This window comes from Kitasatospora sp. NPDC051984 (assembly GCF_044593455.1).
GTDB lineage: Bacteria > Actinomycetota > Actinomycetes > Streptomycetales > Streptomycetaceae > Kitasatospora.
Window position 1 is genome coordinate 1 of record NZ_JBIUCB010000019.1, and the last position, 54,571, is coordinate 54,571.

Consider the following 54,571-nt stretch of genomic DNA (forward strand, 5'->3'; position numbering starts at 1 on the left):
GGACCGCTCTCGCCGGCCTCCAGGTCGACCGCGTCGGTGATCAGACCCGAACCCAGCCGCAGCGCGGTGCGGGCGGCGATCTCCTTGCCCTCGCCGCTGGAGGTGACCAGCACGGCGGCGGCACCGGTCGCCTTGGCGATCTGGGTGAGGGCGTCGACCTTGGGGACGACGAGGAGGGTGGTGAACTCGTCGGCGTCGGCGGTGTAGACCTTCGCCGCGCCGTACTCGGCGGCCTTGGCGGCGATGCCCGCGGCGCTGTCGCCGGCGCCGAGGACCACGGCGGAGGGGGTGCCGAGGCGGCGGGCCAGGGTCAGCAGTTCCAGGGCGGGCTTGCGCACCGCGCCGTCGGCGTGGTCGACCAGGACCAGGATCTCACTCATGACTAACTCCGTATCCTTCGATGGTTCCTGGCGGCCCGTCAGATGAACTTCTGCTCGGCGAGGTAGGTGGCGAGCTTCGTGCCGCCGTCGCCCTCGTCGGTCACGATGACGCCCTTGCTCCGCGCGGGGCGGGCGGTGATGTCCGCGACCTTCGTCCACGCGCCCGCGAGACCCACCGCGTCGGCGTCGATGCCCAGGTCGTCCAGGTCGAAGGAGGTCACCGGCTTCTTCTTCGCGGCCATGATGCCCTTGAACGACGGGTAACGGGCCTCACCGGACTGGTCGGTCACCGACACCACCGCCGGCAGCGCCGCCTGCACCGTCTCCGTCGCCGCGTCGCCGTCCCGGCGACCGGTCACCGTGCCACCCGAGACCGAGACCTCCGACAGCAGCGTGGCCTGCGCGACACCCAGGCGCTCCGCGAGCAGAGCGGGCAGCACGCCCATCGTGCCGTCGGTCGACGCCATGCCGCACACCACCAGGTCGTACCCGGTCTTCTCCAGCGCCGCGGCCAGGATCGCCGAGGTGCCCATCACATCCGTGCCGTGGATGTCGTCGTCGTTGACGTGCACGGCCTTGTCCGCGCCCATCGACAGCGCCTTGCGCAGCGCGTCCTTCGCGTCGTCCGGGCCCACCGTCAGCACCGTCACCTCGGCGCCGTCGTTCGCCTCCGCGATCCGCAGCGCCTGCTCGACGCCGTACTCGTCCAGCTCCGACAGGAGGCCGTCCACGCCCTCCCGATCGGTGGTCGCATCGTCCGCGAAGCGACGATCACCGGTCGCGTCGGGCACGTACTTCACACAGACAACGATCCTCAAGCTCACGGCCACCTTGTCCTTTCACGGCGCGGAGGGAACTCAGTACCCCCACTAGACCACACTCCGTGCCACAGATCCACTCTTCGGCGGGGTCAAGTGGAGTGATAGGGGACTCGGTGTCCTGGCTGAGGGAACTGAGTGTCAGGTGATCGGGGTCGGGCGGAGCGCGGCGGCCCAGGGCAGGGAGTACCAGGAGAGGAGGGCGAGCAGGGCGGCGCTGGGGAGTTCGGCGACGTAGGCGAATATCTCGGCGGTGCGGAAGGCGTCGCCGCGGTGGGCGGACCAGAGGTCGAAGAACGCGTCCATGGCCAGCAGGACGGCGGTGGCCGAAGCGATCGGGCTGGTGGCGCGGTGGCGGCGGTGGACCAGGGAGGCCAGCGAGAGCAGCGCGGCGGATTCGATCAGGTCCAGCCAGACCCAGGAGTTGGAGAGGTTGCGGGCACCGAAGTGGCCGCGGACGTTCAGGGCCAGGTCGACGATCCACGGCAGGAGCAGCACGGCGGCGACGCGGAACGCGATCGACAGCCAACGCAGCACCGCGCCCTCGTGGTTGGCCAGGGCCTTGCGGAAGCCGGGGCGGAACCTGGGACGGGACGCGGGGCGGATTGCGGGCACGCCGTGATCATAGGGCGGACGGCCGGTCGGGCGGGTGGCTCGGCGGGTAAGTGGCTGGTCGGGTGGGTGGCTGGTCGGGTGGGTGGCGCGTCGGGTGGGTGGCGCGTCGGGTGGGTGGCGCGTCGGGCGGGTGGACGAGAACGGGCGGGTGGACGAGAAGGGGCCGCCCGCGTGCGTGCGCGGGCGGCGGCCGTAGTGAGGGGAGTGCGGGGCGGTTCAGGCCGCGCGGCGCAGGCGGACCGTGGAGTCGCGGTGCGGGCGGGCGTCGGGGTCGGTGACGGGGTGCTCGGGGTGGTCGCGCCGGGGGTGCTCCTCGGCGCGCTCCACCGTCCAGGCGCCCGGGGCCAGGTGCAGGGAGTCGAGCACCTCGGCGGGGGTGGGGAAGGTCATCCCGGCGTGCTTGTGGTTGTGCTCGTCGTCGTTGTGCGCATGGTCGTGCGCGTGGTCGTGGGTGTGCGCGCCGTCGTTGTGCGCGTGGTCGTGGGTGTGCGCGCCGTCCTGCGGGTGCGCCTCGTCGGGGGCGTGGTTCTGGTGCCGGGCGGGGGCGACGGCGTGGCTGACGATCAGCAGGGTGCCGCCAGGGGCGACCGCGTCGGCGGCGCGGCGCAGCACCCGCTCGCGCGGGAACTCGGCTGGGGAGTGCAGGAATTGGGCCGAGACCAGGTCGTAGGAACCGGACGGGAAAGCGTTTGCCAGGTCGGTGCGCTGCCAGCTGATCCGGTCGGCGACGCCGGCGGCCGCGGCGCGGGCGGCGGCCCGGTCCAGGGCGACCTGGGAGATGTCGACGGCGGTGACCTGCCAGCCCTGCTGGGCCAGCCAGATCGCGTCGCCGCCCTCGCCGCAGCCGAGGTCGAGGGCGTGGCCGGGGGCGAGGCCGGTGACCTCGTGGGTGAGCGAGGCGTTTGGCCGGCCGCTCCAGATCTGCTCGCTCTCGCCGTAACGGTTCTCCCAGAACTCGACGGCCTCGACGGCGAGTCGGGTCTCCTCGGCGATCAGGTCGGCGTTGATGGCGGCGGCGGCCCGCAGGCCGTCGGCGGCGGCGACGGCGACCTGGGCCATCGGGTCGGTGAGGTTGCCGACCGCCCACACGCCCGGGGCCTCGGTGGCGCCGGCCGGGTCGGTGGTGGCGAGGCGTTCGCCCAGCTTGACGCCGTCGCGGACCAGCGCGGTCGGGGTGAGCCCGAGACCGGCGAGGAACGGTGCGCGCACGGCGAGGCCGGTGCCGACGCCGAGCGCGTCGCAGTCGATCACAGCGCCGTCGGCGAGCCGGACGCCGGTGAGCGCGTCGGCCTCGTTCTCGGGGAGGACGGCGACGACCTCGCCGGTGTGCACGGTGATGCCGCGGGCGGCGAGTTCGCGCCGCTGCTGCTCGGTGAACGGGCCGGCATTGTGGGCGAGCAGCGTGACGTCGGAGCTCCACTGGCGCCACAGCAGCGCCTGGTGGACGGCGACGGCGGGCTCGGTGGCGAGCACCGCGATCCGGCGGTCGCGGACCTCCCAGCCGTGGCAGTACGGGCAGTGCAGCACCTGCCGGCCCCAGCGCTCGGCCAGGCCGGGCAGTTCGGGCAGGACGTCGGTGGTGCCGGTGGCCAGCAGCACCCGGCGGGCGTGCACGGCGCTGCCGTCGGAGAGCTCGGCGCGGAAGGCGCCGTCCGGCTGCCGGGTGATGCCGCGCACCTCGGCGTCGTGGAACTCGCCGCCGTACGAGGCGACTTCGGCCCGGCCGCGGGCGAGCAGCTCGGTGGGCGGCACGCCCTCCTGGCCGAGCAGGCCGTGGGCGCCCTCGGCGGGCGCGTTGCGCGGCCGGCCGGCGTCGACGACCAGGACGGAGCGGCGGGCCCGGGCCAGGACGAGGGCGCCGCTCAGTCCGGCGGCGCCGCCGCCGACGACCAGGACGTCGTGGTGGCGGGCGGGGTGCGGGTGCGAATCGCGGTGGGTGGCGGTCATGGATCGATGGTGCGGCGCCGTGGCCGGATTGACAAACAATGTTGCTGAGGTGGCAAATGGAGGGTGAGTGGATGTCGAACGGGAGGAGTGCCGAGTTGAGTGAGGACTTCGAGGCGGTGCTGACGGCGGTAGGGCCGCGGCTGCGGGCGATCCGGCAGCAGCGCGGCACCACGCTCGCGCAGCTCAGCGAGGAGACCGGCATTTCGGTGAGCACGCTGTCTCGGCTGGAGTCGGGCGGCCGCCGGCCGACCCTGGAGCTGCTGCTGCCGCTGGCCCGGGCGCACGGGGTCGCGCTGGACGAGCTGGTGGACGCACCTCCGACGGGCGACCCGCGGGTGCGGCTGCGTCCGTTCGTCCGGCACGGGTGGACGTACCTGCCGCTGGCCCGCAACCTCGGCGGGATGCAGGCGTACAAGACGATCGTCCCGCCGGGGACCCGGGAGGACGCCGAGCAGCGCACCCACGAGGGCCACGAGTGGCTGTACGTGCTGTCCGGTCAGCTGCGGCTGCGGCTCGGCGAGCACGACGTGGTGCTGAAGGCGGGCGAGGCGGCCGAGTTCGACACCCGCACGCCACACGTGTTCACCAACGCGGGCTCGACGCCGGTGGAGTTCCTGAGCCTGTTCGGACCGCAGGGGGAGCGGGTGCATGTGCGGGCGCGGACCACGGGCAAGGAGAGTTGACGGGCCGTCAGGGCGGAGCGCCGCCTCCGGGAGCGGGGGCGGAGCCGAAGTGCCGGGTGTGGAGCGTCAGTTGAAGAGGTTGACCGGGCCGTAGGAAGCCGTGAATTCGAGGCTCGGGTAGCAGATGCTCGGGCCGGAGGACTTGGTGAGCAGCTGCTTGACCAGGGTGATCTGCGTGAGGTTGTTGGTGAGGTTGCCGTTCAGGAAGTTCGCGCGGTAGACGCAGGTGGCGACTCCGGCCAGCGTCTTGAGGACGACGGTGGTCTGGATGGAGCCGCTCGTGGGGGCGAGAACCAGCGGGGAGTCGGCCGTGTCGGCGATGGCGAGCGTGTACGGCAGGTTGTCCACGGTCAGGCTGATCACGGCGGTAACGCCGATGGTGTTGGAGACGCAGCTGCTGAACGTCAGCACGTTGACCGGGCCGGACAGGGTGCCCGGGCTGCTCGGGTTGACGGCGAGCGTGCCGCCGAGGTGGGAGGCGGCGCACTTGGTGCCACTGGTGGTGCCCGGGTAGAACAGCGTCGCATCGTCGTAGGCCAGGTCCGTGGACAGCGGGCCGCCGACGGTGGGGCGGGCCGGGGTTCTGGGCATGGCGCCGGCGGTGCCGGCCGGGAGGACGATCAGGGCGATCAGGGCGGTGGCGGCGGCGAAGAGGCGGTTGCGCACGAGGGTTCCTTCCGTCGGGGGAGAAGGTGCATGTGCGGGCGCTGCGCCGAACTTCCGGGTCGGGAACGTCAGTTGACGAGAGCGGCGGCGCCTTGCGTGACCGGGCCGTAGGAAGCGGAGAAGTCGATGGACGAGAAGCAGAGGCTCGGGCCGGCCGCCTTGGTGAGGTTCTGGGCGCTCAGGTTGAGCTGCGTCAGATTGTTGGTGGCGTTACCGTTCAGGACGTTCGCGCGGAAGACGCACGTGAGGTTTCCGGCCAGCGTCCTGGCGACGAGGGTGGCCTGGAGGTAGCCCGCCGAGGTCGGGAGGAGAACGAGCGGGTTGCCGGGCGCGTCGGAGACGGCGAGCGTGTACGGCAGGTTGTCCATGGTCAGGCTGGTCACGGAGACGAAGCCGGGAATGTTGGTGGTGCAGCCGCCGAAGGTGAGCGTGTCGACCGGGCCGGACAAGGTGCCCGGGGCGTTCGGGTCGGCGGCGACCGTGCCGCCGAGGTGGGAGGCGGTGCACTTGAAGCCCGAGGTGGTGCCCGGGGAGTACATCGTCACCACGGTGCCGGGGACGAGGTCCGCGGACAGCGGGTTGCCGACGGCGGGGAGGGCCGGGGTCTTGGGCGCGGCGTCGGCGGTGCCGGCCGGGAGGGCGATCAGGGCGATCAGGGCGGTGGCGGCGGCGAAGAGGCGGTTGCGCACGAGGGTTCCTTCCGCAGAGGGAGCGGGGGCGTGTGCCGGCCAGGGTGCGGCGGGGTGCCGCGCCCCGGGGAGGGCGCGGCACCGGGGTGGCTGGTGCGGGGTGTTACTGGACGAGGACGATGCCGCCGTTGCCCGGGGCGGTGTCCGTGACCGGGCCGTAGGAGGCGGTGAAGTCGATGTTCGCGGAGCAGATGCTCGGCCCGGCGATCTTGACGTAGCGCTGGAGGCTCAGGTTGATCCGCGGCGGGACGTTGGTGGCGTTGGCGTAAATGGCCGACCCGGTGGAGAGGTAGATGCAGGTGGCGGTGCCGGTCACCGTCTTGAGGATCGCGGTGACCTTGGGCTGGGTGCCTGACACCGGGGCGAGCGTGACGGGGTAGCCGGGCGAGTCGGTGACGCTCAGCGTGTAGGGCAGGTAGTCCATGGTCAGGCTGGTCACGCCGGTGACGCCGACCACGTTGGAGGTGCAGCCGCTGAAGGTCAGCGCGTTGATTTGGCTGGACGCGGTGGCGGAGCCGGTGGCGGCGGGGTTGGAGGTGACGTAGCCGGAGAGGTGGGAGGCGGTGCACTTGACGCCGGTGGTGGTGCCCGGGTTGTTCATCGTCGCCACGGTGCCGTTGGTCAGGTCGATCGACATCGGGTCGCCGGGGCTGACGGGCACGTTGTTGGCGGTGTAGAGAACGGCGCCGTCGCTGGCGTAGGCGTCGGCGTCGGCGATGCCGGCCGGGAGGGCGATCAGGGCGGTGGCGGCGGCCAGGGCGGCGGCGCCGGCGAGGAGGCGGTTGCGCACGAGGGTTCCTTCCTTCCGCAGGGCGAACGGGTGCAGGTGCGGGCGCGGACCACGGGCATGGAGAGTTGACGGTCCGGCATGGCGGAGCGCCGCGGCCCGGGGCGGGTGCGGCGCCGAAGTGCCGGGTGCGGAGCGTCAGTTGAATAGGCTGACCGGGCCGTAGGAGGCCGTGAACTCGATGTTCGGGAAGCAGATGCTCGGGCCGGAGGTCTTGGTGAGTACCTGCTTGACCAGGTCGATCTGCGTCTGGCCGTTGGTGACGTTGCCGTTCAGGACGCTCGCGTGCAGGACGCAAGTGGCGTTTCCGGCCAGCGTCTTGAGGACGGCGGTGGCCTGGATCACGCTGCCCGCGGAGGGGGTGAGAGCCACCGGGTAGCCGGCCGTGTCGGAGATGCTGAGCGTGTAGGGCAGGTTGTTCATGGTCAGGCTGGTCACCGAGGTGACGCCGGGCACGTTGGAGGTGCAGCCGCTGAACGTCAGCACGTTGACCGGGCCGGACAGGGTGGGTGTGTTCGGGTTGGCGGCGAGTGTGCCGTCGATGTGGGAGGCGGTGCACTTGACGCCGGTGGTGGTGCCCGGGTTGTACATCGTGGCCACGGTGCCGTAGGCGAGGTCCGTGGACAGCGGGCCGCCGACGTTGATCGTGTGGAGAGCCGGGGTTCGGGTCATGGCGTCGGCGGTGCCGGGGAGGGCGATCAGGGCGGTGGTGGCGGCCAGGGCGGTGGCGGCGGCGAAGAGGCGGTTGCGCACGAGGGTTCCTTCCGGTGGGGGAGCGGGTGCAGGCGCGCACCACGGGCAGGGAGAGTTGACGTCCCGCTATGGCGGAGCGCCGCGCCCCGGGGAGGGCGCGGCGCCGAAGTGCCGGGTGCGGAGCGTCAGTTGACGAGGACGACCTGGCCGTTGCCCGGAGCGGTGTCGGTGACCGGGCCGTAGGAGGCCGTGAACTCGATGCTCGGGAAGCAGATGCTCGGGCCGGAGGTCTTGGTGAGGAGCTGCTTGACCAGGTTGATCTGCGGCGGGACGTTGGTGGCGTTGCCGTTCAGGACGCTCGCGTGCAGGACGCAAGTGGCGGTTCCGGCAAGCGTCTTGAGGACGGCGGTGGCCTGGATCACGCCTGCGGAGGGGGTGAGAGCCACCGGGTAGCCGGCCGTGTCGGAGATGGCGAGCGTGTACGGCAGGTTGTTCATGGTCAGGCTGATCACGCCGGTGACGCCGGGCACGTTGGAGGTGCAGCCGCTGAACGTCAGTGTGTTGACCGGGCCGGACGCGGTGCCGCTGGTGGTCGGGGAGACGAGGGGGTTGGTGCCGACGGTGCCGCCGATGTGGGAGGCGGTGCAGGTGACGCCGGTGGTGGTGCCGGGATTGAACATGGTCGCCGCGGTGCCGGTGACCAGGTCGGCGGAGAGCGCGTCGCCGGCGTTCACGGCGACGCCGCTGCTGGTGTAGAGCAGGGGCCCGGCCACGGTGGCGTTGGCGGTGCCGGTCTGGAGGGCGACCAGGGCGGTGGCGGCGATCAGGGCGCCGGCGCCGGCGACGAGACGGTTGCGCATGAGGGTTCCTTCCGGTGGGTGGGGCGTCCGGTGAGGGTGGCCGCGGCCGGGTGGCCGGGGCGCTGCTCCGGGGGTGCGGAGCGCGTGCCCGCCCGCGGGGGCGGGCACGAGTCGGTGGGGGAGCGGCCGGCGGCCGCTTCACGAACGGGTCAGTGGGCGGCGCTGGCGGCCATCGCGGCGGTCAGGTCGGAGAGGCTCTCGTCCAGCGCGAAGTTGGCGTTGGTCTGCTGGAAGCTCACCGAGTTCTTGCCGGGCGTGGCGGGCAGGTTCATGGTCCAGTTGATGATCTGGTTGAGCGAACCGAGCAGACCGCAGCCGTTGGCCCCGGGTACCGAGAAGGTGTTGTCGACCAGGTTCGCGTTGTTCTCGGAGATCACCAGCGCGTTGTGGCCGTTCGGGTCCATGTTGAGGTCGACGGTGCCCGGGTCGCCGGTCATGGGGGCGGTCGGCGCGGGCGGGGCGGTGGTGCCGGTGGTGGGCTTCAGCACCAGCGGCGCGGAGTTGGAGCCGACGTAGCAGTCCGGGCCGAACAGCGCGTTGAACAGGTGCAGCTTGATCGGCAGCTGGAAGACGGGGTACGGCTCGCCGGTCGCCATCGGGGTGAACTTGGTGACGGGGCCCGCCAGTTCGACCTGGGCGAAGACGCTGGTGATGCCCGGCAGGAAGTTCGCGATGCCCGGGATGGTGATCTCCACCATCGGCGCGCTCATCAGCGGGGCGTTGGTGGGCGGCACCACGGTGTACTGGTTGGCGGTGGTGCCGTCCGGGAAGGTCACCGTGGGCCCGGACTTGTCCCAGTAGAAGCCGAACTGGAGCTTGATCGGGGAGTTGAACGGCACCACGGTGCTGCCCAGGGTGAACTTGCCGCCATTGGTGACCGACACCATGCAGCCGACCTGGAGGTTCGCCGGGTCCGTCATAGCGGGCGCGGTCAGCGGGCAGTTGCCCATGCCGGTGTACGGCCCGCCCGGTGCGGCGGCGGAGGCCGGGACGGTGCCGGCCAGCAGCGCGGCACTGGCCAGCGCGGCCGGGACGGCGAGGCGGCCGAGCAGCCGCCGGGAGCCGCGGCGGGCGGCGGGGCGGTCGGAGCTGCTGGCGGAGAGGTCCGGCTGGGTACGGCGCATGGTGGGGGAACTCCTCACGGCAAGGGGTCGGGGGGTGGCGGCCGGTGCTGGACGCTTCAACAGTGGTGCGGCGTACGGGTGTTCGGCGATCGGGTGGGTCGCTCGACGCCACGAGCGACTGGCCCGAAGGCGTACGACCGCACCTGCCGCCGGGCGGTCCGTGGTACCGGGGCCGGTCCGTACCGCCGGGGCGGGACGTGGTACCGGGGCGGGACGTGGTGCCGGGCGGGACGTGGTGTCGGGCGCGGCGCCCGGGGTCGCGAGGGCGCCGACATTCGAGGCGGAATATCACCCGGGGCCGCGCCCTGACAGCGCGGGGTTACCGCCGGGTACATCGCCAAGTTCTATGGGGGGTCGGACGGCAACGTCAAGGAGATGTGCGGAAGTTGGCAGGTCGGTGAGCGGAGTTCGAGTGATTCCTCGCCCCAATGGTCATTCCAGTCACAGGAGTTGACTGACGTTCAGATGTGTGGGGACGGTGCGCGAAGTATTGACCCGCCATGTACCCCGGGGTAACTTCCAGACAGCTCGCAGGTATGAGAAAGATCGTCAACTTCATTGCAAGAAAAGCTCGTTGACGCATCCGTCCACGCCAGGACCTCACCGCCCGCGAGCAGCGCACCCCCACTCGAACCCTCTGGAGCTGCACATGCCCCACCCCGCAGAACAACCCGCAGTCACCCCCTCCGGGCGTGGCCGGGTCCGGCTGCGCCGCGCCGCACTGATGGCGATACCCGCCTGCGTGACCGCCGGCGTCCTGGTGACCCTGACCGCGCAGAACGTCCTCGCCAACCAGTTCGCCATCTCCGGCATGGCGTTCGAGGTCACCGCCGACCGTTTGCACGGCACCGGGGTCGCGCAGTTCGGCGTACTGGACAACATGATCGAGAACAGCCCGAACGCCGGCGACACCGGCGGCCAGCTGTTCCTGATCCAGACCGCCGTCAAGTCGGCCGACCTGACCAAGCTCTGCCAGAGCGTCAACCTGGGCGGCATCAACCTGCTGATCACGGCGGGCGACAAGGGCACCCCGGTGCACGCGGAGAACCTCACCACCGACTCCGACCTGATGAGCGGCGAGGCCGAGTTCAAGGGCCTCGAAGTCGGCCGTGACGCCAGCACCTTCGACAAGGGCCCCGTCCAGGGCCCGCCCGGAATGTTCGGCCAGCAGGGCGACGAGGTGACCGTCGACCACTTCCGCCAGCGGAACTACGCCACCACCGCCGGAGTGTTCCGGCTGCCCAACATGCACCTCAGCTTCAGCACCGATGGCTGCTGAGTTCGACTCGGCACCGGACCGGGCGGCCGAGAACACCGCGGCCGCCCGGCCCACCGGTCCCGAAGACCCCGTCGTGGACGCCCCGCCGGCCGTTCCCGCCCGCACCGGCTTCGCGGGCTGGCGCGACCGCCGCCCGTTCTGGGGCGGCCTGCTGGTCACCCTGGCCGGCGCCGAGATCCTGTTCACCGAAAAAGCCCCGATGCACATGGTCATCCGCATCGGCCTGCTCGGCCTGGCCGGCTACGTCATCCCGACCCTCATGGTGCTCTGCGGACTGCTGCTGATCTTCCACCCCGTGCAGCGGCTCTTCTACTCCCTGGTCGCGGTCCTCGCCACCCTCGGCAGCTGGATCACCTCCAACATCGGAGGGTTCTTCATCGGCCTGCTGCTCGGCCTGGTCGGCAGCACTCTGGCTTTCGGCTGGCTCCCTGACCAACCCCTGAGCAAGCGCAAGGCGCGCCGTCTCGCCGAACGCGAAGCGACCCCGGCCTAGACCGGGGCGGCCCACGGCGCGGGAGCGTGGCCTGCGCCGTGCGCACCGTCCGCGACCCCCGCACACCGAGCGGTCGGGGGCCGCGGACGGCATTCCCGCGTCCGCCTGCTGCCGCCGCCTCCGCCTGCCGCGTCCGCCTGCTGCCGCCGCCTCCGCCTGCCGCGTCCGCCTGCTGCCGCCGCCTCCGCCTGCCGCGGCCTCCGTCCGGCGCGGACCGCGCTCCGGTGTACGGCGTACGCACCGCACCCGTCGCACGCTTGGTAGCTTGAGCCGAGGACGGCCCAGCAGTGGCCGGGCGAACGGAACAGGACGGTCCGGTGCGAGTACTGCCATGCGGGAGCGACGCCGTCCTGGTCGAGGTCGACACCGCCGACCAGGTCCAGCAGCTGCACGGTGCACTGCGCACCGCACCACCCACCGGCGTCACCGAACTCGTCCCCGCCGCCCGCACCGTGCTGGTCCGCTACGACCCCCGCGTCACCGACCCGCACCGCCTGCGTGCCGCCCTCGCCGCCCTGCCGCACACCGCCGCCGCCCGAACCGCCGTCCTCGCCGGCGACGAGCCCGACGCCGTCCGCGTGCCCGTCCGCTACGACGGACCCGACCTCGCGGAGGTCGCCGCCCGCGCCGGGCTGACCGAACGCCAGGTGATCGAACGGCACACCGCCGCGCACTACCGCGTCGCGTTCTGCGGCTTCGCCCCCGGCTTCGCCTACCTCACCGGCCTCGACCCGCAACTGCGCCTGCCCCGCCGCAGCGAACCCCGCACCCGGGTGCCCGCCGGATCCGTCGCCGTCGCCGACGAGTACACCGGCATCTACCCCAGCCCCTCGCCCGGCGGCTGGCACCTGCTCGGCAGCACCGCACTCACCCTGTGGGACCCCGCCACCGACCCGCCCACCCGACTGCGCCCAGGCACCGCCGTCCGCTTCGTCGAGGTGTCGGAGAGTGCGGGGAGTGGGGCATGAAGCGCGCCGAACTGCTGGTCGTCCGCGCCGGGTTCGGCGCCACCGTGCAGGACCTCGGACGCCCCGGGCTGGCCGCGCTCGGCGTCGGCCGGGCCGGGGCCGCCGACCGCGACGCGCTGCGGCTGGCCAACCGGCTGGTCGGCAACCCCGAGGATGCCGCCGGCCTCGAAGCGCCCATGGGCGGACTCGAGTTGGCCTTCCCCCGCGCCACCACCTGCGCGCTCACCGGCGCCGACTGCCCGGCCTGGATCGACGGCCGCGCCGCCCCCGCCCGCACCCCGCTGCGCGTCCCCGCCGGCGCCCGGCTGCGCCTCGGCACCCCCACCCGCGGCCTGCGGGTCTACCTCGCCGTCCGCGGCGGCCTGGACGTCCCCCCGGTGCTCGGCTCGCGCGCCACCGACACACTCGCCGGAATCGGCCCCGACCGGCTGACGGCCGGCCAACTGCTGCCCCTCGGCGACGCCGCCACCGGCTGGCCCACCGCCGACCACGCCCCGCGACCCGCCCCCGCCGACCGCACCGTGCTGCACGTACTGCCCGGCCCGCGCGAGGACTGGTTCACCGCCGGCGCGCTGCGCACCCTGCTCACCGAGCCGTACACCGTCACCCCCGACAGCGACCGGGTCGGCATGCGGCTGGACGGGCCCGCCCTGGAGCGCGCCCGCACCGGCGAACTCCCCTCCGAGGGCATGGTCGGCGGGGCGCTGCAGGTGCCGCCGTCCGGGCGGCCGATCCTGTTCCTGGCCGACCACCCCGTCACCGGCGGCTACCCCGTCATCGCGGTGGTCCGCCGGGCCGACCTCGGCGCCGCCGCGCAGGCCCGCCCCGGCGACACCCTGCACTTCCGGCTAAGCTGAACTTCTGTGGTGCTCAGCCGAGTTGAACCACCCGCGCCCACTCCGGCGGTCGCTCCGGCCGATAGTTCGGATCGTCCTCGTTGATGTGGGAGGGGCGGCGGAACAGGCCGACCACCGTCCGGCAGGCCGGCTGGCGGGACGGCCACGCCGTCTGGCCGTCCGTCAGCGCCACCACCACGTCCGGGGTGGGGCGCAGGCGCAGCGCGGCCGCGAAGCCCTCCCGCAGGTCGGTGCCGCCACCGCCGACCAGCGTCAACATGCCGTCGCCGCCGATCCGTTGGACCTGCCCGGCGGCGGCGTCGCAGGAGATCACCGACAGTAGCTCGCGCCGCCCGCCGAGGGTGCGGGCGATCGCGGCGATCTCCAGCAGCGCGGTGCCCAGCTCCTGGTCGCTGACCGAGCCGGAGGTGTCCACCACCACGGCCACCCGCGGCAGTTGGTGGCGCAGCGCGGGCAGTACGACGCCCGGAAGGGCGGTGGCGCGGCGCGCCGGGCGGCCGTACGTGTAGTCGGAGCCCGCGCCCGCGCCGGCCACCGCCGAGCGGACCGCCGCGCCGAGCAACTCCCGCCACGGCTGCGGCGGATGGAACGCCTCCCGGGCCCAGCGCCGCCAGCCCGCCGGGGTCTCGCCCGGCCGCCCGAGGATGCCCTCGGCGACCCGGAACCGGACCAGGTCGCTCTCGTGCGGCTGGAGCCCCTGGCTGCCGTCCGGGCCGAGCTCCCACGCGCGGTCCAGGCCGTCCGCGCAACTTCCGCACTCCACCCAGCCGGTGAGGTCGGTTTGCGGGCCGAGCGTGAACCTCGTCAGGTACTCCTCCATCAGCAGGCCCGGCGGCAGGCGGAGGGTCTCCGGGTAGACGGCGTCCTTCGGGCGGACCAGGCCGTCGCCGAACACGTCGTCGTTGATCTCGCAGTCCGCCGCCAGGTTGATCCGCAGCCGGCCCTCCGGCCCATACAGCCGGTACTTGCGCATCGCCCGGTCGCCGCGGGCGGCGTGGTCGCGCAGCAGGTGGGAGACCTCGTGCACCCAGATCGAGGCGAGTTCCTCCTCCGACCGGGCGGCCACGAACGCGGGGGAGACGTAGCAGCGCCAGTACCGGTCCACCGCCATGGTCGGCACCTGCACCGATTCGACCACCTGCATCGCGAACAGCGCGGTGGCCAGGTACGGGCGGGCCCGGACCGCCTGCAGGCGGGCCGCGTACAGCTTCTCCAGGTCCAGCGGCGGCCCGGCCGGGCGGGGCGCGCGCGGGTGGGGTGCGCGCGGGTGGGGTGCGCGCGGGTGGGGTGCGCACTGTTCCGGGTCGTGCGGCCGGTGCGGGACGGGTGCGGGGCGGGGCTTCGGCGGGCGCGGCTTCGGCGCGGTTGACGCCGGTGGGGTCGGTGTCGATGGGCCCGCGGCCGGGCGGTGCGTGCTCATCGGCGGCCCGCGCCGGCGGCGGCGCTGACCCGGGCGGCGGCCCGGTCGGCCCGGCGGGACAGTTCCAGCGCGCCCGCGAACCGTTCGATCAACGCCGGTACCTCCCAGTCGGGTTGGCGCAGTGAGGTGAGCGTGGTGACGGGTACCACCAGCACGTCCGCGGTGCCGGTCTGCAGCGCCCGAGCCATCAACGCCCAGGCGGCGTCCCAGCGTTGCCGGGTCGGCCGGGAGCGGACGGCGGCGACCACCGCGTCCAGCACGGTCTGCCGCAGGTCGCCGCGGGCCGGCAGTTCGGCGTTGTCCGGGTCGGCGAGCAGGTCCTCGGGGGCGGGCAGGTCCATCCGGTCGACGACGGCCAGCAGTTCGAGGCCGGGCCCGTCACCGACCGTGCCGCGCACCAGCATCGACAGCACCTCGCGGGACGAGCCGGCGGCCGAACCGAACGCCAGCAGCCGCACCGTCATCTCCCAACTGCGCGGCGAGGGCCAGGCCCTGCCGCGCCGGGTTTCGGCGGACGGCAGCCGGTGGGTCAGTTCGGGTCGCACCGTCAGCAGGTCGCACACCGCGCGGCGGGCGAACTCGACGGCGGCGGGCAGCCGTTCGGCGTCCAGCCGGGGCAGTTCGGCGCGCGGCCACACCCCGCCGAGGCCGCGCACCACCACCTGCGGGTCGTGCATCCAGTCGAGGTGGACGAACCGGTTGGCGAGCGGTGCGCTCAGCTCCCAGCCGTCGGCGGCCGAGGCGCGCGGGTTGGCCGCCGCCACAATCCTTACGCCCGGCGGGAGTTGCAGCGCCCCGATGCGGCGCTCCAGCACCAGGCGGAGCAGCGCCGCCTGCACGGCCGGTGGGGCGGTGGAGAGTTCGTCGAGGAACAGCAGCCCGCGGCCCTGCCGGACCAGGCGCACCGCCCAGTCCGGCGGGGCGAGCGGCACACCGTCGGTGGCCGGGTCCGCGCCGATCACCGGCAGGCCGGAGAAGTCGGACGGCTCGTGCACGCTGGCGATCACCGTGGTGAGCGGCAGGTCGAGTTCGGCGGCGAGCTGGTTCAGTGCGGCGGTCTTGCCGATGCCCGGTTCGCCCCAGAGAAGTACGGGGAGATCGGCGGCGACGGCGAGGGTCAGGGCCTCGATCTGGAGGTCCCGGCGGGGTTCGGTGGTGGACTCGGCGAGAAGCTTCAACAGGTTGTCGGCGACGGCGAGTTGGGCGGTGGAAGGCATGGGTGATCACCTGGGGAGGGAAGAGTCGGATGCCGGTGCTTCGGGTTGCGCCGGGCGAAGGTCAGTGCCGGTGTGCGAAGGCGCAATCGGCGCGGAGGCACCACCGGTGGCCGCGTGGCGGGCGGGGACGGTGCGGGCGGCCGTTCGGCAGCGGTTCGGACAGCGCGAGTGCGGCTGTGCGGGCACGGCGAAGCCGGCCGGGGTCGAGCCCGGCCCGGTGCAGCGCGGCCGTCTGCCGTTGGCTGTCGTCCTCGGCGAGCCGGTCGGCGAGCGGGCCGGGGAGCAACGGTGCTTCCCCGCCGATCACTTGACGGACGGCCGTGAGCGCGCCGGACCGGTCGCCGTGCAGCAGCCGCTGCACGATGGCGTCCAGGTCGTCGGGCTTCCGGTGCGCGCGGTCGATGGTCTGCAGGCAGGGCAGCGGTGGGCCGCCGAACGCCAACAGCAGTTCCTCGCGCCGCAGTTGGTCCGGCGGATGGTCCAGTGCGGTGAGCCGGCCGTCCACCAGCGCGAGCCGGTGGCGGGCGCCCCGGCAGTCCACCAGCAGCGGATCCGCCGAGGACGGCGGCGCCGCGCGCGCCGGGCGGTGGCCCGGGACGAGCGCCGCCGCGACCAGCGGATGCAACCGGTCGGCGTCCAGCGCCCCCGAGCGCAGCAGCCACACGTCGGGCGGGGCCCAGGTGGCGGCGTCCGGGAGCACCGGCAGGCCGCGCGCCGCACGCAGTTCCGCGCCGACGGCCCCGTCGGTGGGGTCGAGCAGCAGGAACCGGCGGGAGGACAGCCGCACCGCGACCGGCGTGTCGGGCGGGAGCCCGTCCGCCCTGCGCAGCAGCCGTGCCTCGAACTCCCATCCGGTGTTAGCGAACTGACTGTCCGTCAGGTCGCTCGTCCGGTCGGCGAGTTCGGGGGCGCGGCGGGCGTCCCAGAGGTGTCGGTGCAGGTCGAGGCGGAAACGTGGCTGCGGGCGGCCTGCCGGGGCATCCGCGTGCCACAGCGAAAGTTCGATCCGCTGGTCCGACGCCGCGTGGCGCGGCGCGGTGTGCGCCACCAGGTGGAACGCGGTAGGTCCGTCCCGCGGGTAGCGGGCGAGCGTGGCGCGCAGCCCCGGCCGCAGCAGCCCGTCAGGGGCCGTCCGCGGCAGGTGCCAGCGCAGCAGGTCCGGAGCCAAGTGGCGTAGGTCGGAGCGCAGTTGACCGGCGAGCTCGGAACCGTACGCGCGGGCGACGGCCCGGACGTCGAATTCCACGTCGAACCGGGCAGCAGCGCAGGCGCCGCCCCAGTCGCCGGCCTCGCGGCGGGCGGTGGCGGTATCGATCATGGCCGGGGGAACGGCGAACTGCCGTACGCGCGGCCAGAAGCAGGTACGAGTGTCCTCGTCCATCAGCGAAGTATCGTGCATCAGCACTCACTTCGAAGGGACGGGACCTCCAATCCATGAGTAGTCATCGCCGGTGATCCTAGCTGGTCACCGGGTGTGCTGTCAGCCCCGTTCGGTGGCGGGGCCGCGCGGCGTAGGGTGGCGGCAGGGAGAACCAGGGAAGATCAGGGGCCGGGAGGTGCACGGCGGTGACAGGCGGGTGGCGGCGGCCGGTTCAGGTACTGCGGCGGAGGCTGTTGCGGGAGATCAACGCGACGGTGCACGGCGCTGACCTTCATATGGAGCGCTACGACCGGCCGCTGGGCGACCCCGGGCTGTTCGGTGCGTCCAGCGTGGTGTGGCGGGTGCACGAACACCCCGCCGGGATGCTGGTCGGCGGATTCGCCGCGCTGATGCTCCAATCGCTGCACCCCGTGGCGATGCGCGCCGTCGCCGAGCACTCCGACTACCGCACCGACCCCACCGGGCGGCTGCACCGCACCGCGCGGTTCGTCTCCACCACCACGCTCGGCTCCTCCGCGGCCGCGGAGGCCGCGATCGCGGGCGTGCGCCGCATCCACCGCTACGTCCGGGGCTTCGACGCGACGGGCCGGCCGTACCGGGCCGACGATCCCGAACTGCTCTGCTGGGTGCACACCGCGGAGGTGTCCTGCTTCCTGCTGGGGCACCAAGTCTTCTCCGGGCAACGGAAGTTGACCGGTGCCGGGTGCGATGCGTACCTGTCCGAGGTGGCGCTGATCGGCGAGCTGCTCGGCGCGGACGGGGTGCCCGGCTCGCGCGCCGAGGTCGCCGCCTACCTGGCCCGGGTGCGGGGCGAACTGCGGGCCGGCCCCGAGGCGTTGGAGGCCGTTGCGCTCCTGCGAGGCTTCGGGCGCAGCCGGCGCGAGCGGCTCGCGGTACGGGTGCTCACCAACGCGGCCGTCGGGCTGCTGCCCGGCTGGGCCCGCAACGAACTCGGCATCCGCCGCCCCTGGCCGGTACGCCGCCTCTGGGACCGCCCACTGGCCCGGCTGCTCGGCGCGGTGATGGTGTGGGCCTGCGGCCTGTCCCCGATCAGGGCTGCCGCACACGCCCGGGCGGAGGCCCGCGTCGGGACGGCGGGGTGACGTCGGGCGGGCGGGTGACGTCGGGCGGGTGACGTCGGACGCGCGACGTGGGGCGGGTGACGTCGGGCGGGTGACGTCGGGCGGGCGGGGAAGCGCGGTGAGCTGAGCGCCGGCAGGGCGTGGAAGCGGCCGCCGTCCGGGGCTGGGTCCGGAATTGGCGGCCGTTTCGGGATCGTCGGCGTTCGGTGCTGGGCACTTGGGGAACGGGGGTGGGCCTCAGTACTGGGGCCGACGGCCGTGGTTCGCCTTGTGCCTGGCGCGGGCCTTCTTCTTGCGGCGTCGCTTGGACGACATGGCCACACTCTCCTCTCGCGACAGCGGACAACGGGCCCCCCGTCCACCGTGCGCCTGTCGTCGCGATGGCGCCAACCGGACGCCGGGGACGGTCCGTTGCGGGAAGAACGCGGAGTGCGATGGCCGGGTGCGGCGGCGGATCGGGACGCACCATGGAGACGAGGGGGCGACGACTGCTGCGGGAGGCGAGATGTCGCATCACACGCACGGAACGCACGGAACGCACGACGCACCGGCCGACGAGTGGCCGCCCACCGAGACTCCGGAGGCCGAGATGACCGCCGAGGGCTCGCCGCCGCCGGACGAGAGCGAGAAGACGGCGGAGGACGGCCCCGAGTTCGCCGTGCCGGTGTCCTCGCCGCCGGAGCCCGAGGAGGACTGACCGGAGCGGCCCCCAAGCCTCGCAGGAACCGGCGCCGAGGGCGGTTCGGGCGGCGGATCGCGGTTACACGGACGGGCACACCAGTTCGTCCGCCGATCCGACTGTCTGATCGCCAGGAGGAAGCCGATGACCGTGATCTCCCGTCTGCCCGCCGCCATCGAGGAGGAGTGGGACTGGCAGCTGCAGGGCGCCTGCCGGGCCGCCGACGCCCGGCTGTTCTTCCACCCGGCCGGCGAGCGCGGCCAGGCCCACGACGACCGCGACCGGGCCGCGAAGGCGGTCTGCGCCCGCTGCCCCGTCCGCGAACGCTGCCTGCGGCACGCGCTCGCCACCCGGGAACGCTACGGGGTGTGGGGCGGCCGCACCGAGGAGGAACGGCGGCACATGCTGCGCCGGCGGCGACGCAATCGCGGCCGGTGAGGCAGTCGCAGCCAGTGAGGCAGTCGCAGCCGGTGAGGCAATCACGGCCGGTGAGGCAGTCGCGGCCGGTGAGGCAGTCGCGGCCGGTGAGCGGCGCAGAGAGAGGCGGCCTCCGATCGCAGGGGGCCGCCTTTGCGTTTGCCGGCGCGCGCGGCCTACGCGCGTAGCCGGGAGGCGTCGATTTCCGCCCAGATGGACTTGCCGCGGGCGTGCAGGTCGGCGCCCCAGCGGTCGGCGGTACGTTGCACGATGTACAGGCCGTGACCGCCGGGGAGGCCGGGGCGGTGGGGGGTGCGCAGGGCGGGCAGGACGGAGGAGGCGTCGGAGACCTCGACCCGCAGGCGGGCCGGGGTGGCGTCCAGGACGAGTTCGAGCGGGCCGCCGGCGTGCAGCATGGCGTTGCCGACGAGTTCGGCGACCAACAGAACGACGTCCTCGCCGAGGCCGGCGTCGGACGGGGTGGACCACGACCAGTCGGCGAGCGCCTCCGCGGTGAACGCGCGGGCCCGGGCCACCGGCCGGGGGATGCCCGCCAGCCGCAGCCGGCGGCGCTGGCCGCCGGGGGGCAGGACCGCGCCGGCGTCCGGGCGGTCGCCGTCCAGGGTTCCCCGACTGGGCGTCACGGGCGGGTTTCCTTCGGTCTCGACGGCAGGCTCACGGGTCGGTTGCCCGGCCAGGGCCGGATTATGCCTGGTGCGGCGGACGGTACGCGGACGGAGGGTCTCACCGGTCGGCGTCGAGGGCCGCGTCCACGGTGTCGTGGATGGTGAACACGGCTTTCGCGCCGGTCAGTTCGAGCAGGTGCCGGACCGGCCCGGAGAGCGCCGCGAGCCGGAACGGCAGTTCGGTGTCGGCCGCGGTCATCCGGGTCTGCAACAGCAGGTTCAGCCCGGACGAGTCGCAGAAGTCGACCCGCCCGAGGTCGATCACGAGCGTCCGGAGGCGCTGGGCCAGCAGTTGGTCCAGCGCCTCCCGGGCGGGCTCCAGGGTCTCGATGTCCAGATCGCCCGACAGCGTGCACACCGCCGCGTTCGACGGCGTGTGCCGCACCTCCACCGCCAGGGGGGCCACGGGCATGTTCTCGGCTGGCATCCTTGTCCTGTTCCCTCGACCGGTCTGGTTCGACCATACGCACGGCGGGCGCGACGGTCGAGGCCGGGTGCGCCGTGCGGTGGGGTGGTCGGGGTCAAAAGCCCTTGTGCTATGCGGAATTGACGTAACGTCAGATCTCGTCGCCGTCGGCGGTCAGGCCGGTGCGCAACCTGGCCAGGGTGCGGGACAGCAGCCGGGACACGTGCATCTGGGACAGGCCGAGGCGGGCGCCGATCTGCGACTGGGTGAGGTCCTCGGTGAATCGCATCGAGAGGATCAGCCGTTCGCGCTCCGGGAGTTGGGCGATCAGCGGCTTCAGCGCGACCAGGTGCTCCACCAGCCCGTACCCGCCGTCCACCCGGCCGAGGCGTTCGGCGGGCTGCTGCCCGTCGCTCTCGCCGGGGACGGTCAGGTCGAGCGAGCCGGCGGTGTGCGCGTTGGCTGCGGCCAGGCCCTCGATCACCTGCTCCTCGGGCAGCGACAGGTGCGCGGCGAGGTCGGCGACGGTCGGCTCGCGGTCCAGCGTCTGCGCCAGCGCGTCCTGCGCCCTGGCCAGGTCGAGGCGCAACTCCTGGAGCCGGCGCGGCACATGGACGGACCAGGTGGTGTCGCGGAAGTGGCGCCGTATCTCGCCGACGATGGTCGGCACCGCGTACGTGGTGAACTCCACCCCGAGGCCGGGATCGAAGCGGTCGATGGCCTTGATCAGGCCGACCGAGCCGACCTGCAGCAGATCCTCGTACGGCTCCTTGGTGCGGCCGAAGCGGCGGATCGCGAACCGGACCAGCGTCAGGTTCAGCTCCACCAGCGTGCTGCGGACGTACGAGTACTCCCGGGTGCCCTCCTCCAGGCCCGCCAGACGGCGCAGCAGCACGCGGCTCAGCTCGCGGGCGTCGGCGGGCGTGGCGTGGGTGGGGTCCGCGAGGGCGCTGGCGGGGTCCGCGAGAACGCGGTCCGTGTGGGTCGGGTCCGCGAGGGCGTCGGCCTGGGCGGCCGAGGGCGCTCCGAGCGGCTCGGAGGTCGCCCCGGCGGGTGCGGACAGGAGAAGTTCATCAGTGGGCACAGGCATGCCTTTCCTTTCCTCGTCTCCGGCCGGTCCGTCCCCGGGTACCCGATCGGCTGAGGGTCATGCCTGGCAAACGTGTGAAGTTTCCGTGCCTGCACTCCCCCCGGCTGCCGGTGCATGCCGGCCGGCGGACGGGGCAGGCGCAGCGCGGACGCGGACCGCAGCCGGGCGGCCGCATTCGGTGAGGAGAGGAGAACACTATGGGCCGGATCGAGGAATCCGTGGAGATCGACGCCCCGATCGAGGCGGTCTACCGCGCGTGGACCGATCGCGTGTCGCTGCCCGCCTGCATGCGTGGCGGAGCGGGCCGCGGGGCCGCCGCCACCGAGGTGGTGCCGCTGGAGCGGATCGCCTGGAGCGGCGGCGAGGACCGGACCGGGCACTCCGGCGTGGTCACGTTCCACCGCGCCGGGGCCGGCATGGAGGACGGCACCCGGGTGATGCTGCAGCTGGACACCGAGCCGCACGGCCTCTGGGACCACCTGGTGGAGGGCCTCGGCTTCACCGACCGGCACGTCATCGACGGACTCGCCGCGTTCAAGGCGGACGTCGAGCGGCACCGGCCGGGCCTGGCCGCCTGAGCCGTATCAGCTGCCCGCGCAGCGGTGTCAGCGGCGGGCGAGGCGCCGTTCGCCGCCCGCGCCGGTGGCGTAGTCGAGGTTGTAGTGCGAGAACACCTCGGGTTCCTGTTCGGCGGCCAGGATGCCGTCGGGGTCGATGGACGGCGCGCCCTTCACGAGGTTGCGGTCGTACGGGACCCGCACGTAGTCCGGCCCGACCACCGCGTCCGCGACCGGCACGAACACCAGGCGGCGCTTGCTGAACATCGGGCCCACCGTGACGGTGGCGAAGGAGGGCAGGTCGGTGGCGGTGTCGACGTAGATGTTCTCCAGGGTGCCGATCTTCTTGCTCTCCTGGTCGACCACGTCGTGCCCGCGCCACTCGCGGATTTCGGTGATCTTGATCATTGACGGCCTCCGATGGCTGGACGGTCCGCCGGGGGTACGGCCTGTTCGGCGGTGCGGACCATGGCGGGACGAGGGGTTCCCGACCCGTCCATGGTCATCGACGGTGGCCGGGTCCGCCCGTTCGCGCGTCGGTGTCCGGCGCGGGCATGCGCGCCTCGGTGTCCGGCGCGGGCGTGCGCGCCTCGGTGTCCGGCGGGAGCAGCAGTGCGGCCAGTTCGTCGAGCAGCTCGGCGACCCGGCGGGCCTGCTCCGGGTCGGGGACGGCCCTGGCGATGACGGGTTCGGCCGGTCGGGCGACCCGGGCCCTGATGTAGCCGCGGGCGAGTTCGGAGGCGCGCAGCAGGGTGCGGCGGCCGTCCGCCGGGTCGGTCGCGGCGTCCAGCAGGCCGCGTTCGCGTAGCCGTGCGACCGAGGTGGAGACGTGGCTCTGGGCGAAGCCGGTGCGGACCCGGATGTCCTGCACCGAGGTGTCCGGGTGTCGGTACACGTCGGAGATCACCGCGATCTCGCCGGGGGAGAGGGTCGCCGAGGCGTGGTCGGTGACCATCTCCCGGCCGAGCTCGGTCAGTCGCTTGCCGAGCCGCAGCAGTCGTACGCCGTCCATGCGCGGCAGAATACATCTTCACAGATGCATCGGTGCCGATGTAGTTTTCCGGCATGACGACCCAAGAGCCGGTCACCCCCGGCCTGCCCGCCGCCGATCGCCTGAGCCCCGTGTCCCGCACCGCCCTTGCCGTGGCCTGGGGCCGCGCCCACGAGAGCGCCCAGCCCGACCCGCTGTTCGTCGACCCCTACGCGCTCGCCTTCGTCACCGCCGCCGGCCAGCCGCCGCGCCCCGGCAACGGCAAGCCGCTCGGACCGCTCGCCCGCCGCCTGCTCATGCACGGAATCCTGCGCACCCGCCACTACGACGACCGGCTGCTCGCCGCCGACACCCGCCAGATCGTCGTGCTCGCCGCCGGCCTCGACACCCGAGCCCACCGACTGCCCTGGCCCGACGGCACCCGCCTGTACGAGATCGACCTGCCGCCCGTCCTCGCCTTCAAGGAGCAGGTCCTCACCGCCCACGGCGCCCGACCGCAGTGCGAGCGCACCGCGCTGCCCGCCGACCTCACCGGCCCCGACTGGCCCGAACGGCTCCGCGCCGCCGGCTTCGACCCCGAGCAACCCACCGCCTGGCTCGCCGAAGGGCTGCTGGTCTACCTCGACGCCGACCAGGCAGCCCAACTGCTCACCACCGTCGGCGGGTTGTCCGCCACCGGCAGCCGCCTGCTGGTCGAACAGGGCCGAGATGTCAGCCGCACGCCCGTCGAGGAGGGCCTCACCGAGATGACCGCCCTGTGGCGCGGCGGCCTCGGACCCGGGACGGCCGACTGGCTCGACGCCCACGGCTGGACCACCCGCTTCACCTCCCTCGAGGACATCGCCGCCACCCACGGCCGCACCCTGCCGCCCGCCACCGGCACCGGCACCGCCACCAACGGCTTCCTGGAGGCCGTGCGGACCTGACCGCCAACGCCGCTGCGGCATCCGCCCGTTCGCCATCGGGCGGGCGAACAGGCCGAGGCCGCAGGCGGGTTGATCCGATCAGGAGGTCGCGCGGTGCTGGAAGGTGTCGCGGTGGCCGTCGCCGAGGAGTTCGGGGGCGCAGCGATGGGGGGCGCTCCCACAAGGGACCTTTGGGGTGCATCGCCCGGTGGTGGCACCCCCGGGCCGGTCCGCATTGACGCGGGGCGGGTCGCGGTGATGGAGTCCGGACCGGGTCCGATGTGCGTCTGCCCTGATGGGAGGCTGGTTTCGATGGCGGGTCGGTCGATCACCGTGGTCGGGGAGTGCGTCGCCGACGCGTTCGTGGAGCGCGGCGCGGCGCGGCCGGGGGAGCTGGCACTGCGGGTGCTGCCGGGCGGGGGTCCGGCGAACACCGCGGTGGCGCTGGCCCGGCTGGGCACGCCGACGCGGTTCCTCGGGCGGATCTCCACCGACCCGTTCGGCGAACTGTTCCGCGCTCACCTGGCCGGCTCCGGCGTGGACCTGTCGGGCACGGTGCGGGCCACCGAGCCCAGCACCCTGGCACTGGCCGCGCTCGACGGCGACGGCCACGCCGACTACTCGTTCCACGCCGAGGGAACCGCCGACTGGCAGTGGACGGAACGGGAGTTGGCGGCGGCGCGCGCCGACGGCGCGGTGTGCGTGCACACCGGTTCGCTCGCGCTGGTACGCGAGCCCGGCGGCCCGCGGATCGAGGACCTGCTGGCCGAGGTGCGGGACGGCGCCACCGTCTCGATCGACCCGAACGTCCGCCCGCTGCTGGTCGACCCGGCGAACTACCGGCGCCGAATGGCCCGTTGGTGCTCGCTCGCCGACATCCTGCGCCTGAGCGCCGATGACCTGGCCCACCTGCTGCCCGGCACCACCCCCGAACAGGCCTGCGGCCACTGGCACGAGGCCGGCGCCCGCCTGGTGGTGATCACCCTGGCCGAGAACGGCGCGCTCGCCTCCCTGGACGGCCGACGAATCCGGGTGCCCGCGCCACCGACCACCGTGGTGGACACCGTCGGCGCGGGCGACTCGTTCACCGCCGGGCTGCTCCACTCGCTCGCCGAACAGGGCTTCCTGGGAGGGAGGTTGGACGCGCTGACACTCGACGGCCTCGGGCGGGCCTGCGACTTCGCGGCGCGGGTCGCGGTTCGGACGGTGGCGGTGGCGGGCGCCAACCCGCCGTGGGCGGGGGAGCTTTGAGCCAGGCCTCGATCACCAGGGCAGTGGGCCGTCCTCGTTGAAGAACTGGCCGCTCGGCCCGTCGGCGGGCAGGGTGGCCAGGCGGATGGCGATCGTGGCGCCCTGGGTGGGGGTGCGGGTGCCGCGGTGGTCGTTGAGGTCGGTGGCGCAGTAGCCGGGGCAGGCCAGGTTGACCAGGATGTCGGTGTCGCTCAACTCCTTTGCGTACTGCACGGTTACGGCGTTCAGGAAGGTCTTGGACGGCCCGTAGGCGGCCGAGGTCGGGCCGGTGAACGCCTCGGGGTCGGACTGGAGCGTCAACGACCCGACGCCGCTGGACATGTTGACGATCCGCGGGGCGGCCGAGCGGCGCAGCAGCGGCAGGACGGCGTTGGTCACCCGGATCACCCCGAGCACGTTGGTCTCCATTACCTGCCGGATTCCCGCCAGGTCGGCCGTGGTCGGCTCCTGGCGCCAACCGCCCGCCACCGCTGCGTTGTTGACCAGGACGTCGAGCCGTCCGAAGCGCTCCGTCAGCAGCTCGGCCGCGGCCGTCGCGGAGTCGTCGTCGGTGACGTCGAGCGGCACCCCGAACGCGTCCACGCCACGGGCACGCAGGGTCCGCACCGCGTCCTCGCGCCGCTGTGCGTCGCGGGCGCCGACGCCGACCTGCCAGCCCAACGTGCCGAGGCCCGCCGCGATTTCGTATCCGATGCCCTTGTTCGCGCCGGTCACCAGCGCCACGGTCCGCCCGTTCGTGTTCTCGTTCATGCCGTCCATGCTCCGGGCCGGTCCGGTCCGGTGGCAAAGACCGATCCGGTTGCCCGGCAATACCGTGCGGGTATCGCCGTAGGCTGGTCCGGTGGAGACCAGGGAACTGCGCTACTTCGTGGCCGTGGCAGAAGAGTTGAGCTTCGGACGGGCGGCGCGGCGGCTCGGAATGGCGCAGCCGCCGCTGTCCCGGGCGATCGCGCAACTGGAGCGGCGGCTCGGCACCGTCCTGCTGGAACGCGACAGCCGGGGCGTGGCACTGACCGCCGCCGGGCGGGTGCTGCTGCGCGAGGGCCGCACCGCGCTGGCCGCGGTGGCCGCGGCCGAGGCGCGCACCCGGCGGGCCGGGCAGCCGCCCGGGCTGGTGGTGGCCGCGAAGGCCGGCGCGTCCACCGAGCTGCTCGCGGCGCTCCTCGACGCGTACGCCGCCGGGACCGACCCGGAAGCGAGCCCCGTGCCGGTGGACGTCCGGCTGTGCCAATTCGGCGAGCAGGGGCGGCTGTTGCGCGAGGGCGAGGTGGACGCGGCGCTCCTGCACCTGCCGTTCGACTCCACCGCCGGACTGGACACCGAAGAACTGCACACCGAAGGCCAGATCGCCCTGCTCCCGGCCGGCCACCACCTGACCGGCCGAACCTCGCTCCGGATGGCCGACCTCGCCGACCTGCCCGGACTGCCCGCGCCGCGCTACCCGCGCCACGACGGCAGCTACCCCGACGGCCCCGGCCCGGCAATCCGCGACCACACCCAACTCTCCCAGTTGGTCGCCCTCGGCCGGACCCGCGCCGTCCTCCCCGATTCCTCTCGCAGCCTGCTGCGCCCGGGAGTTGCCGTCGTCCCCGTGCTCGACGCCCCGACCGTGACGACCGTACTGGCCTGGGCCCCGACCAGCCGGTCCCGCCCGCTGGCCGGGCTGGTCCGGGCGGCGAGCGTGGCCTTCGGCGGTGCGAACATGGCTTCTGGAGAAGGCAGTTGACCGGATCGGTCAGCGTTCGGCGAGGTTCTCGAGGGCGGGCGGCTGCCAGGTGTAGGTGGGGGCGGATCGGTCGAGCAGGACCCTCGCGGGGAGGCGTCCGGCGAGGGTGAGTATGCCGTCGCGGAGGAGGACGCCCGGGCGGGAGTGGGTGGCGACCAGGCGGCCGATGGTGTGGGAGCCGGCCACGATGCGGGAGGTGCGGGGGAGGCGGGCGTCGGAGTAGGCGCGGAGGGCGGCGAGTGGGTCCGAGGCGTGGTGCGGGGAGGGGAGGGCGGCGGCGAGGACCAGCGCGTCCTCGATGGCCTGGCAGGCGCCCTGACCCTGGAACGGTGACATGGCGTGCGCGGCGTCGCCGAGCAGCGCGACCCGTCCGCGGTGGAACGCCGGCAGTGGGTCGGTGAGCGCCCAGACGTCGTTCCGCAGTACCCGTCCGGCGTCGGTGCGGCCGAGCAGTTCGGGCAGTGGGGCGCACCAACTGCCGTACCAGCGAAGCATTTCGGCGTGCTCGTCGCCGTCGTCGGCGTGCTGTCCCGCCGGTGCGAGAGCGGCCGCGTACACGTACACCCGCCCGCCCGCGAGCGGCACGATGCCCGCCAGCGCCCCGCGTCCCCACACCTCGCCGACGGCGGTCGGCGGGTGGCCGGGGTCGTCGATGACGGTGCGCCAGGTGGTGAATCCCGAGTAGCGCGGCCCGGGATGGTCGGGGAAGAGCTGGGTGCGGGTGGCGGAGCGGATGCCGTCGGCCGCGACGACCAGCGAGGCCTCGTGCCGGCCGTCGCCGGTCTCGACCAGTGCGGGAGTGTGCGCGTCGCCGGCGTCGAGCAGGGTGGCCGGCGAGTCGGTGCGGACGGTGCCGGGCGGGAGGGCGTCCAGCAGGGCGGCGATCAGCTCGGCCCGGGCGACGCCCAGCACCGGATCGCCGAAGTGCCGCTGCACGGCCTCGGTGTCGGTCCGGGCCAGCCACCGGCCGGACGGGCGGCGCAGACCGACGGCAGGGTGCCGCACCGCGAGGGCGCGCAGGCGCGCGCCGACACTGAGAACATCCAGTGCCCGCAAGGCATTTGGAGCGAGAGCCAGCCCCGCGCCGACCGGTTCGAGGCTCGCGGCGCGTTCGTGCACGGTGACGGGGATGCCGCGCCGGTGCAGGGCGAGAGCGGCGGCGAGGCCGCCGATGCCACCACCGAGAACGATTGCGGGGCGGGCGTTGTGGGCGGGGTGCGAGGCGGACGGCATGGCGAAGCTCCGATCGGCCGACTGGACTACAGCTGTAGTTCCGGGTGCTGAGGCAGAGCGTACTACGGATGTAGTGCGCTGGGGCCGGCGGAGGCCGAGAGGATGGCCCGCAGGGCGGACCGGGGCGTCCAGCGGACGGTGGCGCCCGGGCGGGTGGCGAGGTAGACGGCGGATTGGGCGGGCGTCCAGCCGTGGGATTCGGCGAGGCCGGTGGCGATGGCGGTCAGGTAGGCGGCGGAGGGCGGGTTGAGGTCGGCGTCCGTGACCGTCCACGGGGAGGTGAAGGTGAGGACGGGGATCCCGTCGATGCTGCCGAGGAGAAGCAGCATCTCGTAGTGACTGGGGCCGAGTTGGTCGCGGCCGGTGGTCAGAGCCCGGGTGAGGTCCAGGCCGGCGCCGGGCTCGCGGCGCATCTCCTGCGCGGCGATGTCGCTGAACTGTCCGGCCGTGAGGAGGTGGGCCCGGGCCGGCATCTCGCCGTGGCGGGACGGGTCGTAGAACCCGATGCCGCCGCCCCACAGCGGCGACTCGTGCGCGAAGTACAGGATCCCGGGCAGTCGGATCGGCAGCGACCGCGCGGGCGGTGTGCGGTCGCGAGAACCCCGGTGCGTGCGGGCGGCGCCGGTCGGGCGTCCGCCGGTGAGGTAGCGCGCGAGGCGGTCGGCGCTCATGTTCGACCCGTACGCCGCGTACCACACCAGCGCGCCGGGGCCGATCGGCGCAGGTCGGGGGCGGGGCTTGTCCATGTCGCAGACGGTAGCGTCCTGCTGACACCGTGTGTGCGACGGCGCGGCGGGGTTTGGGAGTTGCGGTCGGGGCGCGGGATGATCGGCACCATGACTGTGGCGCGACCGACCCGGATTGCCGATGCGGCGATCGCCGTGATTGCCGAGCGCGGCCTGCGCGGCCTGACGCACCGGGCGGTGGACGAGGCCGCAGGCCTCCCGGTGGGCTCGACGTCGAACGTCGCCCGGACGCGCTCGGCGCTGCTCGAGGTGGCGCTGGTGCGGATCGCCGAGGTGGAGGCGGCCGGCATGGTGGGAGACGTGCCGACCCGGCCGGTCGGGGACGGCGCGGCGGCCCGGCGACTGCTGGTGCAGGTGGTGGCGGACGGGCTGGACCAGGCGCTCACCCCGGCCGGGCGAGTGCTGACGGTGGCCCGGATCGAGCTGGCACTGGAGGCCGCCCGGCGGCCCGAACTCCGGTCCGTCTACGACCGGTTGGGCGCCGGCTTCGTGGAGGTCGCGGTGCAGTTGCTGCGGGCGTGCGGCTCGGCGGAGCCGCTCGCGGACGCGCGGCGGCTGGTGCGCTGGTGCGAGGGCGTGCTGTTCAACGCGACGGCGGGCGGCGGCCACGCGCACCCGCCCGGCCGCACCGAGTTGGCGGCCGACGCCGAACGCTACCTGGCCGCGCTGCTCGACGGCTGAGCGGCGGACGTCCGGTGGCCGTCGAACTGCCCGAAGGATCCTGGTGGGACTGGGACGTGGTCTCTTGGGACCCGTCCCGCCTGGTGCTGGGCACGGGCCACGACCTCACGTACCACCACCTGCTCGAACTGCGCTTCGACGAGCCCGAGTTGGTGACCTGCCCCGCAGCCTTCCAGGACCCGGCCTTCCGCGACCCGACACCGGCCGAGACGCCGCGCGTCCAGCGCCAACTCGGCTCGCTGCCACCGGTGTTGGTCGCCTTCACAGCCGACGCGGGCGGCGCGGATCCGGCTGACGGGTTGATCGCGGCCGGTCGGCTGACCATCGTCCGGGGGACGGTATTCCGGTACTGGCGCGGTGAGTTGGGTCCGGACGAGCGCCACGCGCCGTGGGTGCGGCCCCCGGTGGGGTGAGATTCGCTGCCGCGCGCATTCGGGAGTGGGAGCCCCAGTTGGTGAAATCCCCGGGCGAGGCGGGCCCGACGGCCTGCGAGGTCGAGGACCCGGCCGAGGTGATCGGCCTGAAAAGTGGCTCCGTGACTCGAACGCCGAGCAGGCACCACAGCCCACAGGGGCGTGCCCGCCCGTCGGGCGTTGGTCATCGGCACGCGTCGTGGAACCGGCGCAGCCGGGGTGAGCGGATCGCGGGCAGTCGGACCAGGGTGTCCAGGAAGGCCCGGTGGTGGGCCGGCAGCGGGTACCAGGGGTGCGGTGGCAGTGGGTAGTCGTCGCGCAGGACGCCCGGCGGGAGCACTCCCGTGGCGGGCATCGGCGAGGTCTCGCCCGGTCCGGCGAGGTACGCCCAGACTCCGCTGTCCAGCGGCACCACCGTCGCACCGCCGTCGGACGGTTGCCACGGCTCGCCCGTGCCGGGGTGGCGGGGGACGAGCAGGACGTCCGGGCGGGGCCGGGGCTCGGGGAGGCCCGGGCCGGCCAGCCCCACCGAGCGGGTGTCGGGCCCGGGCGGGAGGTAGCGCGCCACGGCGTGGCCGAGCAGGTCGGCGACGGGGCCGGCGGGGAGGGTCACCGGCCGGTTCCCGGTGGCCACCACGAGGTGGGCCAGCGCGACGCCGACCGCGGCCTCCCAGCGGCGGCTCCACGACCCGTCGGGTTCGACGGGCGGGACTCGATGCTCGGCACGTTCCAAGTCCGCCCAGCCGGGCGGTGGTTGGGCCGGAAGCCCCGAGGGGCGGCGTACGACCGCGTCGGGCTCCAGCCACACCGCCTGCCACGAGCCGCAATCGTCGATCCGGGTCGCCACGGCCCGTCCGCACCCCGTGCAGGCCAGATTGGGCCCGTCCCGGCCGTCCACGCCCCGGCAGTAACCCTCGCACTTCTCGAGGATCAGCGTCATGGACCGGGAGTCGCCGGGCGCGATGACGATTTGGTTCCGCGCGCCGAAGGACACCGAGTACACCGGCGCGTACACCCCCTGCCGGGCGGCCGCCTCAGCCCCGACGTCCTCCCACAACCGCCAGGGCGGCCCGATGGGCCGGGGCTCGACGGCGTACGTCGCCGGCTCCATCAGCGGAGGATGAAGCTCCTCCCAGCCCCCGTGGTGGGTGTGAACGGGCAGTGCGACCCGGGACATCGGCGCCGTCAGCTCAGTGCCGCACCCGGCACACGCGAACACGTCCAAACAAGCTCCCTCTCGCTGCGGTTCCCCGGGATTTTGCCCCGTTCACGGCGGAGGATCCAGTGGATTGATTTGCCCCGTCCCCACCTGCACCGGACCGGCGGACATGCCGAGCGGACACGCCGAGCGGGTGCGCCGGGAGGGGGCGCCGGGAAAACGCGATGCCGCCCGCTCTCCGCCGGCCACAGGCTGCGCCTGGCCAGAGTGCCCGGGAGCAGGTGAGAGGCGTGCGGAGCGAGGAACAGGCGACGGGGGGGGCGGGAGTTCCCGGTTCGGTACCGTCACCCTGGTCTGGCACAGCGCCGACATCGCCCGCGGCCCACTCGCCGGGCACGTGCTGGACCACCGGACCGGTGACACCTACTTCGACGTGACCGTGGAACTGCTGCGGAAGGACGGTGTCACTGTTGAACTGCGGTGATGCGGGCGTGAGTTGACGCCGCCCCGGGGCGGTGTTCAGGCCTCGGCGTCGAACCACTCCTTGCCTTCCGCCCAGTGGGCGACCCAGCTGCGAAGCCCGGGGTGGCCGTGGTCCCGCCGAACGGTGCGCCGAACGGGGTGGCGCCCCCGCCGTCGACGAACCAGACGTGACCGCGGTGCTGTCCGGTGACAATCAGATGCCAGTACCTGCCGCAGCCGTCGGTGCCGAGCACGACCGAGCCGTGGTCGAAGACCGGCTCGATCGCGTCGTCGAGTTCCTCCTCCGGAGTGTCCTCGTCGGCCTCCCACACCCACTGCTCGACGAGCGGAAACGCCCGCGCCAGCACCCGCTTCCGCCGGTCGGCCCCCCAGTCGGTGGGCAACTCGGCGACCGGCACCAGCCCGTAGAACGGCGGCCCGACGGGCGAGCCGTCGGCGATCTCGGCGACGAAGGTCCGGTAGGGCTCCGGCAGGACGACGCCGTGCTCCGCCTCGAAGGCGTGCACCCCCGCCCAGCCGAGAGCGCGACTGCCTCCGGCGGCGGCGAAATCGTCGCGGAGGGCGGCGAGTTCGGCCGGGTCAGGGTGTTCTGTGTGCGTGGGGCATGAATAGCGGACGGCACCGACACTCAGCGGAGCGGGCGGGGTGCGGGACAGTGGGTGCTCGTTGTGGCTGCGGCCTGGGTAGACCGTCGCCCTGGCGCTCGACGTGAGCGCAGTGGCCTGTGCGGCGCGTCGAACGAACGATTCCTGGAGAGGCCGGCCCGCTGTTGCTCGCGTGAAACGGTTGTGTGCCGGTACAGCTGCCAGAGGCTGAGGGCGCCGACCTGCTCGACGTGCACTCTCCCGAGGAGCCGCCGAACTCCAGTGTGCTGCACGGTCGTTGCGGCAGCGGTCGTCAGGTTGGCGGGTGATCGGGTCAGCCCGCCGCGTGGGCGAGGGGTGGGGCGATGGCCTGGGCGTCGGCGTGTTCGCCGAGCCAGAGGCCGATGAAGAGGGCGGCGGTGGCCTCCAGGAGGTGGGCGCGGGAGAGGGGGCCGGCGTGGACGGGGGTGCAGCCGAGGTCGTGGACCAGGGTGGCGGTGTGGGCGAGGGCGTCCGGGTGGTCGCCGCAGAGGGGGACGGCGAGGGGGCGGCCGTCGAAGACCGGGGGCTGCCGGCGCCAGACGTCCTCGTGGCAGAGGTTGAACGCCTTCACCACCCGGGCGTCGGGTGCGGCCTCGGCCAACTGGTGGGCGGCGGACGGTCCTTGGCCGGTGAGAAGCTGGAAGCCGGGGCCGACCGGGTTGGCGCAGTCGATCAGGGTGCGGCCGGCCAGCGCGTCGCGCAGCTCGCGGACGACGCCGGTTCCCGCGCCGTACGGCAGCGCCGCGAGCACCACCTCGCCGGCCTCCGCCGCCGCGCGCAGACCGGCCGGGCGGGCGCCGTGGCCGATCCGGTCGGCGAGCCGGCGGGCCTTGGCCGCGTCCCGGCCGCCGATGGTGACCCGGTGACCGGCGCGCGCCCACTGGGTGGCGAGCGCGTCGGCCATCCGGCCGGTCCCGAGAACGCCGATCTTCAGGGAGGAATTCATCGACTGGTTCCATTCTGTGCGGGGTTCGACTGATCTCCTTCGACAGTACGGAGCCGGCCAGGCACCATTCGGTACGTGACGACGACCAACGACTTCCTCGCCGACTGCCGAGCCCGGCTCGCCTTTGACCTGCTCTCCAACACCTGGAACGCCGTGGTGCTCTGGTCCCTGCGCAACGGCCCGCGCCGCCCCGTCGAACTACGGGAACGGATCGGCGGCATCAGCGCGAAGGTACTCACCGAGACACTGCGCCGCCTGCAGTACCACGGCCTGGTCGAACGTCACCCGCAACGCCCCGGCGTAGCATACGAACTGACCGCACTGGGCCGTACCTTGCTGGCCCCGATCGACGCCTTCGGGGCCTGGGCGTTCGAGCACGGCGACGAGGTACTGGCCGCGCAGGAAGCGGCGGAGGGACGATCGTGAACCAGGTGCAACCAGGAGTCGCGGAGATCGCGGACTGGCTGAACGCCGTCGCCGAGGGCCGGGTCGACCGGGACACGGCGGACCGGTGGGCCGGGCGGTGGGTGCTGGACGATGCGCTGGAGTGGGACGAGGCGTCCTGGTGGGGGCTGAACAAGCTGTTCGGCATCGATCTGCGCTCCGGGCCCGGTGAACCTTACCTGCACGATGACGAGCAAGTGCGGGGCTGGGCAGTGGAGTTGGTGGAGCGGGGGGCTCGCGCGGGGGAGTGAGAGTGAGGTTCGGCCTGCTTGCCCACCGCTGAGCGCTGCTCACGTTTCACCGGGCGACGGTCCACCGAGTGGTGCACCCGGGTTCGGTGACGGCGTGGTGGGCGGGTAGTCGTCGAGTGGTGGTCCGCTGGAAGCTGGGGCTGTGCTGGTCCCGGCGAGCAGGACGCTGCGTCGAGGCGTTGAGCGGTGACGGTCCGGGGCGCTGCGTTTGGTGTTCGCGCGACGGGCGGTGACCTCCCGTTGGTGCTCACTGACGTGCCGCCAGATGCTGCGGGAGGTCACCGGCGCGATCGTCCTGATCGGCAGCGCGGTGATCAACTGGGCCTGGCTGCGCGGAACCCAGCCGTCGCCGTGTTCGGGCAGGGAAGGGGGCGGTGTGCGGCGTCAATTGCGAGGTCCCCGGCGTCTGCGGGGGCCGGGGAAATGCCCTGGTCGCGCGGGCACTTCCCCGGCCTCAGTGACATCGGGCCGGGGCCGTTCGGGTGACCCCCGCAGCGACGTGTGCGGACGTGGAGCACGGATTCGACCAGCAGCCCTGGGTTTCGCGGCGAGCGCCATGCCGGGCGGTGCGGTGCGGGCGGCGCGGACCGAGCGGGAGAAGGGTGAACTAACTGATGGTCCGTCGGTATGGAATGCGGGCCGAGTCGGCAGGAACCTTTTGACGGGCGGTTAGGTATCAGGGCAGTCCACTCAACCCCGTCCACTGCAGTCGGGCCCGCCGCCACCGAGTGTGCCGCCCGGCCGGGATCAAGAGGAACTTTCATGGCACCACAATTCCGAGGCACCGCGATGCTCGCGGCCGCCGCAATCACCCTGCTCGTTGCCCCCACCGCCGCCGCGGTCGGCGCCCCGGTCAGCCCCTCCGACTCCACCGCCGCCGACACCACCGCCGCCAAGCCGAACGCGGCCCCTGCCAACACGACGGCTGCCAAGCCGGCCAACACGACGGCCGCCAAGCCGGGCGCAGCTCCTGCGGGCACCACGACGGCGGCGAAGCCGGGTGCGAAGCCGGCGAACGCGGCGGGCGCGAAGCCTGCTGGTACGACCGCGGCCAAGCCGGGTGCGAAGCCGGCGAACGGGGCGGCTGCGAAGCCTGCTGGTACGACCGCGGCCAAGCCCGGTGCGAAGCCGGCCGACACGACGGCGGCGAAGCCGGGTGCGAAGCCGGCGAACGGGGCGGCTGCGAAGCCTGCTGGTCCGACCGCTGCCAAGCCCGGTGCGAAGCCGGCCGACACGACGGCGGCCAAGCCGGGTGCGAAGCCGGCCGGCACCACGGCCGGGAAGCCGGGCGTGGCTCCTGCCGGCACCACGGCCGCCGAGCCGAACCAGTTGCCCGCCGACACGACCGCCGCCAAGCCGGGTGCGAAGCCGGCCGACACGACGGCCGCCAAGCCGGGTGCGAAGCCGGCCGACACGACGGCCGCCAAGCCGGGCATGTCGCCCAACAACGGCACTGCTTCCAAGCCGAACCTGTTGCCCGCCAAGAACAACCTCAATCCGGGCATGTCGCTGGACAACATCATGGGCATCAAGCCCGGTCACTCGACCGGGTTCGGTGACGCTTTCAAGTTCGCCGGTGTCAAGACCCCCAGCGGCATCCAACGGCCGGGAGACGTGGCCACCCCTGGTGGCGTCCCGATGGCCGGTGAGGTTGCTACGCCCGGCGGGGCGCCCGTCGCGGGTGGCGTTCCCGGGAGCCAGGAGGTCAGCTCGCCGGTCGCGCTCCGGCCCGTTGACAAGGTCTACCCCGCGCTGCCGCCGCCCGGCCGACTCGTCCACGGCGAACCCGTCGAGCGTGCCGCCGCCGCGCCCGGCCGTTGACGTACTGGCCGCCCGGTAGTCCCGTCCACGGAGGAGCCGCCGGGGACCTGCGGATGCGGGTTCGGGGCGGCAACGCCGACGGGCAGTTCGGTGGCGGCAATGCCAATTCGCCGAGGAGCGGCCAGAGTTCGGTGGCCGACCTGCCCGGGACCGAACTCAAGAAGGTCACCGGCGTCGGCGTCAACGAGATCACTGCCCCCGTGACAGGCGACTTCGGCCTCGCCAACTGAGGCCCCGCGGACGGAGGTTGGAGGCCCGCACCGTCGGACGGTGCGGGCCTCCCGCGTTCCTGCGGCAGTTCGGGCGAGCGCGGCGTCCGGGCCGAGGTGTGCGGACGCGGTTCCGGGCGGCATCGCCCCGGCCGGCCCCCACCGCCGCGTCGCCGCAGGGCTGCGTGCCACCGCAAGTTCCGCACCGCGGCAGCATGACGACCCGGTCGGTGAACTCCTCAGCGCGCTGGAGGTGCGAACGACGCCGCAGATCGGCCGGGAGGGCTGAGGCGCCCTGGCGGGCTGCGGCCAGGGGCCCGCGATTTTTGGTCGTCGCGGCAGGTCATGGCCTGGCATTCTGTGCGGGCCGCCTTGGACCGTCCGATGGGGAACACATGAGCTATGACCTGGAGTGGGTGGAGTTGCCCGAAGCGGCAGCGGAAGCACGGACTCGGTGGGAGTCCTGCACCGCCCGTGGCCTGACCTGCGATCACGTTCCGAGGTGCTCGGAGTCCTACTTCTCGCTCACGGCGCCGTTTCAGTTCCAGCTGAACCTCGCGGGGATGGCGGTCTGCCGGGACGTGATGCGCCGCACCGGCATGACCTACCCGGCCGAGCAACAGCCCTTCCCCGCCTGGCCGTTCAAGGACATCGAGGACTGGCGGTCAGCCGACCAGGCCCGCCGGGACGCCTACGACGCGGCCGAGCGGGCCGCCTCGGCCCAGACCGTGGCCGGGCACACCGGGATTCCGGAGTTCAAGCTGCTGAGCAGCGGCCCGTGGCTGGTCGGTTCTCAGGAGATCACGCAGGCACTGGACCGCTACGAGGAGGAACCGGCCGACGAGCGCGCCGAGTTGGAGACCGGCGATCTGTGGCGCGAGTGGCTCGGGTGGCTGCGCGAGACGGCGGCCCATGGAGGCTTCAGGGTCGACTGAAGTCTGCTGCGGGTCCGGGCTCGGGGCTTCCGGAGTGTGGCCAGAACCGGTTGCCAGGGCGGGAGATGGGCCGTCGTAAGGTGAGGGCGAGCCGAGACGATCAAGGAGTTGACCCCATGCCGGACGAGATCGCGCTGCGCCCCGTCACCGCCGACGACCTCGACCTGTTCGAGCGTGAGTTCGGTGGGCCGGAAGGTGTCGGCGCCTACCAGTGGTTCGGCTTCCGTTCGGCGGACGGGTTGCGACGGCGCTTCGCGGAGAACGGCCTGCTCGGTGCGGACGGTGGCGTACTCGCCGTTGCCGAGGCCGGGCGGACGGTGGGGCGGGTCGAGTGGTTCGCCGGGAGCTGGGGGCGGCCGGAGACGTCTGCGTGCTGGACGCTCGCCATCGGCCTGGTCCCGGCGGCGCAGGGGCGTGGTGTTGGCACCCGGGCCCAACGTCTGCTCGCCGACTACCTGTTCGCCCACACGCGTGCTGAGCGGCTCCAGGCCTGGACGGACTGCGCCAACCTTGCAGAACAGCGGGCCCTGGAGAAGGCGGGCTTCTCGCGCGAGGGCGTCCTGCGTTCCGCGCAGTGGCGCGACGGTGGGTGGCACGACCAGGTGATCTACTCGCTGCTCCGCACGGACTCCTGACCGGTCGCGGTCACCGGGCGGCGCATGCACGCCCGGTCGGAGAGGTCGAGGCCGAACGCGGCCTCCTCGGTGAGGACTTGGCGCAGCCCGGGGGTGAGGTCTTCGTTCGGGAGTTCGCGGAAGCCGAGGCGTCGGTAGTACGGCGCGTTCCACGGAACGCTCCGGAACGTCGACAGCGTCAGAGCGGCGAGCCCGCGCCCGGCCGCCCACCCGGCGACGTGGTCGATCAGCTCGCGGCCCAACCCCCGGCCGCCGGCCGCCGGATGGACGCTGACCTGCTCGATGTGGGCACAGCCGTCCAGCAGCCGGACCAGTACGAACCCCTGCGGGCGGTCGGTGTCGTCCACGGTGACCCAGAGCTGCCCGAGTTGCTGGTGCGGGGCGAAGTCCTCCGCGCGGGGCGGCGGATTGTCCGCGATCTCCGCCATGCCGATGCTGCGGAAGGCTTCGCCGGCGGCGAGTTGGAGGGCGGGCAGCGACGGTAGGTCGGTGGGTGTGGCGAGTCGAATGGGCGGTGGTGGTGAAGTGGGTGGCATGGGGGTGACTTAACCATGCGGCGGCAGGCGAGGATCTCCTCGGGGGTGATGCCGATGTCGTTCGCGAGGGGTCAAGGCGGGGGAGGCCGGGGCGGACGCGGTGGGCGCGGACGGGGTGGCGCCGGCGGCCGGCACCGTTTCGGGCGGTGCCGGCCGGGAGCTCCGGCTGAGCGGCGGCTGCGTGTGGCGTCAGCGCGCGAACTTCTCGATGGCCTCCGGGGTGACGGGGGTGAAGAAGTTGACGAGATTGCCGTCCGGGTCGCGGAACAGCAGCGACCGGTTGCCCCAGGGCATTGTGGTGGGCCCGCTGACGAAGTCGGTCACGAAGCCGGTCAGGTTCTGGTGGACACGGTCCACGTCGTCGACGAGGAACTCGGTGATCACGCTGTGGTTGTCCGCCGGGCGGGCGGAGCCCGGGGCGAACAGTGGGACGGTGCGGGTGCCGGCGATCGCGAGGGTCGCGCCCGCGGTCGTGAGCTCGGCGAAGTCCTCGGTGGCCCATACGGCCCGCACTCCCGTGGCCCGCTCGTAGAAGCCGACGAGTCGCGCGACGTCGCCGGTGATGATGCGGATCGAGACGAAGTTCATGGAAATCTCCTTGGCCGTGCTGAGGCGTGCACGTCGGAGGCTAGGAGAAATAGTGGACAGAATCGGTCCTGTATTCGCGTTAGGCTGCGGACATGCCCCGACCCACCGGCCGCGTGCTGACACTCCTGGAACTACTGCAGTCGGGCGGCACCCGCACGGTGGCCGAACTCGCCGACCGCCTCGGCGTCGAAGGGCGCACCGTACGGCGGTACGTGGACCAGCTGATCGACCTGGACGTGCCCGTGGAATCGGTGCGAGGCCGCTACGGCGGATACCGGCTGGCGCCCGGCTACCGCCTGCCTCCGCTCATGCTCAGCGAAGACGAGGCGCTGGCCGTGCTGCTCGGCCTGGCCGCCGGCCGCCGGGCGGGACTCACCACGGCGGAGCGCACGGCGAGCGAGACGGCGTCGGCGAAGGTCCGGCGGGTGCTGCCCAAACACACCGCCCACCGGCTCGACGCACTTCTGGAAGCCCTCGCCTTCACAGATGAGCCCGGCGAGCCGGACCACCCGGACGCCGGGATCCTGCTCACCCTCGCCGACGCGGTGCGCTACTGCCGACCCGTCGCCATCCGCTACACCGACCGCGACGGACGGCACAGCGAACGCACACTGCACCCGTACGGGATCGTCGCCCATGGCGGCCGGTGGTACGTGACGGGCCGGGATGCCCGGATCGGCGAGGACCGGACCCTCCGACTCGATCGCATCGCCGCCGCGAGGACCCTGCCCGGCTCGTTCGAAGCACCGGCTGGTCCGGATCCGGTACAGCGCGTGCTGTCAGGATTCGCCACGGCCGAGTACCGGCACGAGGTGACCCTGCGGATCCACGGGACAGCCGAGCAGATCCGCGCGCACCTCCCCGCCGCCGTCGCGAGCTTGGAGGAGCATGAGCCCACGGCCGGCCGGGACCCGGCTGTCGAGCGCTGGTGGCAAGTCGAGATCCGGGCGCAGCGGCTCGACTGGGTGCCGCGGACACTGGCCGTGCTCGACCGGCCATTCGTCATCGAGCGCCCCGACGAACTGCGCGACCGCGTCATCGCGCTCGCCGACCGCCTGGCGTCCCACGCCCGCCAGACCTGACAGTTGAGGCATCTTCTCAGCCGCAGGTGTGGATGGGCATCAGCCACGGCCGGGCCTGGGCAGGTGTGCGGGGCTGCCCAGTTGGTGGACGGTGAGGTGGTCGGGCGGGAAGTGTTCCCGGCCCGCCAGGTGGGGTGGGGCCGTCGCGTCGGGAATGGTGAGGTGCAGCCGGAGGTGGTGGGGGAGCTGCGTCAGGTCGAGCGAGGTGCAGTTGTGGTCGGCCACCAGGGTCAGTCGTTCCAGGTCGGGGAAGAGGCGGCGAAGGTGGGCGATCGGGTAGTCGGAAGGGACGTCGATCAGCGTCAGGTGACCGACGCCGGTCAGTGGTTCTCGTCCGGGCAGTGCGGCGGGGTCGGGGGTCAGCAGGGTGAGGACCAGCAGTTTCTGCATGTTCCGCAGGATCGCCCACAGCTCGTCGAACCGTTGCTCGGCCCGGACGGAGCGAATGGCGAGGGCCTCAAGTGGCAGGCTGCGCAGCGGAGTCAGGTCGTCCAGCTCCGGGCACTGGTAGAGACCGAGACTGCTGAGGCGCGTCCACTGCCGGAGGAAGAAGATGTCCCGCAGCCCGGGGAGCGTCGACAGGGTCAAGTATTCGATCCGGTCGGCCAGTTGGCTCCATCGCCGTGGATCGACGGGCATGGCCGGTCCGCCGAGCCAGACGTGACGCAGCGTCGGGTGGCCGACCAGTGCGTCGATCTGCGCGGGCGACCGGAGCTGCACAGGGACGCCGGAGAGATCGGCCCGGTCCACCACCTGCCGGGCGAAGGTGTCGACCTCGAAGTGCGGCCACTGGTCGATCACATTCGGCAGCGGGTCCTCCTGCTCGGCCAGGGTCGCCAGCAGGGCGAGTGCGTCGGCCCCGCCGATGAGACCCAGGACGGTCGGGACCAGGGAGTGTGCTTCGGCCAGCAGATCCGGGTCGTGCTCGGCGATCTCCCGTAGCAGGGGGACGAGTTCCTCTCCGACGCCGGCCAGCTGGAGGGCGGCGACCTCGCCGGTGAGGAGAGTGGGGAGGTGGTCGCGGAGCCGGGCGAGGACGGTGTCGCGGACCTCGCCGTCGAGTTCCGGGGCGCTCGGGAGGCAGGTGGCGGCGAGGAGATGGATGACGGGCCTGAGATGGTCGGGGGCGGCCTTCGCGGCGGCGAGGACGGCGGTGAGGAGTTCGGCGCGTTCGCGGCGGCCGCAGTGGCCGACCGTCATGCGGATGACGTCGCCCCACTGCTCGTCGGCGGCGTGGCCGGCCAGCAGGCCGAAGTCGCGTTCCTCGCGGAACTCCATCGCGGCCAGGTAGTCCTGGAAGGTGCGGTGGATGAACTGGAAGGTCTCGGGGCCGGTTTCGGTGATCAGGCCAGTGCGGTTGAGGAGATGGATGTAGGCCGGCTCGGCATCGGTGTGCCGGGCGACGGCGGGCAGGTCGCGCAGGGCCTTGGCGAGCTGGGCGACGGCGTCGCGGCGATGCCCCTCGGACTGGTTGTTGCGCACCAGCCAGTGAGCGATCCGACGGAGCATCGCCAGCTGCTCCTCCTCGGACGCCTGGAGCTGCTCCGCGCCCTGCACCTTGCGGCCCTCGTCGCGCTTGACCAGCATCATCGCCATCGCGTCGCGGTACAGCGCCATCCGGTGACGCGGCAGTGCGCCGTCCGACTCCCGGTTCAGGGCGCAGATCATCGCGCAGAGCAGTGGGCTGTCGGTGAGCAGGGAGAGTTCCGGCACCGACTCCAGTGCGCGGAGCAGATCGGCCTGGTCCTGTTCGACCTCCTGCTGCCAGCGCCGCTCCTCCGCGTCGCTGTGCGGGGAGGCGAGGAGTTCGCGCAGGGCGGCTCGGTGCCAGCGTTCGATGAACTCGCGGCGGTCCTGACTGTTCATCGGACAGAGCAGCAGTTCGTCGAAGCCGAGGTGCGCGAGCCAGTCGCGGGGGACGGCGGAGGGGCGGACGGTGGCCACCGTCAGGAGGTCGGGGTAGTGGTCGAGGAGGCGTTCCAGCCAGCTCAGTGCCTCGTCGCGCTGCTCGTTCGGCACCTCGTCCAGGCCGTCGACGAGCAGGACGGCGCGGCCGCGGCGGAGCTGGCGGTCGGTCCAGCCGGCCGGTTGGCGGTCGGCGCACATTCGGTCGTCGAGGGCGAGGAACTGCTCGGGCCGGGGTTGCATGACGCCCTTGCGGTGCAGCTTGCGGAGTTGGAGGACCAGCGGGATGCGGTGGTTCAACGCGGCGAGGTCGTTGCCGAGGGTGCCGTTCATCGCGCCGACGGCCAGCCACTGCACGAGGGTGGTCTTGCCGGAGCCCGCCTCGCCGCGGATCAGCACCCGGCGGCGGCCGGCGAGGATCCGCTCGGCGCGCTGGGGGCCGAGGTCGGGACCGGTGGTCGTGGACCGGATCTCCAGGCTCAGGTAGGAGGTGGTGAGGTCCCAGCCGCGGCGGCCGTGGCCGGTCGCCTGGCGAAGGCCGAAGATCCGGATCCGGCCGTAGTCCGCCTCGATGGCCTTCGCGTAGTCGCGTTCGAACCTGCGGTCGGCGATCTCGGTCACGGAGAGGCCTTCCGCGCGCGGGAGTTCACCCAAGTGTTCGTACAGCGCCTCGCAGAAGCTGGGGTGGCTGAGCAACGCCGTCACCGTGACGAGCTCGAACTGGGAGTGTTCCCAGATGGCCGGCATTCGGTCCTGGACGGCGATGCCGAGCAGGTGGTCCCGGGCAACCGCGCCGGCACCGGACAGGCCCAGCCACGGTGAGCCGATGCCGCGTCGGGCCCGCGGCAGGTGCTGCTGGACGACCAGGACCTGGCGGCCGGTTCGCGTTCCGGCGGCCGGGGTCAGGGTGGCCAGTACCTGGACCGTGTCGAGCCGGCCCTCCTGGTCACGCCCTGCCAGCGGGAAGCCTGTCAGATGGCAGCCCAGTAAGGGATCGAGCGTATCGAGGGTTCCCCAGCGCAGTGGTCTGAAGCGTGCTGCCGCGTCGGCGGGGAGCAGGTCGCGATCGGCGAGCAGCAGGGCGGCGTCGAAGCCGGCGGACCGCCAGACGGTGGTGCAGGGCGTCCAGCCGGTGCCGCTGCCCAGAACGGCGGCCTCCGGTGACGGCCCGCCGACATGGGCCGCCGTCAGGATCAGCCTCGGGCTGAGCAGGAAGCCGCTGCCCTGGGTGGCGCCCCGGACGGCCGCCACGTGGTGGGGGCGAAGAGCCAAGGTCAGAATCCGTCCCGGCTGCCCAGGTCGTCGTTGGAGATGTTGACGCTGCCGCCGGTGTCGGCGTCCTTCGGGGTCAGGGTGACGGACACCTTGTGGGTCCGCGTGCCCGCCACGCCCGCCTCGGTGTCGGCGGAGAGGACCCAGGCCTTGATGCCGGCCTTGGCGCGGGCGTCGCGCTTCAGTTCGACGGTGAAGTCGAGGGTGACGGGGCCGACTTCGAACTGGATGGCCTGGCCGCGGCCGCGTTCGGAGGCGTCGAGGAGTTCGAGCCGGATCGCCTCGATCGCGTCGGCCAGTTCGATGTCATGACGGTCCATTGTTCGCCCCCACGGCTCGGAGTGTTCGGGGCCGAGCGTAGGGGGTGAGGATGTCAACGGTGGTGCGGTTGGGTCAAATTGAGCCGAGGTACGCGGCGAGGTAGGGCGCGGTCGGGCTGGTGGGGGTGGCGGCGACCACCGGCGGGGTGCCGGTGGCGAGGATGCGGCCGCCGGCCTCGCCGCCGGAGGGGCCGAGGTCGATGAGGTGGTCGGCGGTGGCGATCAGGGGGAGGTGGTGCTCGGCGAGGAGGACGGTGGCGCCGGCGTCGACCAGGCGGTGGAGTTGGGCGGTGAGGACTTCGCTGTCGGCGGGGTGCAGGCCGGTGGTGGGTTCGTCGAGGAGGTAGAGGGTGTGGTGGCGGCGGGCGTGGTGCAACTCCGCTGCCAGTTTGACGCGTTGGGCCTCGCCCCCGGAGAGTTCGGGCGCGGGCTGGCCGAGGCGCAGGTAGCCGAGGCCGACCTGCCGGAGGACGGTCAGGATGCGGGCGGCGGCGGGGACGTCGGCGAGGAACGGGGCGGCGGCGTCGACGGTCAGGGCGAGGACGTCGGCGATGGTGGCGCCGCGGTAGGTGATTTCCAGGGTCTGCGGGTTGTAGCGGCTGCCGTGGCAGTCGGGGCACGGGTTCCAGGCGGTGGGGAGGAACAGCAGCTCGACCTCGATCGCGCCCGCACCCTCGCAGGTCGGGCAGCGTCCGGAGGCGACGTTGAACGAGAACCGGCCCGCGTCGTAGCCGCGCCGGCGGGCCTCGTCGGTGGCGGCGAACAGTTTGCGGACGGTGTCCAACAGGCCGGTGTAGGTGGCCAGGTTGGAGCGCGGGGTGCGGCCCAGCGGGGTCTGGTCGACCGTCACCACCCGGCCCACGGACCGGTCGGTGGCCGCCGCGTCGGCGGCCGCGCCGAGCAGCGTCGACTTGCCCGCGCCGGAGACGCCCGTCACCGCGGTCAGGACGCCCAGCGGCACGTCCACGTCCACGCCGCGCAGGTTGTGCCGGGTCACACCGCGCAGGCGCAGCAAGCCAGTTGGGGTACGGCCCCGGGACGCGGGCGGGGGCGGCGGGTCGAAGAGGAAGCGGCGGGTCGCGGAGCCGGGCACCTCGCGCAGGCCGTCCACCGGTCCGCTGTACAGCACTTGGCCGCCGCCGGTGCCCGCGCCCGGGCCGACGTCCACCAGCCAGTCCGCGCCGCGCACCACCGCCATGTCGTGCTCGACCAGGAAGACGGTGTTGCCGGCGGCGCGCAGCTCGGTGAGGACCTCGCGCAGCGCCTCGGTGTCCGCCGGGTGCAGGCCCGCCGACGGCTCGTCCAGCACGTACACCACGCCGAACAGGCCGGAGCGCAACTGGCTTGCCAGGCGCAGGCGTTGGAGCTCACCGGTGGACAGGGTGGGGGCGGCGCGGTCGAGCGAGAGATAGCCGAGGCCGAGGCGTCGCAGGGCAGCGAGCCGGTCGGTCAGGTCGGTGGTGAGCAGACCGGTCGGGCCCTCGTCGGCGGTGAACGGGCGCAGCAGGGCGGCGAGTTGGTCGGCCGGCAGAGCGGCGAGCTCGGTGATGGGTAGGCCCGCGAACGTCACCGCCAGGGCCTCGGGGCGCAGCCGGCGGCCGTGGCAGGTCGGGCACGGGGACTGGGTCATGAACGCGGCTGCCTTGGCGCGGGTCGCCTCGCTGCGGGACTCGGAGAACGCCTTCAGCACCAGGCGGCGCGCACTGCTGTACTTGCCCTGGTACGGACGCTGGATCCGGCCCGGCTCGCGCTCCGGATGGACGGTCACCACCGGCTGCTCGTCCGTGAACAGGATCCACTCGCGGTCGCGGGCCGGCAGCTCCCGCCACGGCCGGTCCAGGTCCTGGCCGAGCGCGCCCAGGATGTCCCGCAGGTTCTTGCCCTGCCACGCGCCCGGCCAGGACGCGACCGCACCCTGCCGGATCGACAGCGACGGATCCGGCACCAGCGACTGCTCGGTGACCCGGTGCAGCACCCCCTGCCCGTGACACTCCGGGCAGGCACCGGCCGGCGTGTTCGGAGAGAACGCGTCCGAATCCAGCCGCGCCGCGCCCGCCGGGTAGTCGCCGCACCGCGACAGCAGCATCCGCAGCAGGTTCGACATGGTGGAGATGGTCCCGACCGAGGAACGCGAGGACGGCACCGAACGGCGCTGCTCCAGCGCGACCGCCGGCGGCATCCCCGTCACCGAGTCCACCTGCGGCGCCTCCACCTGCCGCAACAGCCGCCGCGCGTACGGCGAGACCGACTCCAGGTACCGGTGCTGCGCCTCCGCGAACAGCGTCCCGAACGCCAGCGAGGACTTCCCCGACCCCGACACCCCGGTGAACGCCACCACCGCCCCGCGCGGCACGGCCACCGCCACGTCCCGCAGGTTGTGCACCCGCGCGCCGCGCACCCGCACCATGCCGTCGTCGTTGCCGCCGCTGAAGATCTCCGTGCCGTTCACCGTGCCACGCTACCCCGCGACGCACCCCGCGGCGGGCTGCGCCACCGGGGCCGCCTGGTCGGAGGCGGCGGCGACGGCGACGGTGACGCCGACGGCGGCGAGCGGGGCGAGGTTGGCGAGCGCGGTGGCGAAGCGGGCCTGGGTGTCGCGGGCGGTGCGGCCGTGGAAGAAGGCGGCGAGCAGGCCGGTGAAGCCTTCGGACTGGACGACCCGGACCCGGCCGTCGCCGAGGTCGGTGATCAGGTAGGAGTGCTTGTTGTCGAGCAGCCCGGGCACCAACAGGCGTCCGGCGCGGGAGAGTTCGCGGCCCGGGTCGACCACGGTGAGCACCGGGCGGAAGGTCAGCTCGCGGCCGGAGGCGGTGCGGACCACCTCGGTCTGGCGGGCGCCGACGGCGAGTTCGCCCTCGACCCGGACCACCACCGGGTGCCACTGCGGGTAGCGGTCGTGGTCGGTGAGCAGCTGCCAGACGGTCTCCGGGGTGCCCGGGAACTCGGCTTCGGCGCTGACCTCGCAGGTGAACAGGCTCATGATGGTTTCCCCCGTGGTGATTCGGTCGTCGGGTGTCAGTGGTGGCGCGCGAGGGTGGTGTCCACCAGGGCGCGCGCGAAGCGGTCGTCGATCGGGTCGCCGCTGATCAGCACCCGGTAGTAGAGCGGGCCGACCAGCTGGTCGATGATCAGTGCCGGGTCGGCGTCGGCCGCCAACTCGCCGCGGGCGGCGGCCCGGACGAGCAGTTCGGCGGCCGCGGTGCGGCGCTGCGTCCACAACGGGCGCAGCGCGTCGCCGAGTTCGGGGTGGCGGGTGCCGGCGGCGATCAGCTCGGCCACCAGGGCGCGGGTGGCGGGCAGGCGCAGGCCGGCCGCGATCGCGGTGAGGGTGGCGGTCAGATCGGCCCGGACGTCGCCGGTCTCCCGGATCGGCGCGGTCTCGAACATGGTGGCGAAGGCGGCGACCACCAGATGGTCCTTGGTGGGCCAGCGCCGGTACACGGTGGTGCGGGCGACCTTGGCGCGGGCGGCCGCCTCGTCCAGCGCGAACCCCGCGTAGCCGCGCTCGCGCAGCAGCACGCGCGCCGCCTCCAGCACCCTGGCGTCGACGGCGGTGTCCCGCGGCCTGGCCATGTCCCCACCCCGATTCCGCTACGCGTGTCTCGTAATGAGGATGAGGCTAGTGGGCGCGGAGTCATTACGCAACAGCCGTAGCGGAATCCTCAGGGGCCGGTCGGCCAGCGCCAGTTGAGGAGGGTGGCGCGCATCAGGGTGGCGGCGGGGGAGAGGCGGGCGGACTCGGACCAGTGAAGGGTGAGGGTGCGCCGGCACGCGGGGTGGTCGACGGCGAGGAGGGCGAGGGGGAGGCGGGTGGCGATCTGGCGGCCGACGGCGGGGATCAGGCCGACGCCGAGGCCGGCGGTGATCAGGTCGGCGATGGCGGCGAGTTCGTCGCTCTCGCAGACGATCCGGGGCGGGTGGCCGAGGGCGGTGAAGAGCTGGTCGAGCAGGCGGCGGTTCCAGTGACCGGGGCGGGCCGTGATGAACGGGAGCGCGGAGAGGTCGGGGAGGGCGACGGAGCCGCGGCCGGCCAGCGGGTGGTCACGGTGCACGGCCAACCAGACCGGCTCGTCCAGGAGTTGGGCGCTCTGCAGGCCATCGGTGCGGACCGGCTGCGAGGCGACACACAAGTCCACTTCGTGGGTGCGGAGCTGACGGTCCATCAGGTCGGCCGAGAGCTGCCGCAGGTCGATCTCGGCGGCCGGGTGGGCGCGCTTGTACGCGGCCAGCGGGGCGGTGAAGGTCAGGAAGGTCTCGGACGCCAGCCGGACCGTCCCGAAACCGTCGCCCGCCGCCTCCGCGACGGCCCGGCGCCCGGCCTCCAGTTCACCGAGGGCCCGCTCCGCGTAGCCGCGGAACAGCCGGCCCGCCTCGTTCAGGCGCAGCCGGCCGCCACGGTCGAACAGCGGGGTGCCGAGCTCGTCCTCCAGCCGGGCGATGGTGCGGCTCAACGAGGGCTGGGCGACCCGGAGTTCCTCGGCGGCCCGGCTCAGGTGCTCAAGCCGTGCCACCACCAGGAACTGGGTCAGTGCGTGCAGGTCCATGGCCGCCCCCCGTGTTGCTGCAACGGGTCATCGCCGTCCATACCGGGAACGGCATAACCCCATAGCAATATTGATCTTAGACGGGATAGCCGCGGGGACATAGCGTCGAGGAGGTGCAAGTTCCGTACCCCGTACCAGAATTGAGGGAGTACCCCGTCATGGCTGTGTCAGCCGTCCCCGAACACGCCGAACCGGCCGACCGCGCCGGCCGTGCCGGCCGGACCGGTCCCGCCGGGCAGGTGCTGCGCGTGCTGGCCGCCGTACACATGGCGGCCGTGTACGGGCAGCCGGTGTTCGCCGGCGTCTACCTCAGTGGCTCGTACGACGGTCTGGGCTGGCACCTGGCCGGGGCCAACGCCGTCACCAGCCTCGGCTATGCGCAGCTGATCGCCGCCATGGTGTTCTGGTACCGCCGCCGGGTCGGCTGGCCGCTGACCGGCACCGCGCTGGTGGTGATCGCCGAGACGGTCCAGTACTTCGCCGGGATCGACGGCGCGCTGTGGCTGCACCTGCCGCTCGGTGTGGCCACCATCGCCGGCCTCACCGTCCTCACCGTCGGCCTGCTGCGCGCCCCGCTGCCCGGCCGGGCGCCGGAGGTGTCCGGTGAGTGAGCGCCAACTCATGGTCAGCAGGCGGCGGTTGCTCGCACTGGGCGGCGCGTTCGGGTTGCTGACGGCGGGCGGCCTGGCCTCGGCCGCGGCGCTCGCGCACCGGCCCGCCGGGACGGGCGGACTGCTGCGCAGCGGGATCGGGCTGCCGCCCGCGTTCCACGTGCCGCTGCCCAGGCCGCAGGTGCTGGCGCCGGTGTCCACCAGCGGGGGCGTCGACCGGTACGAGATCACCCAGCGGGAGGCCGTCGCCGAGATCCTGCCCGGCGTGCGCACCCCGGTGTGGACGTACGGCGGCAGCTTCCCGGGCCCGACCGTCGAGGCCCGCCGCGGCCGCCCCACCGTGGTCACGCACCGCAACGAACTGCCCGTCCCCACCGTGGTCCACCTGCACGGGGGACGTACTCCCGCCGAGTTCGACGGCTATCCCACCGACCTTGTGCTGCCCGCGAGTTGGCCCGAGAGCGGCGGCCACGGGGGACATGGCGGTCATGGTGGCGGGATGGCGGACCCGCGGGCCGTGCAGAGCCGCGTCGTGCGCGAGTACGCCTTCCCCAACGAGCAGCGCGCCACCATGCTCTGGTACCACGACCACCGGATGGACTACACCGCCCCCGCGATCTGGCGCGGACTGGCCGGGCTGCACATCATCCGCGAGGACAGCGAGAAGGCGCTCGAACTCCCGGACGGCGAGCGTGAGTTGCCGCTGGTGATCACCGACCGGGCGTTCGCCGCCGACGGCAGCCTGGTGTACCCGTCGCTGGACCCGGCGCTGCGCGACCGCCCCGGGGTGCAAGAGCCGTACATGGCAGGGGTGTTGGGCGATGTGATCCTGGTCAACGGCGCGCCGTGGCCGGTGCACGAGGTGGCGGCGGTGCGGCACCGGCTGCGCGTGCTCAACGGCTCCAACGCCCGCCACTACGAGCTGGAGGCGGTCGACCAGGACGGGCGGGCACTGGAGTTGGTGCAGATCGGCGCCGACCAGGGCCTGCTGGCCGCGCCCGTGACGCACCGCCGACTGCCGCTCGCGCCGGCCGAACGGTACGACCTATTGGTCGACTTCGGCCCGGTGCCGGTCGGCGGGACGGTCCGGCTGCTGAACCGCCTGGGCAGCGGCCGGACCCGGGAGGTGATGGCGTTCCGGGTGGTCCGGGCGCAGCGGGAGGACACCCGGGTGCCGCAGGCGCTGGCCACCGACCTGCCGGAGTGGCGGCGCGAAGAGGCTGTCCGGACAAGGGAGTTCGCGTTCCGCGCCGGACGGATGGGCGAGGGCCACGGCTGGCTGATCGGCGGGCGCCCGTTCGACCCGGCGCGGGAGGACGTCGGCGTCCGGCTCGGCGACCTGGAGGTGTGGCGCCTGATCGCGGACGTCCACCACCCGATCCACCTGCACCTGGTCGGCTTCCGCATCCTGAGCCGGGGCGGCCGCGCGCCGCTGCCGCACGACGCCGGACTCAAGGACACCGTCTCGCTGCGGCCGGGCGAGGCCGCCGAGATCATCACCCGCTTCGACGGCTACCGCGGCCGGTACCTGTTCCACTGCCACAACGCGGAGCACGAGGACATGGGGATGATGGCGAACCTGGAGGTGCGGTGAGACGCCTGCGGGCAGCGGAGGGAACCGGTGGGCGTCAGTTGGCGATGATCACGGGCGAGGAGGCACCGGCCACCAGCAGGTGGGGTCGGCCGGTGCCGTCCGCCGGGACGGACCAGAGGTCGGTGCCGTGGCCGCTCCTCGCGGGGAGGGCGTAGCCGAGCGTTCGGGCGTCCAGCCAGGTGGCGTGGTCGTTCACGGCGCGGGTCTCGGCCACGGGGTGGTCGTGCAGGTCGGCGAGGTCGAGGACGTAGAGGCGCCAGGGGTCGGCGGGGCCGGCGGAGACGCGCTTGCGGAAGGCGATCCGGGTGCCGTCGGGGGAGAGCGTCGGGCACTCGACGTTCTCCCGCAGGGTGTGTGCCGTCCAGGTCTTCAGATCGCCCTCGACCAGGTGGGTGTGGCCGTCGGCGGAGACGGTGGCGTAGAAGTGGTTGTCGTCGGCGGCGACGTTGACGCTCCAGTAGTTGAGGTCGGTGGCGTGGGAGGGGACGCCGTCGACGGTCAGCCGGATGTCCTCGACGGACTTGGCCAGGTAGCCGGAGCGCAGGTCGAGGATCGAGGTGCGGCTGGCGTAGCCGGCGGTGGCGTGGGTGCCTCGGGTGACGGTCGTCCAGGACAGCACGTGCCCGGACGGGGAGACCCGGGCCCGGTTCGGGACGCCGGGGAGGACGAGGGTGTGCAGCCGGTGGAAGTGCCGGTCGTAGATCACCGCTTCCGTGCAGGCGGGCCGGCCGGGCTTGATGCGCAGGCACAGGGCGCGGTCGCCCGCGGCGTAGAAGCGTTCGCAGGACGGGCCGCCGACCGTCGCCGGGCCGTCGCCGCCGCGCGGGGTGCGGGCGATCCGGCCGGAGGCGGCGTCGCGGTAGTAGAGGCCGGGTTCGTCGAGGGTGAAGGTGGCGTCGGCGGGGACGATCCGGTGCGGGCCGTCGCGGTGGCAGGTGTGCAGGGCGAACCCGAGTGCGGCGCCGAGCGTCGTGACCACGATCACCACCAGGACCACCAGGCGGGCCGCGGCCGTCGGCCGCTCCGTCAAGTCCGGTGCGGAGCCGGTGTCTTGGGTGGCGTCGAATACGTCCCCTGGTGTGGTCTCGGTCGTCATGAGGGTTTCCCTTCGGGCGGGATGCGCCGGCCGGCGGTGAGGGGATGCGGCCCTACACCATGGGTGGGCCGCGCCGAGCCGTTTCCTTCGGAGATTAGGTGAAAGGAAAGTTTCCTACCAGTAAGTCCGGATAAGTCGCCACCGCGAACTGCCGTACGGGAAAGGCAGGCTGACGACGCAACGGATTGTCGGAAAGTGTGGGTAACGCTGTTACCGGCGGGCTACGGTGTTACCCGTGAACACGCCCTACCAGGACGCCCAACGCATCGGCCAGAGTGCCGTGCGGACCGCGATCCTCGACCACGCCATCGACCTCCTGGTCACCGAGGGGCCCGCCGCGCTGACGATGCGCCGGATCGCCACCGGCATCGGTGCCTCGACCAAGGTCCTGTACACCATGTTCGGCGGGAAGGAGGGCCTGGCCGACGCGCTCTACCGGGAGGGGTTCGCCCGGCTGAGCCGCGCTCAGCAGCAAGTCCCGCGCGCCGCCGACCCGTTGACCGTATTGAACGACCTCGGCACCGCTTACCGCGCGCACGCCCTCGCCGAACCCGCCTACTACCGGGTGATGTTCGAGCAGGCGGTGCCCGGCTACCGGCCCGGACCGGAGGCGCTGGCCGACGCCGACCACGCCTTCGACGCCTCCGTCGCGGCCGTCCGGGACTGCATCGACGCCGGCGTCTTCGCGCCCGGCGACGCGCACGAGATCTCCAAGCTCCTCTGGGCGGCCGCCCACGGCGCGGTGAGCCTCGAACTCGCCGGCCACTTCCCGCCGGAGAGCGCCGCCCACCGCTTCGACGCACTGATGGCGGCGGTGGGACGGGCGTTCCTCGCCGAACCGCACGGACGGTTTCCGAGCGGCCCGAACGGACCTTCCGCCGTCGAAGATCCCGCCGCCCCACCGCACGGACAAGGACGGCCGGCATACGGACCTTCCGCCGTCGGAGATCCCCCCGCCCAACCGCACGGACAAGGACAGCCGGCATGACGATCAACCGCTATCTGACGGGCAGCTTCGCCCCGGTCACCGAAGAGATCACCGCCCACGACCTGCCCGTCACCGGCCGCATCCCGGCCCACCTGAACGGCCGCTACCTGCGCAACGGCCCCAACGCGCTGGGCATCGAGGACCCCGCCGCGCACATCTGGACCCTCGGCCCGGGCATGGTGCACGGCGTCCGGATCCGCGACGGCCGCGCCGAGTGGTACCGCAACCGCTGGGTGCGCTCGGCCGCCGTCGCCGACCACCTCGGCGAACCGCGCCGCGGCACCCCCGTCGACCCCCGGCTGGACTTCGCGCCCAACGTCCAGGTCGCCGGGCTGGACGGCCGCACCTTCGCGCTGATCGAAGGCGGCATCCGCCCCTACGAACTCGGCTACGAACTCGACACCCTGGGCCCCTGCGACCTCGGCGCCACCCCCGAGGGCTACAGCGCCAACGCGCACTCCGTCTACGACCCGCACACCCGGGAACTGCACTCGCTCGCATTCCGGTACGGCACCGAGCACGTCCAGCACATCGTGATGGACCACCACGGCACCGTCCGCCGCACCACGCTGATCCACACCCCGGGCAATCCGTACATGCACGACTTCGCGCTCACCGAGCACCACGTCGTCCTGTTCGACGCCCCAGTGGTGTTCAGCCCCGCCCACCTGTCCACCGGCGTGCCGTTCACCTGGGACGACACCCACCAGGCCCGCGTCGGCATCATGCCGCGCAGCGGCGGGCCGGTGCGCTGGTTCGACGTCGCCCCCTGCCTGGTCGGCCACACCCTCAACGCGTACGAGGACGGCACCGAGGTGGTGATCGACGTGGTCCGCCACCCCGAGGGCTTCACCATCCGCGACTTCGGCCGCAGCCGCCCCACCCTCGACCGCTGGCGGATCGACCTGGCGGCAGGCAGGATCCGCGAGGAGCGACTGGACGACCGCACCCAGGAGTTCCCGCGCGTCGACCCCCGCCGGGTCAGCCGCCCGCACCGCTACGGATACGCCGCCGCGGCCGAACTGTATGCCGCACCCACCGGCCCCGACGACCCGCGCCCCAACGAGGGGTTCAGCAGCGCCCTGCTCAAGCACGACCTGCTGCGCGGCACAGTCGAGGCCCACGAGTTCGGCCGGTTCGGCGCCGTCGGCGAGGGCGTGTTCGTCCCCGCCGAATCACCCACCGCCGAGGACGACGGCTACCTCATGGCGTACGCGCACGACCCCGAACGCGGCGCGGCCGACCTGGTCATCCTCGCCGCGCAGGACTTCGCGGGCGAACCCGTCGCCCGCATCCACCTGCCCGTCCGGGTGCCGCTCGGCCTGCACGGCAACTGGCTACCTGACGGAGCATCAACTCACTGACGGCGCACCGGCCTTCGGGATCACGGCGGTGGTGCTCGCGATGGTGTGCCGGGTCGGCGCGGGGAGCGTGGCGTGGCGGCGCCGCTCACGGTGCAGCTCGACGTGCACGGCGACCTTCGCGCGCAGCGCCCACGGATCGACCGGCTTCGGGATGAAGTCGACCGCGCCCGCCGCGTAACCGCGCATCGAATGGTCCGGATCCGTGCCGATCGCGGTGACGAAAATGATCGGGATGTCGCGGGTCCGGGCCCGGCGCTTGATGGCCGCGGCGGTCTCGTAGCCGTCCATCCCCGGCATCTGCACATCCAACAGGATCACCGCGAACTCGTCCGGCTCCAGCAGCGCCCGCAACGCGTCCGGGCCGGACGCGGCCCGCACCAGCCGGTGGCCGTGCGGCCCCAGGACGGCCTCCAGCACCATCAGGTTGTCCGGCCGGTCGTCCACCAGCAGCACCTTCGGCGGCGGACCCTCCTCCAGCGGGCAGGCCGGCTGCAAGGGGATGTCCGCGAGGCCCTGCTGCTGCTCCACCAGGGCGAGTTGACGCTCGAACAGGTCGCACCGGGTCTCCGCGCAGGCCGCCCGCTCCCGGGCGCGGGCCAGCTCCTCAGCCAGCCGCTCCACCTCCTGGGCCAGCGCGTCGCGCTCGGCGAGCAGGTCGGCGCGGTCGGGCGTCGTGGGTGGTTCGGTGTGCTCCTGCGGTGCGGACGGCTCGGGGCGGTCCGGCGGTGCGGGCAGCAGGGGCCGGGACTCCAGGCGGACCAGCCGGGCGTCCAGATCGGCGATGGTCTGCCGGGTGTCGTCCAGCGCGTGGTCCAGCTGCTCCTCGCGCGCCCCCGCCCGGCGGGCCTCCCGGTCCGCCGCCTGCAACTGGCCCTCCAACTGCTGCACCGCCCGGCCGATCGACGCCGCCGTCTTCAGCGCCGCCACATGCCTGCGGCGCAGCCCCTCCAGGGCAGGCGGGTCGAGCCGGGTTCCGCAGTCCTCGTCGAGGTGGTGCAGCAACTCCTCGACGAACTGCCACGGCGCGATCCGCGACCCCGCCAAATACCGGGACAGCGTGCCCGGGTTGAGATAGCACCGGGTGGCGTACCGGCGCACCGAGATACCGAGCTCCAGGAACAGCTCCCGCAACGTCTCCGCGAACTCCCGGCACTCCCTGTTCAGTTCACGATCCAGCGGCAGGAGCCCGCCGTCCCGGACAGGCCCCGCCATCACGCTCCACACCCCCGTCGGCCGTTCGTCGATCCGCCGGGTCGCCATGTACGCCGCACCCGAATCCTCCACCCGTACCCGCCGGCCCGTCACGGGCCGGTCGCGCCAACCCCGGCCGCCGCTGCGCCGGGGGTGGACAGCAGCATGCCGGATCGTGAGGGTGTTGCGCGCCCCGCAACACGCGGACGCGCCGGACCGGCAACAGGACTG

58 protein-coding genes and 1 pseudogene are annotated in these 54,571 nt (G+C 73.1%); 25 read left to right on the plus strand and 34 right to left on the minus strand.

What is annotated here, in order from left to right; translation table 11 throughout:
* The 4 genes and pseudogenes from ACIHEI_RS28455 to ACIHEI_RS28470 all read right to left on the minus strand — a co-directional run.
* A pseudogene (locus tag ACIHEI_RS28455) lies at positions 1-380 on the minus strand (electron transfer flavoprotein subunit alpha/FixB family protein); the annotation flags it as partial.
* A 38-nt stretch (positions 381-418) separates the two neighbouring features.
* A complete protein-coding gene (locus ACIHEI_RS28460; RefSeq protein WP_387909780.1) occupies positions 419-1,204 on the minus strand; it encodes an electron transfer flavoprotein subunit beta/FixA family protein in 786 nt (261 codons plus the stop codon).
* A gap of 135 nt (positions 1,205-1,339) precedes the next feature.
* Positions 1,340-1,813 (minus strand): hypothetical protein, encoded by a 474-nt coding sequence (locus ACIHEI_RS28465; RefSeq protein WP_392950986.1) that lies wholly within the window; start codon positions 1,811-1,813, stop codon positions 1,340-1,342.
* 216 nt (positions 1,814-2,029) lie between these two features.
* Positions 2,030-3,760 (minus strand): FAD-dependent oxidoreductase, encoded by a 1,731-nt coding sequence (locus ACIHEI_RS28470; RefSeq protein ID WP_396608656.1) that lies wholly within the window; start codon positions 3,758-3,760, stop codon positions 2,030-2,032.
* A gap of 71 nt (positions 3,761-3,831) precedes the next feature.
* Between ACIHEI_RS28470 and ACIHEI_RS28475 the strand changes: the two genes are divergently transcribed.
* Positions 3,832-4,443: a helix-turn-helix domain-containing protein gene (locus ACIHEI_RS28475; RefSeq protein WP_387649792.1), complete on the plus strand. Its 612-nt coding sequence runs from the start codon at positions 3,832-3,834 to the stop codon at positions 4,441-4,443.
* 66 nt (positions 4,444-4,509) lie between these two features.
* Here ACIHEI_RS28475 and ACIHEI_RS28480 read toward each other — a convergent pair whose 3' ends face one another.
* The 6 genes from ACIHEI_RS28480 to ACIHEI_RS28505 form a co-directional block, all read right to left on the minus strand.
* On the minus strand, positions 4,510-5,109 hold the full coding sequence (locus tag ACIHEI_RS28480) for a Tat pathway signal sequence domain protein (RefSeq protein WP_396608657.1): 600 nt from the start codon (positions 5,107-5,109) through the stop codon (positions 4,510-4,512).
* A 68-nt stretch (positions 5,110-5,177) separates the two neighbouring features.
* Entirely contained in the window at positions 5,178-5,798 is a 621-nt protein-coding gene (locus ACIHEI_RS28485) for a Tat pathway signal sequence domain protein (RefSeq protein WP_396608658.1), read from the minus strand.
* 103 nt (positions 5,799-5,901) lie between these two features.
* Positions 5,902-6,588 (minus strand): Tat pathway signal sequence domain protein, encoded by a 687-nt coding sequence (locus tag ACIHEI_RS28490; RefSeq protein WP_396608659.1) that lies wholly within the window; start codon positions 6,586-6,588, stop codon positions 5,902-5,904.
* A gap of 135 nt (positions 6,589-6,723) precedes the next feature.
* Positions 6,724-7,338: a Tat pathway signal sequence domain protein gene (locus ACIHEI_RS28495; protein ID WP_396608660.1), complete on the minus strand. Its 615-nt coding sequence runs from the start codon at positions 7,336-7,338 to the stop codon at positions 6,724-6,726.
* Positions 7,339-7,463: 125 nt separating this feature from the next.
* Entirely contained in the window at positions 7,464-8,138 is a 675-nt protein-coding gene (locus ACIHEI_RS28500; RefSeq protein ID WP_387649802.1) for a Tat pathway signal sequence domain protein, read from the minus strand.
* A 149-nt stretch (positions 8,139-8,287) separates the two neighbouring features.
* Entirely contained in the window at positions 8,288-9,262 is a 975-nt protein-coding gene (locus tag ACIHEI_RS28505) for a hypothetical protein (protein WP_396608661.1), read from the minus strand.
* Between the two features lie 649 nt (positions 9,263-9,911).
* Between ACIHEI_RS28505 and ACIHEI_RS28510 the strand changes: the two genes are divergently transcribed.
* The 4 genes from ACIHEI_RS28510 to ACIHEI_RS28525 all read left to right on the plus strand — a co-directional run bounded on the left by ACIHEI_RS28510 (position 9,912) and on the right by ACIHEI_RS28525 (position 12,859).
* Positions 9,912-10,541, plus strand: a complete 630-nt coding sequence (locus ACIHEI_RS28510; protein WP_392951006.1) for a DUF6230 family protein — start codon at positions 9,912-9,914, stop codon at positions 10,539-10,541.
* On the plus strand, positions 10,531-11,034 hold the full coding sequence (locus tag ACIHEI_RS28515) for a DUF6114 domain-containing protein (protein WP_396608662.1): 504 nt from the start codon (positions 10,531-10,533) through the stop codon (positions 11,032-11,034). The genes ACIHEI_RS28510 and ACIHEI_RS28515 overlap by 11 nt, the downstream gene beginning before the upstream one ends.
* A 317-nt stretch (positions 11,035-11,351) precedes the next feature.
* On the plus strand, positions 11,352-12,002 hold the full coding sequence (locus tag ACIHEI_RS28520; protein ID WP_396608663.1) for an allophanate hydrolase subunit 1: 651 nt from the start codon (positions 11,352-11,354) through the stop codon (positions 12,000-12,002).
* Positions 11,999-12,859: a biotin-dependent carboxyltransferase family protein gene (locus ACIHEI_RS28525; protein WP_396608664.1), complete on the plus strand. Its 861-nt coding sequence runs from the start codon at positions 11,999-12,001 to the stop codon at positions 12,857-12,859. Before ACIHEI_RS28520 ends, ACIHEI_RS28525 begins: the two co-directional genes overlap by 4 nt.
* Before the next feature lie 13 nt (positions 12,860-12,872).
* On the opposite strand, the gene ACIHEI_RS28530 is transcribed toward ACIHEI_RS28525, so the two are convergent.
* The 3 genes from ACIHEI_RS28530 to ACIHEI_RS28540 all read right to left on the minus strand — a co-directional run bounded on the left by ACIHEI_RS28530 (position 12,873) and on the right by ACIHEI_RS28540 (position 16,877).
* On the minus strand, positions 12,873-14,279 hold the full coding sequence (locus ACIHEI_RS28530) for a VWA-like domain-containing protein (protein WP_396608665.1): 1,407 nt from the start codon (positions 14,277-14,279) through the stop codon (positions 12,873-12,875).
* Positions 14,276-15,496 (minus strand): AAA family ATPase, encoded by a 1,221-nt coding sequence (locus tag ACIHEI_RS28535; protein ID WP_396608666.1) that lies wholly within the window; start codon positions 15,494-15,496, stop codon positions 14,276-14,278. The genes ACIHEI_RS28530 and ACIHEI_RS28535 overlap by 4 nt, the downstream gene beginning before the upstream one ends.
* A 61-nt stretch (positions 15,497-15,557) precedes the next feature.
* Positions 15,558-16,877: a hypothetical protein gene (locus tag ACIHEI_RS28540; RefSeq protein WP_396608667.1), complete on the minus strand. Its 1,320-nt coding sequence runs from the start codon at positions 16,875-16,877 to the stop codon at positions 15,558-15,560.
* 233 nt (positions 16,878-17,110) lie between these two features.
* Here ACIHEI_RS28540 and ACIHEI_RS28545 point away from each other — a divergent pair, with 233 nt between their 5' ends.
* The 3 genes from ACIHEI_RS28545 to ACIHEI_RS28555 all read left to right on the plus strand — a co-directional run bounded on the left by ACIHEI_RS28545 (position 17,111) and on the right by ACIHEI_RS28555 (position 19,076).
* Positions 17,111-17,980, plus strand: coding sequence for an oxygenase MpaB family protein (locus ACIHEI_RS28545; protein WP_396608668.1), 870 nt, complete (start codon positions 17,111-17,113; stop codon positions 17,978-17,980).
* A 484-nt stretch (positions 17,981-18,464) separates the two neighbouring features.
* Positions 18,465-18,656: a hypothetical protein gene (locus tag ACIHEI_RS28550; protein ID WP_387649827.1), complete on the plus strand. Its 192-nt coding sequence runs from the start codon at positions 18,465-18,467 to the stop codon at positions 18,654-18,656.
* Positions 18,657-18,782: 126 nt separating this feature from the next.
* Complete coding sequence (locus ACIHEI_RS28555) at positions 18,783-19,076, plus strand: WhiB family transcriptional regulator (RefSeq protein WP_396608669.1); 294 nt, start codon at positions 18,783-18,785, stop codon at positions 19,074-19,076.
* A gap of 155 nt (positions 19,077-19,231) precedes the next feature.
* Here the strand turns inward: ACIHEI_RS28555 and ACIHEI_RS28560 are convergent, their stop codons facing one another.
* From ACIHEI_RS28560 to ACIHEI_RS28570, 3 genes are all read right to left on the minus strand, one after another.
* Positions 19,232-19,699, minus strand: coding sequence for an ATP-binding protein (locus tag ACIHEI_RS28560; protein ID WP_396608670.1), 468 nt, complete (start codon positions 19,697-19,699; stop codon positions 19,232-19,234).
* A gap of 100 nt (positions 19,700-19,799) precedes the next feature.
* Complete coding sequence (locus ACIHEI_RS28565) at positions 19,800-20,153, minus strand: STAS domain-containing protein (RefSeq protein WP_387649835.1); 354 nt, start codon at positions 20,151-20,153, stop codon at positions 19,800-19,802.
* Positions 20,154-20,298: 145 nt separating this feature from the next.
* Positions 20,299-21,237, minus strand: a complete 939-nt coding sequence (locus ACIHEI_RS28570; protein ID WP_396608671.1) for an RNA polymerase sigma factor SigF — start codon at positions 21,235-21,237, stop codon at positions 20,299-20,301.
* 197 nt (positions 21,238-21,434) lie between these two features.
* Here ACIHEI_RS28570 and ACIHEI_RS28575 point away from each other — a divergent pair, with 197 nt between their 5' ends.
* Positions 21,435-21,815, plus strand: a complete 381-nt coding sequence (locus ACIHEI_RS28575; RefSeq protein ID WP_396608672.1) for a cyclase — start codon at positions 21,435-21,437, stop codon at positions 21,813-21,815.
* A gap of 27 nt (positions 21,816-21,842) precedes the next feature.
* Here ACIHEI_RS28575 and ACIHEI_RS28580 read toward each other — a convergent pair whose 3' ends face one another.
* A complete protein-coding gene (locus ACIHEI_RS28580; RefSeq protein WP_387649843.1) occupies positions 21,843-22,202 on the minus strand; it encodes a PRC-barrel domain-containing protein in 360 nt (119 codons plus the stop codon).
* A gap of 94 nt (positions 22,203-22,296) precedes the next feature.
* Positions 22,297-22,806 carry a MarR family winged helix-turn-helix transcriptional regulator gene (locus tag ACIHEI_RS28585; protein WP_396608673.1) on the minus strand — a complete coding sequence of 170 codons (510 nt, stop codon included), beginning with the start codon at positions 22,804-22,806 and terminating at the stop codon, positions 22,297-22,299.
* A 53-nt stretch (positions 22,807-22,859) separates the two neighbouring features.
* Here ACIHEI_RS28585 and ACIHEI_RS28590 point away from each other — a divergent pair, with 53 nt between their 5' ends.
* Positions 22,860-23,711, plus strand: a complete 852-nt coding sequence (locus ACIHEI_RS28590; RefSeq protein WP_396608674.1) for an SAM-dependent methyltransferase — start codon at positions 22,860-22,862, stop codon at positions 23,709-23,711.
* Positions 23,712-24,002: 291 nt separating this feature from the next.
* On the plus strand, positions 24,003-24,941 hold the full coding sequence (locus ACIHEI_RS28595) for a carbohydrate kinase (protein WP_396608675.1): 939 nt from the start codon (positions 24,003-24,005) through the stop codon (positions 24,939-24,941).
* Between the two features lie 12 nt (positions 24,942-24,953).
* Here the strand turns inward: ACIHEI_RS28595 and ACIHEI_RS28600 are convergent, their stop codons facing one another.
* The gene (locus tag ACIHEI_RS28600; protein ID WP_396608676.1) at positions 24,954-25,691 is read right to left on the minus strand and encodes an SDR family oxidoreductase; all 738 of its coding nucleotides are present in this window, start codon (positions 25,689-25,691) and stop codon (positions 24,954-24,956) included.
* A gap of 91 nt (positions 25,692-25,782) precedes the next feature.
* Between ACIHEI_RS28600 and ACIHEI_RS28605 the strand changes: the two genes are divergently transcribed.
* The gene (locus tag ACIHEI_RS28605; RefSeq protein WP_396608677.1) at positions 25,783-26,667 is read left to right on the plus strand and encodes a LysR family transcriptional regulator; all 885 of its coding nucleotides are present in this window, start codon (positions 25,783-25,785) and stop codon (positions 26,665-26,667) included.
* 9 nt (positions 26,668-26,676) lie between these two features.
* Here ACIHEI_RS28605 and ACIHEI_RS28610 read toward each other — a convergent pair whose 3' ends face one another.
* The gene (locus ACIHEI_RS28610) at positions 26,677-27,900 is read right to left on the minus strand and encodes an FAD-dependent monooxygenase (RefSeq protein WP_396608678.1); all 1,224 of its coding nucleotides are present in this window, start codon (positions 27,898-27,900) and stop codon (positions 26,677-26,679) included.
* Between the two features lie 62 nt (positions 27,901-27,962).
* Positions 27,963-28,646 carry a histone deacetylase gene (locus tag ACIHEI_RS28615; RefSeq protein ID WP_396608679.1) on the minus strand — a complete coding sequence of 228 codons (684 nt, stop codon included), beginning with the start codon at positions 28,644-28,646 and terminating at the stop codon, positions 27,963-27,965.
* Between the two features lie 90 nt (positions 28,647-28,736).
* Here ACIHEI_RS28615 and ACIHEI_RS28620 point away from each other — a divergent pair, with 90 nt between their 5' ends.
* Positions 28,737-29,327, plus strand: a complete 591-nt coding sequence (locus tag ACIHEI_RS28620) for a TetR/AcrR family transcriptional regulator (RefSeq protein WP_396608680.1) — start codon at positions 28,737-28,739, stop codon at positions 29,325-29,327.
* Between the two features lie 14 nt (positions 29,328-29,341).
* Positions 29,342-29,740 (plus strand): hypothetical protein, encoded by a 399-nt coding sequence (locus ACIHEI_RS28625; protein WP_396608681.1) that lies wholly within the window; start codon positions 29,342-29,344, stop codon positions 29,738-29,740.
* 184 nt (positions 29,741-29,924) lie between these two features.
* On the opposite strand, the gene ACIHEI_RS28630 is transcribed toward ACIHEI_RS28625, so the two are convergent.
* From ACIHEI_RS28630 to ACIHEI_RS28640, 3 genes are all read right to left on the minus strand, one after another.
* Positions 29,925-30,965, minus strand: a complete 1,041-nt coding sequence (locus ACIHEI_RS28630) for a hypothetical protein (protein ID WP_396608682.1) — start codon at positions 30,963-30,965, stop codon at positions 29,925-29,927.
* A gap of 398 nt (positions 30,966-31,363) precedes the next feature.
* Positions 31,364-31,888 (minus strand): SMI1/KNR4 family protein, encoded by a 525-nt coding sequence (locus tag ACIHEI_RS28635; protein WP_396608683.1) that lies wholly within the window; start codon positions 31,886-31,888, stop codon positions 31,364-31,366.
* Between the two features lie 412 nt (positions 31,889-32,300).
* On the minus strand, positions 32,301-32,942 hold the full coding sequence (locus ACIHEI_RS28640; protein WP_396608738.1) for an NADPH-dependent F420 reductase: 642 nt from the start codon (positions 32,940-32,942) through the stop codon (positions 32,301-32,303).
* An 87-nt stretch (positions 32,943-33,029) separates the two neighbouring features.
* Here ACIHEI_RS28640 and ACIHEI_RS28645 point away from each other — a divergent pair, with 87 nt between their 5' ends.
* The 6 genes from ACIHEI_RS28645 to ACIHEI_RS28670 all read left to right on the plus strand — a co-directional run bounded on the left by ACIHEI_RS28645 (position 33,030) and on the right by ACIHEI_RS28670 (position 37,249).
* Positions 33,030-33,380: a winged helix-turn-helix transcriptional regulator gene (locus ACIHEI_RS28645; RefSeq protein WP_396608684.1), complete on the plus strand. Its 351-nt coding sequence runs from the start codon at positions 33,030-33,032 to the stop codon at positions 33,378-33,380.
* On the plus strand, positions 33,377-33,649 hold the full coding sequence (locus tag ACIHEI_RS28650; protein WP_396608685.1) for a hypothetical protein: 273 nt from the start codon (positions 33,377-33,379) through the stop codon (positions 33,647-33,649). Before ACIHEI_RS28645 ends, ACIHEI_RS28650 begins: the two co-directional genes overlap by 4 nt.
* Positions 33,650-34,411: 762 nt before the next feature.
* Positions 34,412-35,470, plus strand: coding sequence for a hypothetical protein (locus ACIHEI_RS28655; RefSeq protein WP_396608686.1), 1,059 nt, complete (start codon positions 34,412-34,414; stop codon positions 35,468-35,470).
* 53 nt (positions 35,471-35,523) lie between these two features.
* On the plus strand, positions 35,524-35,700 hold the full coding sequence (locus ACIHEI_RS28660; protein ID WP_396608687.1) for a hypothetical protein: 177 nt from the start codon (positions 35,524-35,526) through the stop codon (positions 35,698-35,700).
* 542 nt (positions 35,701-36,242) lie between these two features.
* A complete protein-coding gene (locus tag ACIHEI_RS28665) occupies positions 36,243-36,614 on the plus strand; it encodes a hypothetical protein (RefSeq protein ID WP_396608688.1) in 372 nt (123 codons plus the stop codon).
* 116 nt (positions 36,615-36,730) lie between these two features.
* A complete protein-coding gene (locus ACIHEI_RS28670; protein WP_392951076.1) occupies positions 36,731-37,249 on the plus strand; it encodes a GNAT family N-acetyltransferase in 519 nt (172 codons plus the stop codon).
* Here the strand turns inward: ACIHEI_RS28670 and ACIHEI_RS28675 are convergent.
* Both ACIHEI_RS28675 and ACIHEI_RS28680 read right to left on the minus strand, forming a co-directional pair.
* Positions 37,222-37,785, minus strand: a complete 564-nt coding sequence (locus ACIHEI_RS28675; protein ID WP_396608689.1) for a GNAT family N-acetyltransferase — start codon at positions 37,783-37,785, stop codon at positions 37,222-37,224. The genes ACIHEI_RS28670 and ACIHEI_RS28675 overlap by 28 nt on opposite strands.
* A gap of 189 nt (positions 37,786-37,974) precedes the next feature.
* Complete coding sequence (locus ACIHEI_RS28680; protein ID WP_396608690.1) at positions 37,975-38,373, minus strand: VOC family protein; 399 nt, start codon at positions 38,371-38,373, stop codon at positions 37,975-37,977.
* Positions 38,374-38,465: 92 nt separating this feature from the next.
* Here ACIHEI_RS28680 and ACIHEI_RS28685 point away from each other — a divergent pair, with 92 nt between their 5' ends.
* Positions 38,466-39,455: a helix-turn-helix transcriptional regulator gene (locus tag ACIHEI_RS28685; protein WP_396608691.1), complete on the plus strand. Its 990-nt coding sequence runs from the start codon at positions 38,466-38,468 to the stop codon at positions 39,453-39,455.
* A gap of 39 nt (positions 39,456-39,494) precedes the next feature.
* On the opposite strand, the gene ACIHEI_RS28690 is transcribed toward ACIHEI_RS28685, so the two are convergent.
* From ACIHEI_RS28690 to ACIHEI_RS28715, 6 genes are all read right to left on the minus strand, one after another.
* Positions 39,495-42,632 carry an NACHT domain-containing protein gene (locus ACIHEI_RS28690; protein ID WP_396608692.1) on the minus strand — a complete coding sequence of 1,046 codons (3,138 nt, stop codon included), beginning with the start codon at positions 42,630-42,632 and terminating at the stop codon, positions 39,495-39,497.
* A 2-nt stretch (positions 42,633-42,634) separates the two neighbouring features.
* Positions 42,635-42,952, minus strand: a complete 318-nt coding sequence (locus ACIHEI_RS28695; protein ID WP_392951089.1) for a trypco2 family protein — start codon at positions 42,950-42,952, stop codon at positions 42,635-42,637.
* 73 nt (positions 42,953-43,025) lie between these two features.
* The gene (locus ACIHEI_RS28700) at positions 43,026-45,359 is read right to left on the minus strand and encodes an ATP-binding cassette domain-containing protein (RefSeq protein WP_396608739.1); all 2,334 of its coding nucleotides are present in this window, start codon (positions 45,357-45,359) and stop codon (positions 43,026-43,028) included.
* Positions 45,360-45,410: 51 nt separating this feature from the next.
* Positions 45,411-45,932, minus strand: coding sequence for an SRPBCC family protein (locus tag ACIHEI_RS28705; RefSeq protein ID WP_396608693.1), 522 nt, complete (start codon positions 45,930-45,932; stop codon positions 45,411-45,413).
* A 35-nt stretch (positions 45,933-45,967) separates the two neighbouring features.
* On the minus strand, positions 45,968-46,525 hold the full coding sequence (locus tag ACIHEI_RS28710; RefSeq protein WP_396608694.1) for a TetR/AcrR family transcriptional regulator: 558 nt from the start codon (positions 46,523-46,525) through the stop codon (positions 45,968-45,970).
* A gap of 89 nt (positions 46,526-46,614) precedes the next feature.
* Complete coding sequence (locus ACIHEI_RS28715; protein ID WP_396608695.1) at positions 46,615-47,496, minus strand: LysR family transcriptional regulator; 882 nt, start codon at positions 47,494-47,496, stop codon at positions 46,615-46,617.
* Between the two features lie 158 nt (positions 47,497-47,654).
* Between ACIHEI_RS28715 and ACIHEI_RS28720 the strand changes: the two genes are divergently transcribed.
* A complete protein-coding gene (locus ACIHEI_RS28720) occupies positions 47,655-48,107 on the plus strand; it encodes a hypothetical protein (RefSeq protein WP_396608696.1) in 453 nt (150 codons plus the stop codon).
* Positions 48,100-49,701 (plus strand): multicopper oxidase family protein, encoded by a 1,602-nt coding sequence (locus ACIHEI_RS28725; protein WP_396608697.1) that lies wholly within the window; start codon positions 48,100-48,102, stop codon positions 49,699-49,701. Before ACIHEI_RS28720 ends, ACIHEI_RS28725 begins: the two co-directional genes overlap by 8 nt.
* Positions 49,702-49,735: 34 nt before the next feature.
* On the opposite strand, the gene ACIHEI_RS28730 is transcribed toward ACIHEI_RS28725, so the two are convergent.
* A complete protein-coding gene (locus tag ACIHEI_RS28730; RefSeq protein ID WP_396608698.1) occupies positions 49,736-50,797 on the minus strand; it encodes a TolB family protein in 1,062 nt (353 codons plus the stop codon).
* Positions 50,798-51,032: 235 nt separating this feature from the next.
* On the opposite strand from ACIHEI_RS28730, the gene ACIHEI_RS28735 reads away from it, so the two are divergent.
* Positions 51,033-51,785, plus strand: coding sequence for a TetR/AcrR family transcriptional regulator (locus ACIHEI_RS28735; protein WP_396608699.1), 753 nt, complete (start codon positions 51,033-51,035; stop codon positions 51,783-51,785).
* Complete coding sequence (locus ACIHEI_RS28740; protein WP_396608700.1) at positions 51,782-53,149, plus strand: carotenoid oxygenase family protein; 1,368 nt, start codon at positions 51,782-51,784, stop codon at positions 53,147-53,149. Before ACIHEI_RS28735 ends, ACIHEI_RS28740 begins: the two co-directional genes overlap by 4 nt.
* Here ACIHEI_RS28740 and ACIHEI_RS28745 read toward each other — a convergent pair.
* On the minus strand, positions 53,138-54,409 hold the full coding sequence (locus ACIHEI_RS28745; RefSeq protein WP_396608701.1) for a response regulator: 1,272 nt from the start codon (positions 54,407-54,409) through the stop codon (positions 53,138-53,140). The genes ACIHEI_RS28740 and ACIHEI_RS28745 overlap by 12 nt on opposite strands.
* Positions 54,410-54,571 lie beyond the last annotated feature (162 nt).

Bases quoted from the DNA above. Each gene is read 5' to 3' on its own strand.
- ACIHEI_RS28470 (WP_396608656.1), bottom strand. From the start codon at position 3,760: ATGACCGCCACCCACCGCGATTCGCACCCGCACCCCGCCCGCCACCAC.
- ACIHEI_RS28475 (WP_387649792.1), top strand. From the start codon at position 3,832: ATGTCGAACGGGAGGAGTGCCGAGTTGAGTGAGGACTTCGAGGCGGTG.
- ACIHEI_RS28500 (WP_387649802.1), bottom strand. From the start codon at position 8,138: ATGCGCAACCGTCTCGTCGCCGGCGCCGGCGCCCTGATCGCCGCCACC.
- ACIHEI_RS28505 (WP_396608661.1), bottom strand. From the start codon at position 9,262: ATGCGCCGTACCCAGCCGGACCTCTCCGCCAGCAGCTCCGACCGCCCC.
- ACIHEI_RS28510 (WP_392951006.1), top strand. From the start codon at position 9,912: ATGCCCCACCCCGCAGAACAACCCGCAGTCACCCCCTCCGGGCGTGGC.
- ACIHEI_RS28515 (WP_396608662.1), top strand. From the start codon at position 10,531: ATGGCTGCTGAGTTCGACTCGGCACCGGACCGGGCGGCCGAGAACACC.
- ACIHEI_RS28525 (WP_396608664.1), top strand. From the start codon at position 11,999: ATGAAGCGCGCCGAACTGCTGGTCGTCCGCGCCGGGTTCGGCGCCACC.
- ACIHEI_RS28530 (WP_396608665.1), bottom strand. From the start codon at position 14,279: ATGAGCACGCACCGCCCGGCCGCGGGCCCATCGACACCGACCCCACCG.
- ACIHEI_RS28535 (WP_396608666.1), bottom strand. From the start codon at position 15,496: ATGCCTTCCACCGCCCAACTCGCCGTCGCCGACAACCTGTTGAAGCTT.
- ACIHEI_RS28540 (WP_396608667.1), bottom strand. From the start codon at position 16,877: ATGGACGAGGACACTCGTACCTGCTTCTGGCCGCGCGTACGGCAGTTC.
- ACIHEI_RS28550 (WP_387649827.1), top strand. From the start codon at position 18,465: ATGTCGCATCACACGCACGGAACGCACGGAACGCACGACGCACCGGCC.
- ACIHEI_RS28555 (WP_396608669.1), top strand. From the start codon at position 18,783: ATGACCGTGATCTCCCGTCTGCCCGCCGCCATCGAGGAGGAGTGGGAC.
- ACIHEI_RS28565 (WP_387649835.1), bottom strand. From the start codon at position 20,153: ATGCCCGTGGCCCCCCTGGCGGTGGAGGTGCGGCACACGCCGTCGAAC.
- ACIHEI_RS28570 (WP_396608671.1), bottom strand. From the start codon at position 21,237: ATGCCTGTGCCCACTGATGAACTTCTCCTGTCCGCACCCGCCGGGGCG.
- ACIHEI_RS28575 (WP_396608672.1), top strand. From the start codon at position 21,435: ATGGGCCGGATCGAGGAATCCGTGGAGATCGACGCCCCGATCGAGGCG.
- ACIHEI_RS28580 (WP_387649843.1), bottom strand. From the start codon at position 22,202: ATGATCAAGATCACCGAAATCCGCGAGTGGCGCGGGCACGACGTGGTC.
- ACIHEI_RS28585 (WP_396608673.1), bottom strand. From the start codon at position 22,806: ATGGACGGCGTACGACTGCTGCGGCTCGGCAAGCGACTGACCGAGCTC.
- ACIHEI_RS28590 (WP_396608674.1), top strand. From the start codon at position 22,860: ATGACGACCCAAGAGCCGGTCACCCCCGGCCTGCCCGCCGCCGATCGC.
- ACIHEI_RS28595 (WP_396608675.1), top strand. From the start codon at position 24,003: ATGGCGGGTCGGTCGATCACCGTGGTCGGGGAGTGCGTCGCCGACGCG.
- ACIHEI_RS28600 (WP_396608676.1), bottom strand. From the start codon at position 25,691: ATGAACGAGAACACGAACGGGCGGACCGTGGCGCTGGTGACCGGCGCG.
- ACIHEI_RS28610 (WP_396608678.1), bottom strand. From the start codon at position 27,900: ATGCCGTCCGCCTCGCACCCCGCCCACAACGCCCGCCCCGCAATCGTT.
- ACIHEI_RS28615 (WP_396608679.1), bottom strand. From the start codon at position 28,646: ATGGACAAGCCCCGCCCCCGACCTGCGCCGATCGGCCCCGGCGCGCTG.
- ACIHEI_RS28620 (WP_396608680.1), top strand. From the start codon at position 28,737: ATGACTGTGGCGCGACCGACCCGGATTGCCGATGCGGCGATCGCCGTG.
- ACIHEI_RS28655 (WP_396608686.1), top strand. From the start codon at position 34,412: ATGGCACCACAATTCCGAGGCACCGCGATGCTCGCGGCCGCCGCAATC.
- ACIHEI_RS28660 (WP_396608687.1), top strand. From the start codon at position 35,524: ATGCGGGTTCGGGGCGGCAACGCCGACGGGCAGTTCGGTGGCGGCAAT.
- ACIHEI_RS28665 (WP_396608688.1), top strand. From the start codon at position 36,243: ATGGCGGTCTGCCGGGACGTGATGCGCCGCACCGGCATGACCTACCCG.
- ACIHEI_RS28670 (WP_392951076.1), top strand. From the start codon at position 36,731: ATGCCGGACGAGATCGCGCTGCGCCCCGTCACCGCCGACGACCTCGAC.
- ACIHEI_RS28675 (WP_396608689.1), bottom strand. From the start codon at position 37,785: ATGCCACCCACTTCACCACCACCGCCCATTCGACTCGCCACACCCACC.
- ACIHEI_RS28680 (WP_396608690.1), bottom strand. From the start codon at position 38,373: ATGAACTTCGTCTCGATCCGCATCATCACCGGCGACGTCGCGCGACTC.
- ACIHEI_RS28685 (WP_396608691.1), top strand. From the start codon at position 38,466: ATGCCCCGACCCACCGGCCGCGTGCTGACACTCCTGGAACTACTGCAG.
- ACIHEI_RS28695 (WP_392951089.1), bottom strand. From the start codon at position 42,952: ATGGACCGTCATGACATCGAACTGGCCGACGCGATCGAGGCGATCCGG.
- ACIHEI_RS28700 (WP_396608739.1), bottom strand. From the start codon at position 45,359: ATGGTGCGGGTGCGCGGCGCGCGGGTGCACAACCTGCGGGACGTGGCG.
- ACIHEI_RS28705 (WP_396608693.1), bottom strand. From the start codon at position 45,932: ATGAGCCTGTTCACCTGCGAGGTCAGCGCCGAAGCCGAGTTCCCGGGC.
- ACIHEI_RS28710 (WP_396608694.1), bottom strand. From the start codon at position 46,525: ATGGCCAGGCCGCGGGACACCGCCGTCGACGCCAGGGTGCTGGAGGCG.
- ACIHEI_RS28715 (WP_396608695.1), bottom strand. From the start codon at position 47,496: ATGGACCTGCACGCACTGACCCAGTTCCTGGTGGTGGCACGGCTTGAG.
- ACIHEI_RS28720 (WP_396608696.1), top strand. From the start codon at position 47,655: ATGGCTGTGTCAGCCGTCCCCGAACACGCCGAACCGGCCGACCGCGCC.
- ACIHEI_RS28730 (WP_396608698.1), bottom strand. From the start codon at position 50,797: ATGACGACCGAGACCACACCAGGGGACGTATTCGACGCCACCCAAGAC.
- ACIHEI_RS28740 (WP_396608700.1), top strand. From the start codon at position 51,782: ATGACGATCAACCGCTATCTGACGGGCAGCTTCGCCCCGGTCACCGAA.
- ACIHEI_RS28745 (WP_396608701.1), bottom strand. From the start codon at position 54,409: ATGGCGACCCGGCGGATCGACGAACGGCCGACGGGGGTGTGGAGCGTG.